The following is a 57,671-nucleotide window of genomic DNA, read 5'->3' as shown; positions in this document are numbered from 1 at the left end:
CGGAGCGGCACATCGAATGGCGGCGTCTGTCGCTCGACCTGCGTGCGATCCCGCCAAGAGAGATCCTGCCGCAGCTCGCATGCCTCTTGATCTGCCTGATGGCGATGTTCATGACGACCTCGCGCGCCGGCGTTGGCCTGTCGCTGCTCGCGATGATCGTCGCGTTCACGATCTTCCTGCGGAAAGACCTGCCGCCGCGCACCGGCATCTGGATTTCGCTCGGCTCGGGCCTTGCGGTGGCGCTCGGCCTGTTGCAGCTGCTGGGCGGCCGCGTCTCCAGCCGCTTCGACAGCCAGGGCCTGGTCGACGAGGGCCGCATCGAGGCCTGGAAGTCGACGCTGAAAATCATCGCCGACAACCCGTGGTTCGGCACCGGCATGGGCACCTTCCAGTGGGCCTTCCCGCCCTACCGCAGCCCCAACATCTCGATTCGCGGCGTCTGGGATGCGGCGCATTCGACGCCGCTGGAGCTTGCCTCCGAGGTAGGCATTCCGATGGCGCTGCTGGTGGCGCTCGGCTGGGCCATCATGCTGCTGGTGCTGGCGCGGGGCGTGTTCGGACGCCGGCGCGATGCCATCGTCCCGCTGGCGGCCGCGGCGACCGCGACGCTGTCGCTGCTGCATTCATGCCTCGACTTCACGCTGCAGGTGCCCGGCTACAGCATTCCGTTCTTTGCGCTTTTCGGCGCCGGCCTGGCGCAATCGTTCTCGAGCCGGGAGGGCCGCCCCGCGCCAGATGCGCTCGCCACCGCACCGCGAGGCGAGGGCCGCTCCGCAACCGTGGCGCCAGCGGCGCGCGCGCACGGCGAGCTTCACAAAAGTGTCTAGATTTGAAGCAGTTGCGCCGTTTACGAAGTCTTTAGAATAAATGGACAGCCCTTTTCTATTCGGTTAGGTTCCTGCACTGCACAGCCATTTGCCCGGGCCGAGGAAGCAATCGGGGCAGCAGATTTTTTTGGAGGTTGATTTATGAGCGTTATCAAAATCGCGCTTCGCATGGCTGCGGCCGCGGCCCTCGTTGTGACGATCAATTCGGCCGCCAGCGCCGCCATTTACCCGCCACAGCGCCAGCTGCCGGCCACCGTCATTTCCGACTTCAAGGCCGCCCCCAACAGCCTGTTGCAGCAATATCCGACCGGCGGCCCGCAGCTGATCTCGCGCGTGCGCGACCTCGGAGCGTCCGATCCGACCACGGTGCCCGGCCTGATCGCCCTTCTGAAGGATCCCGCGACCACCACCGACCAGATGCGCGCGATCGTCGCCGGCCTCGCCCAGGTCGCGCGCATGGCCGCGCAGCAGGACCAAGCCTACGCCAACGAGATTCAGGCTGCGATCGCCGGCACCGGCAACCCCGACGTGATCGCCGCCTATCAGGCCGCGACCGGCGACGTCGCGATCGCCGCGACCGGTGGCGGCGCGGGCGGCGGCACCGGCGCAGGCGGGCCCACGGGCAACGGCTTCCCCACGGGCGGCGGTGGTGGCGGAGTCGTCGTGTTTGGTAACAACACCAACGCCAACAACCCGCCCAACACCGGCGGCGGCGGCGTCGGCAGCGCCGCTAACAGCGTCAGCCCAGTGCGCTGACCGAAACCAGCCCGCGCGGCCGGCTATGATATCTCTCGGTAGCGGCGCCAGCAGGCGCCGCTTTGCTTTTGTGCCGTTAAGGTTCATGCAAAAAGTTGCGCAAGCCGTGCTGCGCAGTGCGTCCACCGCGTTCAATTGCAGGCACGCCTGTGCTAGTGTTGTGCAGCGCGGCTTTTGGCATCGGGTTTGCTCCGGACGCCCTCTGGCTTTGGCCACCATTGATCCCAAGAACACACATCGATCCATTTTCAGGAATTGCTAGATGTTGCAGGTGAACAAGCCGACCTCGGAGATCAACCGTGATTTCGCCGAGGCCGACGGCTCTCCGTCGCAAACGCTGACCTCCTATCTCGACATCGTCCGCCGCCAATTCCCGACTATGATAGCGATCGTCTCCGCCTGCGTGATCCTGGCGCTGCTCTATCTCTTCACCGCCGCGCCGCTGTTCACCTCCACGGCCTCGATGGTGATCGACACCCGCAAGGTGCAGCTGTTTCAGCAGCAATCGATGCTGGGCGATGTAACGATCGATTCCGCGACGGTAGAAACCCAGGTCGAGATCCTGAAATCCGAGAACATCAGCCTCGCGGTGATCCGCGACCTGCACCTTACGGAAGATCCGGAGTTCACCGGCAGCGGTGCTGGCCTGCTCGGGGCCATCATGAGCCCGGTCACGGGCCTGTTCTCCTCGGCCAGCGCACCATCGGAATTCGAGCTGAGGCGCAAGGCGCTGGAGCGGTTCGCCAGCAACCGCACCATCAAGCGGCTTGGCCTCACCTATGTGATGGAGATCAGCTTCACCTCGCGTGATCCGCAAAAGGCCGAGCGCATCGCGAACGCTATCGCTGACGCCTACATCGTTGATCAGCTCGAGGCGAAATATCAGGCCACTCGTCGCGCCAGCGTCTGGCTCCAGGACCGGATCAAGGAATTGCGGACGCAAGCCTCGGTCGCTCAGAAGGCGGTGGTGGATTTCAAGATCGCCAACAACATTGTCGATAGCGGCGGGCGACTGATGAACGAGCAGCAACTCGCGGAGGTCAACAGTCAGTTGGTTATGGCGCATGCGGCGACGGCTGAGGCTAAGGCGCGTCTCGACCGCATGAATGACATCGTTAAGCAAGGAATTCCGGATGCTAACGTCGGCGACGCGCTAAAGAACGACACCATCGTCAAGCTGCGGGGGCAATACGTCGATATGGCATCCAAGGAATCGATCTGGGCCATGAAATATGGCGCAGATCACTTGGCTGCAGTCAATCTTCGCCGGCAGATGGCAGAAATCAAGAAAAACATTCAAGACGAGCTCAAGCGTATCCAAGAATCCTACAAGAGTGACTACGATATTGCGCAGACTCGCGAGGATGCAATCAAGTCGAGTCTCGCCAGTGTCGTTTCGGAATCGCAGCTCACGAACCAGGCGCAGATCCAGTTGCGCGAGCTCGAGAGCAACGCTCAGTCGTACCAGGCGATGTACGACAACTTCCTACAGCGCTATATGGAATCAGTGCAGCAGCAATCCTTTCCTATAACGGAAGCACGTATCATCAGCGCGGCGACGCCGCCACTGGCGAAGAGCTCTCCAAAGTCCTCGATCATTCTTATTGCGGCACTGGTGGCAGGCCTGGTGCTCGGCTTCGGCGCTGCGATAGCACGCGAGGTCACTGACAATGTGTTCCGAACCACGCGGCAGGTGGAGGAAACTCTTGGTACGAGTTGCATTGCAATGCTCCCGGCCCTTCGCAACGCCGCGCCACTCTCGAGCGTCCCATATAAGTTCGCTAGAAAGACAGATGATCCGCAGTCTGACCTGTTACGCTACGTCGTGGACAATCCCTTGTCCCGCTTCTCTGAAGCCATACGCTCCCTCAAGGTGGCAGTGGACTTTAATTCTATCGTGCGCGAGAATCGCCTACTAGCGGTGACTTCCACACTGCCGAATGAAGGGAAGAGTACTCTTTCTACAAATCTCGCGCAGCTTATGGCGCATGGGGGCGCCCGAGTTATTTTGATCGATGCGGATCTTCGCAATCCGTCGCTGTCGCGTGAGTTGGTGCCGGACGCGCAAGCGGGGCTGGTCGATGTTGTAGCGCAGAGGGAACAACTCGAAAATGTCCTAGTAATCGACCCGGAAACCAAGCTCGCGATTCTACCAGCCGGCGCAACTTCGACGCTGCTCCATACCAATGAAGTCTTAGGTTCTAAGCCAATGCGCGAGCTCATGGGCTTTCTGCGCTCGAAGTTTGATTATGTGGTACTCGACATGCCGCCAATGGCGCCTGTTGTCGACGCGCGCGTCACCTCGTCTTATGTCGATGGTTATATTTACGTGGTCGAGTGGGGGAAGACGAACAAGAACGTCGTGCTCCATAACCTGCGAAGCGCACCAGAGGTCAAGAATAAGCTTCTCGGCGTGGTGTTGAACAAGGCTGATACCAAGCTGCTCGCTCGCTACGAGTCTTATCAAGGACGCTACTACTACCAGAAGTACTACGCCCGGTACGGGTATGGCGAGTAGCGGTCGATACGTCACGCAAGTTGGCGTCCGCGGGGCCTTGCTGCTGCTCGGCTTTGCCGGTTCGCTTTGGTCGTTCTTCGCTTTCCCGTCCTTCTGGCGAGCAGTTCCTGCCCGCAGTGTGATTGAGTCGATCATCGCTGGGCAGCACTTCAAACCAGGGGTTCTAACCAGTGTATTGGTGAATATTGATCGCGAGGCGAGACAGACCCTGAATCACCCCGCTCTTGAACGCGCGGAAGCACTTATCCAGCTTCGTATCGCGGAGAAGACAATACAGTCAAAAAGCTTGGAAGAACCTGATAGAGAGCTGACGGGTGCCGAGCAGAGGATGAAACTCTCGCTCTGCCTTAACCCTTCCGACGCTTATCTGTGGCTCATGCTCTATTGGGGTAGCAACCTTCGGAGCGGTTTTGAGGAGAGGAGCCTGCCCTACCTCCACCAGTCATATGATTTGGCTGCGATGGAGGGCTGGATTGCACTACGGCGCAACAAGCTGGCTCTAGCTATTCTCGCGCAATTGAATGAGTCATTGCAAGAAAAGGTAGTGTCGGAATTTGCGGCGCTGGTCAATAGCGGCTTCACGGACATCGCCTCGGCCAATATAGCAACCGTGGGCTGGGCTCACAGGGGTCGGCTGCTGGCAAGCCTTTCGCAGGTCGATATCAACTCGCGCGAGACATTTGCCAGAGCGCTTGCCAACGACGGGATCAGCGTGAGCGTGCCGGGCGTCGAAATCAGCGGATTTTCACGGCGATGACTTTCAATCCCATTTTGAGAACTGCAGCTTGTATCTTCACTGTTGCACTTATCATTGCCACGGAAAAACGTGAGGTCCTTGCTCAGACAAGCGGCTCGACCACGCCCAGGTTGACGATGCAGGGCGGTGCCGATCCATCCAACTCACCTATCGCTCGCGATGCACTCGGTCGGCCCTGTTTGGATGTCGAAGCTGCAGCGCGAGCGCATATTGTCAATTCGAGCCTCATCGATCACGTCGTCAGTGTGAAGAACAACTGTTCGAGGATGATCAAGATCAAGGTTTGTTATACCAACTCAGAGCGGTGCACGGATGCGGCTATCGGCAGCTATGGTAGATCCGATGTGATTTTGGGGACGATGACTGGAGTAAAGATATTTCGATATTCGATTTTGCAGAAATAAGCCTGTCTGGCGAGCATTAGGCCGACCGAATAAGCTCCTGAAGCCATCGTGGGCGGGAAAGCGGAGCAAACCTCCAAGAGACGAGATTACGAGCGAACGATCTCGGCAGTAGCGCAACCGAAAAAAGCCAGAGAACCATCCCGACCTGCCTGACTGCGCTCAATCCCTGAGCCCTTACGCCGGATCTTATCCCATCGGCCAGACATCTGCCGATGCTATCCATGGCAATCGGATGTTGATCGGGGCCGAGCCGCAGCGAAGCCACTCGCATCGCCAAGTTGTAGAAGCCAAACCTCCATCGATTTGAATCCAGTGGGACGCCATACTTGTGAGCAATTCTCGTTGCGTATTCGCAGCGTGTGAGATGTCTCTTGAGGTCACGTCGGATCCTTGACAGATCAAGATCAGTTTGAGCGCCGTCATTCGCACCGTGAACCCGATACGAGACCAGCGGCATGCTAAGGCTAATGACGTCGCCCAGAAACGGAGCTGTAGAGAGGAAATAGCTATCCACCCATCTATCAACGCCTTCTTCCAGTGGGAACAGCTTTGCTAGAAATTTTCGAGACAGAAGATTCCCTGAATTGGGCGGCGTAGGGTAAGAATCTGTTTGCGAGGCCCAATGACGAATCCGATCTGGCGTCGTGCTTGCTAGGTATTTTGGAAAACCAATTCCGAGAGCATTTCCATCTTTGTCGATGACCCTCATTTGGCATTGGATCATTGACCAACCCGGCGTCATGATCTTGGCGGCTTCTTGAGCTATTGACGGATCCAGCAGATCATCCGAATCAAGAAATATGATCCAATCGCCGGAGCTGCACAGGAATCCTTCTTCGGCGGCCCGCGCCTGACCTCTATTGGGGCGCAGGAGAACCTTCACCCCGTCTTCGGCAAACTGCTTAATGATTTCGGGAGAGTCGTCGGTCGAGCCGTCATCGATAACTATGACTTCTACGCGAGGCCAATCTATAGCAAGTGCGCTGCGAATTGCGCTCGCTACAAATTGAGCATAGTTGTAGTTGCAGATGATGACCGAAAGCTGCGCACTATCCTTTGACATAGCATCCTGCCCGGCATCAGTCATTTTGACTTGATCGTTGCGCTAGCCCCTTCTTGCCCGATGTTTCGCCGAATGCCGGCGCTAAGCGGCCTGCATTAATCGACGCAATAGGTTTGGTCTCGATGATGGGACAAACCGCCAAGAGACGATACGACGTGCAAGAGGTTTGGGAAATGAGGCAACAGCAACAAGCCATATGAAAATTCCAATATGCCGAAATAGAGTTAATCCTTGTGGCGTAATTAACGCAAGAACTGAGTCCCTAAGGCACTTTGCAATTGTATCGTTCGGTATCGGATGACCTGATGGATCTAGTCGCAGAGACGTCAGCCTCATGGCCAAATTGTAGAACCCGTAACGCCATCGATCCGCTGCGATTACTACCCCAAACTTTGCAGCCAATCTCGTCGCATAGTTGCACCGAGTGATGTGCCTTTGCAAATCGGTCGCAACTTTCTTCAAGCTGAGAGTTGTCGATTGAGCTCCCAAATTTCTCCCGTGGATTCTATACGAGGCGAGCGGCTTACGTACTGTAAGCACGTCCCCCAAGAATGGTGCAGTAGAAAGAAAGTAGCTGTCTGTGGCGCGATCCATGCCTTTCTCTAATGGGAAGATTTTCTCCAAGAAGTCTCGCGCTAAGAAATTTCCTGAATTCGGGGGGGTGGGATAACTGTCAGTATGCGAAATCCAATAGCGAATAAGGTTAGGCGTCACGTCACTCCGGTACTTTGGGAAAATAGTGCCTAAAGAGCGACCGGCTTCATCGATTGTCGACATTTGAAACTGGATCATCGACCAGCCCGGTTTCATCACTCCTGTGGCTTCTCGGACGATTGCCGGATGTACTGTATCATCGGCATCGAGGAATAAGACCCAAGCGCCATGGCTTTCGTTATACGCCCGCTCTGCACAAGCCGTTTGGCCCTGCTTTGAGCCAAAGATGGCTCGCACTCCGAGCGGAACATACGTTTCAATCACGCGTTGCGAGTTATCGGTGGAGCCATCGTCAATAACGATAACTTCTACATTCGGCCAATCAATAGCAAGGGCGCTAGCGATCGCCTCCCCTACATAATCCGCGTAGTTATAGTTGCAGATGATGACCGTGACGAGCTCGGGTTCAACGCTCATTTAAGCTTAGCTCCCGGCAGCGTCATGGCCGATACGATCTTAGTCTGCGCTTCATTCAGGGCTCGAAGGCAACTCGAGTTTGGTTCAAACATAGGGGCCATTTCGGGTAGAACGCCGGATGCTATTTGGCTCGGACCATGAGGATCGTTCGAGCCAGTTGAAGCGTCGACTTCCTTCCGAATACAGCCAACGATAGGAGATTGGCAAGGAATCCCGCGCAACAGAGCAGGGCTAATACGAGTAGCGGACCGCTTTCCGGCATTTGCGCGCGTGCAGCTTTGACCGCGATGATCATGAGGCATGCAGCGATCGACGATGGCGCAACGTCTGCAACGAACCGAGTGAGCGATATGCCGAAGCGACGGTTCGCGAAGTATTGTAGCAGGAGAAAGTTCAGCACCTCGCTGCTGCACCACGTTGCCAAGGCCCAGGGAATAGAGGGCAAACGAGTCAGGCTAATTGCCAGCGCCATGTAGATGAGAGTAGCAAGGTTTACTGCACTTACAGTCTTTACCTGCCCGCCTACATTCAAAAGCGATGTGCAAAATATTCTAGGGCACTGGACAAAAACCAGCAGGCCCAGCCAGAACGCTGGTTCTGCGGCAGGCAACCACTTGGTGCCAAACAGCGCGAGGACAAGTTCAGGTGCAATCAGGCCTATTCCGCAAAAGATCGGAAATAGGGCCAAACATCCCAGTCCCAAAGCCGTCTCGTATGCTTGTAGCATCCTCCGTGCATCTTGTTGCAGATGTGCCATCGTTGGCAGCAGGACTTGGGAAACAGCTGTGGCTGAAATTGCCCAAACCGTATCCACAAGCCTGAAAGCCAAGCTCAAGAATCCAGCTTGCTCGACTCCGAGAAACGTCCCAGCAAAAAATATGAAGGCGCGCTTTGTCAAAAAATTCGACGCTAGCGAAACTACTGCGCCAAAGCTGTATTCAAGCAGGTCAAAAATTGGCGACAGTTTTGTGGTTAATCGCGGTCGCCAGTCGCTGAACGCGACCAGCGTGATAGTTCCCAGGATCGTCATCGATAAGAATTGGGCAACTAGGGCCCATATCCCAAAATCGAGAAAAGCAGCGAGGATGCCTAGAGTCGCCCCTGCAATGCGGCCCAACAAGCTACGCAGCGCTAAGAGCCTAAAACCGAACTGACGAGCCTGTCGAGCACTCAAGATTGCTGCAGGTGCCGAAAATAGCAATCCTGCGGCCATCATGCGACCAACTGCTACAATGCGGTGGTCATCGATGAGTAGAGTACAGAATGGGAATGCTGCATAGAGAAGAACAGAAGAGAAGATGCTTATCACGATTGAGAAAGTGAATGCGCTATTGAAATGCTCGTCCGTGGCATTGACTTGTCGAACCAGCGCGTCGTGAAAGAACATATTTGTAAAAATGCCGACAACTTCAATGACGGCGAGAGCAATCGAATATACTCCGAAGTCGCTCGGGCTGAGCAGCTTCGCGAAAATTATCAGTGATAGGAAGGAGACGAGGGCAATACTTCCATTCTCAAGCGCGCTCCATAGGACTGAGCTAATAGCGGCCCGTCGAAGAGACAATTAGAACTCCTATCGCAGCAATCTTCGTAATTTTTCAATAACACGATAGCCGATCAACTAAAGGTTTGCATCTTGTTTTGCGAGATGTAAGTCGCGGCTCTTAGATCCAGGAGGCTTACCGTGCGAGCTGCCTATGTTGCTGAAGGTGCCACGACGGTGTGCCGTGACCCTGGGCCATTGGCTTTCGGAGCGGAAAATGAGCAGGTGGTGCACTCCTCGATTCGATCTCGAGCCTCAGTTGACTGCCAAATGAGAGGCCGTTCTCAAGGAGACGGTATACGTAGGTCGGCTTGGATCAGTGGTCAGCCTGCACGCGACGCCGGAGCGCCTGATTCAGATCCGGCAGAATCGCCTGCTTTCCATGGGCGCCGAGTCCGGCAGCCGCAGCGACACCTACATCGACAAGCAGTCGGTCACCGAGGAAGTCGCGTTCGGGTACGAGAATCTGTCGTTTGACACTTACTTTAGTCTGTCCGTCATTCGAGGAAGCGAGACTAAAGTCAATATCCAGGTCATGAAAACAAAGTCAGGCTTCAGGAGGCTGCCGGCGCTCATCCAGGCATAAAATAGCGCCGCACAGACCTCTCTCCGGAGAGCGCTCGAATAGAGCCTGAGGATGACGATCATCGAAAAGAACAGAAAACCGATGATTCCGTACTCGTAAATCAGCTTGGCCCAAGTCGGATCATTGATCTCATACTTCAGCTGTAGCACAGCAACGGTGCGAAGATAGGTGCCTGCGCCAGCTCCAAGCCAGGTTGATGCTCCATCACCGAGGTTGCGTTCCAACATTTGGAAAGGTGCGACGAAACGCGCATACCCACTCGATCCAGGAGTTTCAAACTCTGATGTGCGGTCCAACCAAAGGTTTAATATCGGGATTTCGGAGCCGTAAATGAGAACCACGAATATGAAGAGCAGCCCCAGTACGAACAACGGCAGCTGACGAACACTCGTAGGAAGTAGAAAGCCAAAAAGAACGATGAGCAATCCGGAGCCTGAAACCGAAGCGAGCAGGCCTGCTATTAGGATGCAAAGAACAAGCCGTCGCCTCCTAGAGAAGAACTCCAGCATCAGTGCAATGGCGGTCATTACTGATAAAGTAGACGATTCTCGAAGAAAGAAACCGTTGGCTTTGATAATGCCGCCGCCCTCTCGAACGAAAGCATAGTTTCCGGCACCGCGAATTTCCTCCGGCAAGACAAGGGCAATATTCGAAAAGTATGTTGTCCCTTTAAACAGATTAACCAGGACGAGCTGCACGTCTGCGATCACTGCAATGATACAGACGACCAGAATGAACTTAGCTTGAATAACCTTCCCTACCTCCTCGATTCCACTCCTGGATTGTATGCGCAGGCAAAATGGTGCGTAGAGTACAAACAAAAGCGATAAAGACGACCACGACGTGAGACTGTTTGGCGAGAGCATTCGGAAGCAAGCAAGTATTGCCGCGAGAAGGAGTAAGAGAAGGGTCCTGGTGCTTAGAGTCGCAAATCCTGATAAGGGCAGATAGGCGGCGAAAAGCAAGTAACCAATAAAATCGACTGATACCGGAAACTCACCGATGTTGACCGCAATTTGCGAGCAGAACATAATAGATGCGATGGAGGCGCTAAGGGCAAAGCCACCAAAAGCATCTAGTTGGACTTCACGACCTTCAATCGAACGCCGATTAATTGAGCCATGAGAGACGGATTGGTTCTCTATCATTGTCAAGGGTAGATGCCGTGCTCGGTTGGAGAATATTATCGTCCGCAATGCTTCGCAGTGCGAGATTGGTCCGTTCAAGCTTTCGCAAAAAAGACGTCCCTCAATCGTCGTGTGCCCATTTCCAAACCATAGCGATTTGACGCTAGCTCCTGCAGTTTATGCTGGCTGCGGTGCAATCGATCAGTGTCATCGATGTTTTCGACAATCTTTGCGCCGAGATCGTCGAGGCTGTCGGCTAGAAACATGCAAGACTGTTCCTCTGCAGTGGTGCCGGCGAGCGCTGCTCGCAGTCCGAATATCGGCAGTCCCTGAAACGCGTAGTCTAGTACTTTGAGTTTGAAACCGCCTCCGAGCGTTTCGGCGACAAGGCCACCGCGAGCGCATTGAAACAATTCTCGAACGTCGCCCAACTGCCCGTGAAACGTCACCAATGAAGCCGTGGAAGAAACTTGCTGCGTCACCTCACGCGGCACTGCGCCCACAACGTCCAGATGAATATCGTTCTTCTTTAGTTGCGGGCCGACCGTTTTTAGTATGCTTTCTAAGTTTCGTTGTTTGGCGCGCCATTCGAAGGATCCCAGCAGGAGCAATCTCCTCGGACGGGAGGCGCCAATGGTTATAGAAGGAGTTGATGGGCCCAAATAGACCGGAGGAACGACTTGAATGTTCGTTGCCCGCGAGAAGTAACCGACGTCAGCATCGGAAATGCAGATGATGGAATCTGCCGCCGAGACTACCGCATTCTCCAATCTCCGATATTTCTCGGCATCGAGACGCATGGCTGTGCGGACCAGGAAGCCGGGCGCACTGGCTGCAATCTCCGGTCGAATTTTTCCTTCGGCGTTGTGGGCAATGTAGCAGAGTCGTGCTTTTCCTCGCCTCGCCAAAATTGTTGGAAGGAGCCCTGCCGAGTTAGCGTGATCGACTATGATCCAGTCCCACTCGCGGGCTAACAGTTTGACAAGTCCCGCTTGCAGATCTGGCGTGGCCAGTTTGAACGCATCTTTTGGGAGGCTAGACACTATGCTCCACGCGTCGGAGCGAAGTGGCGGAGGAAAGTCCACGAACGTAGCGCGCTGAGAGCCGATCGTCTTCGTAAAATCCGAGGTGGTGTCTCTTCGATTCCCAAGAACGCAAAGCGTTACGTCTTCCATTGTCGCGAGCGCCTTGATCAGGCCGGCAGAGTATAGCGCATCGCCGCTGAAGAGCGGACCCGGTAAGCGGCCGGAAATCCAGAGAATGTTCATTGTGGTTGGACCCAAGCTCAGGGCGAGGTTGACAGGCGGGCAAAGCTGAGAAGCTTGCGAAGATTTGAAAGCGGGCGGGCTCGACTGTAGCGCGCATGGATCAGGAGTCGCGCTAAACGGTTGGGGAGGGGCGTCAGTGAGCAGACCCAAACCAAATGCTTTATGGCGGCCCCGTATCCATATGGGCCGTGCCATATTACTAGAATCGCCTTCCACCAAAGCCCCATAAGAGAGCGATCTGCGTCTGTCCCATCTTCGTGCTCTAGCTTCCGGGCCATAATACGGTAGTTCACGAACACCAGTTCATGATCGAGCAAATCGTTCTGTGGCAGCGGCTTTCCGATCCGGCGCGCGTGGTCGCGCAGCATGTCAAATTCCAGCTTCCTGATTCGTATGCGCGACGCAAAATCTGGAACGATGTTGATCTGCCCAGTGTCGTTGATTCGACTGATATTGCGATTGTGAAGCCGATATTGGCCAAGTGGCTCGATGATTGTCTCAACCCGTCCATAGAGTGGCGCGATCGTGTTGAGTGCGCCATCGTGGGAAACTGGTGGGGTGAGTGGCATCACTTCTTCCAGAAACGATCGAGAGTAGGCGTTTCCGGACGTGACGGGCCAAGTGTAGGTGCCAAATCGTTCAAAGTATGCGGCGGTCTCCGCCGCGCTTATTGGTCTCGGGAAATTGCAGTAGCGCCGGCCCAGAAATGAGCCATTTTGATCGATCACATCGAGATCGAATTGAATTTTTGCGACCCCGGGACTATACATTTTCTCAACATGCTCGAGGGCATTTGGGTACAGGACGTCATCTGCGTCGAGATAGATGATCAGCGTTCCATTCGAGTGGCCGTAGCCAGTGTTCGAAATCGACTTGATACCTTCGTTCGCCTGAAAAATAGGCGTTATCCGATCTCCATAAGAGGAAATAACCCGGCGGGATCCGTCTGTTGAACCGTCGTCTAACACGATGATCTCGTCAGCGGGGCGCGTCTGGTGAAGAGCGCTCTCAATCGCTTGACCAACGTAGCGTTCATAATTGTAGTTCGTAATTATGATGCTAATTGAAATTCTTGACAATATAACCTCGGTCTACTTTCGTCCGTTGTCGAACCGGATGATTGCGCAGGCTGCGTTATGCACATCCTTCCTGCAACTCACGCGCCAACCATTGGCGGCTTCACGACGTAGCTGTCAATGCAAACGCTTGGACAGTTGGGCACGTTAGCATAGTATAGTAAGAACTAGTCGGCAGACATAGCTGTCGAAGCGTTTCGCTTGCGTCTGGTTGGCCATCTATCGGGGGTCATCTTTGTTTGATTGGGCTAGACGAGCTACCTTCTTTTCTGTCTCGCTTGGATTCTTGGTAAATTCTGCGTCGTCAGCTTTCGGCGGCGGCTGGATGCTCGTGTTTGCGGATGAGTTCGACCGTGACAGTTTGGACCGTACCAAATGGGCCACCAGATACATCTATCAGAACGAGACGTTGGATCATTTCAACGACGAGAAGCAACGGTACCGGGACAACAACAACCACATCCTCTCCGCAGGAGTGCTGGATCTGGTGGCGCGGCAAGTCGCCGACGGCTCGTATGAGTCCGGAATGATTCGAAGCCGCCAGACGTTCTACTATGGTTACTTCGAAGCTCGGGTATTTCTGCCAAAAGGACGTGGAATCTGGCCGGCCTTCTGGTTGGTCGGAGATTATGATCGGGACGGGCGGACGTGGCATCCACCGGAACTTGATATCTTCGAATTTGTGATAAATGGCAAAGATGACACGGAAAAGATGCTGCACTCGGGGCCACAGAAGCCAGCTTTAGATACATTCAACTTTGTCGACGACACATTTGAGACCAGGCACGGGGAAATGCGAAGTTCTGCCCCCCTGAATGAAGGGTGGCATGTGGCGGGGTTGGTCTGGACTCCAACAGAAATTACTTTCTTTTGGGATGGTCGCCCGATTTATAGCCGTCCCTATAGGTGGTTACGCAAAGATGGACATTTAGGACCGCCGGCTCAAGTCGTTCTGAATTTCGCTGTTGGCGGAGGTTGGGCTGGCCGGTATGGAATCGAAGATCGGGCGTTCCCGCAATCTTTCAAGATTGATTACGTTCGCGTGTGCCAATTCACTAGCTCCGACGGAGGCAAAAGTCGATGCGGTGATAGCGAGTTGACGCCGGACCCAACTCGTTACGGATACTCTTCTGACATTGGAGATATGCAAAAGCCCGTGCTTCTTGCTCCGGACCTGATCCTAGGCGCATCAACAAGCGATAGCCAGGTTCTCACGGAGCCAAATGGACATAGAGAGATACGGCTGCACCTGCCAATCCAATTTCCGCCTTCCTACCCGACTCACAATCGAACCCTTCAGGTTTCAATCACGGATCAGTTGACTGGAGCGCGTGAATCGACCGTGACAGCAGCCCTTCACGTTGCTCAAGACGAAGGGTCAAATGGGACGCGGATGTTTGATGTTGTTCTTCCGGCGCCCAAGCGCCCTGGCACCTTTGTCATAAAAGGGCAGATTGCAGCCGCCTTAAAGGAGAACGGATCGCAAGTTGTATATAACGTGCCACTTACATGTTCGACCGGTATTGTGCAGCCAGTCAAATCTTTAACCTGTGATCTTACTTTACTGAAAAACTAGCACTCCCGCGAGCATCGTCTTGTTTGCCTTGATGACGTCGATCAGTATGCGGTCGGCTGGCCAAAACTAATTAAGGCAGTTCTCACCAGGATTGAGAGATCTAGCCAAATACTCCAATTATTAATGTACCAAAGGTCATACTCTACTCGCTTCTGCATCAGCTCGAGTGTGCGGGTTTCTCCGCGGTAACCATTAACCTGGGCCCAGCCGGTGATGCCGGGCTTGACGTGGTGGCGGAAGGCGTAGTTGCCGATGATCTGCTCATATTCGGTGTTGTGAGCGGCCGCGTGCGGGCGGGGGCCGACCAGCGACATGTCGCCCTTGAGCACGTTGAGGAGCTGCGGCAGCTCGTCGATCGAGGTCTTGCGCAGCCATTTGCCGATCGGCGTGACGCGCGGGTCGTTCTTCTGCGCCTGCACGATCGTCGGGCCGTCCTCGAGCACGCGCATAGTGCGGAACTTGAAGATCCTGAATGCGCGCCCGCCGAAGCCGTGGCGGGTCTGGCGGAAGAACACCGGGCCCGGCGAGGTCAGCTTGATCAGCAGCGCGGTCACCAGCATCACCGGCGCAAACACGAACAGCGCAACGCTCGCACCGGAAAGGTCCAGCGCGCGCTTGAGCGCGCGTTCGCGGTAAGTGAGCGGGGCGCGGCGCAGCTCGGCGGTGAAGGTGTTGCCAGTACCGGAAAGCGGATAGCGCAGGAAACGCGCCGTGTTGGGGTCCGGCATCAGATGCACCGGCACGGGAAGGATCTTCAGCGCGTCCAGGATGCTGTCGATCGCATGCTGCCGGCTCCAGTTGATCAGGAGGAAGACGTGCTCGATCCGGTGCTCGCGCGCGTAGTTGATCAGCTCCTCGAAGCGCGGCGCCAGCGAGGACAGCAGCAGCGGCGAGGCGAGCTTCTTAGCCGGGATCTCCATCAGGCGCATCAGGCGGTAGCCGTGCTGGCCGAGATCGTCGACCGCGTTGGAAGAGGTGGCAAGGCCGAACTCGGCGATCATGATCGCGCGGCCATTGGCGAAGGCACCGCTGCGCAAGGCATGCGCAGTCCAGCGCGCCGCCACTGTCTTCCAGGCGAGCAGCAGGAAAAGGCCGACGAGATAGAACGAGATCGTGGCGCCGCGGGAGAAGCCCTCGCTGACCTTCATTGTGAAGGCGATAGCAAGCAACGCGCCAAACAGGCCGGTCCAGGTCGTCAGCGTCATCCGGAACGTGCGCGGGCGGTCGGTGATTGTTTTGATTTGGTAGCCCTGCTGCACAATAGTGAGAAGGACGAAATTAATGGCAACCAGAATGCTAGCCGCCGCATAGACTTCGGCCTTCCCGACGACACCCGCGGTCGCCAAGAGATAGCCGACCGCGCAGCCAATCCCGCTGACCACGATCAGCGTCGCATCGACCACCATCATTAAGCGTTCAGCAACTACAGGACGTAGCCAGCTAGGTGCAAAGCCTGCAGCTGTGAATCCAGCTGGCTCGACCACGCTAATTTCCGTTCTAGAATCAGGGACGGGTACCGGCCGAGTAGAAAGAATCGTCATCCTGCCAAATCCATTGACGCAAAATTCACTACGCGGACAACCCGTGCTATCAGTCGAAACCGCTGTTAAAACAAGGCGAAGGGGAAATTAACCTTACCCGATAAGCTGCATTGTAACTCATTTCGCGTAGACTGATATGTTAAATTTCATGTCCCGCTAGGAAGTTCTCGTTGCCTCGAACTCAGTACCGGCGTCGCAGTCGGCCGAGAGGAAAGCCTTACTTCGCCGTTGGCCTTGCCGCCGCGGCTTTGGTGGGAGCTGTGCTTCTCCTTTATCGTCCCGATGAGGCCCCCATACGCGCTCCCACAGCTGCCAAGTCCGTCACGCTCAAGCTCCTCCTTGACGGGCCATATGGCGCGCGGTTTGCCGGCGAGCTCGCTGCATCGACGCAGGGATATTTTTCCTCCCGGATTGAGGTGTCGGCACAGCCCGAAGACCCTGACTTCGTCCAAACCATTGCACGCCAACATGCCATCGGTGTGACGAGCGGCCAGAACTTCCTGCTGGCAAGCTGGCGTGGCGTTCCCGTAACAGCCTTCGCTGCAAGCTTCCTCGATACCCCCGTGGCGATCTTCACACTCGAAAACTCCGGCTTGCGGCGGCCGACTGATCTGGTCGGAAAACGGGTTGGGTATCGTAGGGCGAGTGAGGGAGACGTCGTTTTTGATGCCATGATGGCGCAGCTCGGGCTTCCTCGAAGCCGGATCACGAAGATCCCAGACCGCGACAGCTTCGAGGCGTTGAGGGACGGGGAGGTGGATGCGATCATTTCCGCTATCGACGAGCAGCCCGATCCCTCGAGCTCGACCTTCGTGAAGCTGAACGTCATCAAACCTCAGGACTACGGCATCCACGTCCCAGGCCAGGTCTATTTCGCGAGCAATGATCTGATTCATGACAAGCCGTCCCTCGTCGCTGATTTCCTTCAGGGCCTGATTCGCGGATGGCAATTTACCTACGCTGACTATGCACGGAGCGTGCCCGTTCTCGCCGGCGCAGGCCCGGCTCGGCTGAATTCCGAGCGGCTCAAGTTCGAGCTGCAGCAGCAGCGCCCGCTGGTGCTGCCCACAGGCGGCCGCATCGGCGACTACGACGAAAGTCGCTGGCGGACGCTTCGGGATATCCTCCTCTTCGCCAAGCTTGGAGAGGAGGGGGTGCCCTTGGCCCAGGCGGTCAACTACCAATTCCTACGGGATGTGTACCGCCGTTCACCCCACTTCGCGCCCCCGGGCGCTTGGGGCGAGGACAAATAGAACCAAGAAGCCACACTTGGGCGCCATATCGTTCCGAGACACCCAGGCTGCGCCGGGATCGGTTGCATTTCCGCGGGGGGCCTTGGTAAAGTTCGGCTTGCTATTTGGGCTGCTCGCGGAGCGGCCTCACGACTGGGAACGTCGGTCGGCTCGGATCTGACGAGCGCATTCGGGGATAAAATCCGCAGGGCGCGAGGAGCTTTTTGGGATGTTTAAGACGTTGATGCGAACAGGTCTTTTGGCTGCAACTGTTACCTTCTGCGCAGCGAGCGGCGCGAGCGCCGCAATGCAGATGCCCGCGCCGGCGGCCTTGCTCACGGGCGAGAGCCAAGCGACCCCTGTTACATTCTGGGCGCAGCCCTATCCATATCGGTACGTGCCTTGGCGTCGTTGCCCGCTGGTGCGCGTCGAAACGCCGTATGGCTGGTACGTGGACCGGGTTTGCGCACCTGTCGGTCCTGTCCTGCGCCGGGCGTACTAAGTTTCAAGTAAACCGGGCGGCGGCTGCAGTTTTCTACGACACCCTCAAGGCAGTCGCACAATTGATGCGGCTGCCTTGCTCGTTTTTGTTTCATTGTGTGCTGATCTTTTGTGCGCGCAGCGCAGGTTCACCATGAATATCTTTGTCGGGCCGGGGCAGGCTGTCGCATGGTGAAGATTGTGTTACCAGTTCGGCGGGGCTGCATCGGCAGCGTGATTGCGTAAAGCGACCGGTCGCTGGATCTCGCAAGGTGGTGCGATCCATCCGGCCGGATGCTGACAGAGGATACGATGACAGGAGCTTCAACCTACGATCTCACGGGCAAACGTGTCTTCGTCGCGGGTCACCGGGGCATGGTGGGATCAGCTGTTGTCCGCAGGCTTGCGTCAGAGAATTGCACCGTGCTGACGGCTGATCGGCGTGAGCTGGATCTGACCAAGGAAGAACCTACGCTCAGATGGCTCGAGGCCAATCGCCCGGACGTCGTGGTTCATGCCGCTGCAAAGGTTGGCGGTATCGCAGCCAACAACAATTTCCCGGTAGATTTTCTCTGCGACAACCTTGCGCTGGAACTGAGCGTGATCCGCGCAAGTCACGCGGTTGGTGTGCGGCGCCTGCTGTTCCTCGGCTCGTCCTGTATCTATCCCAAGCACGCCAAGCAGCCGATCGCCGAAAGCGAATTGCTGATGGGGCCACTTGAGCCCACCAACGAGTGGTACGCAATCGCCAAGATTGCCGGCCTCAAGATGTGTCAGGCGTATCGTCGGCAATATGGCGACGATTTCATCTCGGTGATGCCGACCAATCTCTACGGCCGGGGCGACAATTATCATCCGGATCATAGTCACGTCCCGGCCGCGTTGATCCGACGCTTCCACGAAGCCAAGCTCGCCAATGCACCCAGCGTTTCGGTGTGGGGCACCGGTACGCCGCTCCGCGAATTCCTCAATGTCGATGATTTTGCGGATGCCTGCGTTTTCCTTCTGAAGCACTACTCAAGCGATCTTCCAATCAATGTCGGTAGTGGAGACGAGTTGTCGATTGCTGACTTTGCGGCAACGGTTGCGGACGTTGTGGGCTACAGGGGCAAGCTGGTCTTCGACACCTCTAAACCCGATGGTACGCCACGCAAGCTGCTAGATAGCTCTAGGATTAGAGCGCTCGGTTGGCGGCCGAACACTGCTCTGCGGTCTGGTTTGGCGGCGGCGTACAACGATTTCCTGAAGAGCGGAGGTCGCAGGCTGGATGCGATCGTCAGGTCGTAGTTTCATAATTGCTATTGGACTGAGGTTTTAAGTTGACAAAGACTATTCTTTATTTGTCTCCTTATTTTTGGCCGGAAGAAATAGGATCCGCGCCGTATTGTACCGACCTTGCAAGGTATTTGCAGGGCGCGGGGCATCGGCTGCACACAATAGCTTTTCGACCGCATTATCCCACGGCAGAAAATTTCCGTGCATGGAGCGATGGCAGCCGCGACGAAGAGACTTTTGAAAACATCAAGGTGTCTCGAATCGGGGTAAGTGAGAGAGGCGCGGGCGGCTTCAAGGAGCGCGTGAAGAACGACATTCGCTTTGTAATTTCAGTTTGTCGGAAAGCATTGCTTGGACGTTTCAGCAGACCAGACGTCGTTATCGCCTACGTTCCGAGTATTTTGACCGTCTTCGCTGCATTATTGGTAAAACTTATCAGTGGCGCACAGGTGCTAACCATCGTTCACGATATCGAAAGCGGGCTAGCGCGGTCACTTGGTATTGCTAAGAACCCTCTGATGTTGCGAATGATGGAGCGAGTGGAGAGCTTCGTACTCAATCGGTCGGATCGGGTTGTCGTACTGACCGAAGGAATGAAGAGCGAGCTTGAGAAGATCGGGTGTACGAGCCCGATCGACGTCATCTCTATCTGGGCTTCACCTGCGTCTGAATCGCCCATTCCAGTCCACCCCCCAACATTGATGTATTCCGGAAATTTTGGAAAGAAGCAGAATCTGGATCAGCTTCTACCCTTGATCAAACGCCTTTCACTCGAACGGGCCGACATCAAAGTCGTGATGCAGGGAGACGGCTCAGAAAAAGAACGGATCGTTCGCCTGTTTCAGCAGGCCGGCGTGACAAATACCAGGTTTTCTCCGCTGGTGGATGCGGACAAGTTCGTTCCTAGCTTGCAGGCCGCTACGCTCCACATGGTGCCACAGGCGCTGGACGTGGCGAACTATGCTTTGCCATCTAAGCTCTTCTCAATCATGGCGGCTGGGCGGCCGTATGTTTGTATAGCGGAGGCCGGAAGTCCGCTTGACGTGCTCACGCAGCGCTCTGGAGCAGGAATTTGCGTTTCGCCGGGAGACGAGGATGGCTTGTTTGAAGCAGTGACCGGCCTTCTCGATAGAAAGGACGAGTTAGAGCGAAAAGGCGTGAACGGCCGTACTTTCGTTGCCGAGTGCATGAACAAACAAAGCATTATGAACCGATATCTCGCGTTAATTGGCAAGGCATGACATTTCAGGGAAGCAGGGGCATCTAATGGAGATCGCGGGCAGAATTGCAGTGATATTCGGCGGCCACGGATTCATCGGCTCACATCTTGCTCGTGAGCTTGTGACTTCAGGCAAATATGCTCGAGTCGTGAGCGCGGATATCGCGCCGCAGCCGAGATTCAGGTCCAAGGGTGTCGAATATACCTTTTGCGATGTAAGATCGCCAATTCCGACGGACCTGGCAACTGGGGTTACCGAGATTTACAACCTTGCGGCTGTGCACGTTACGCCTGGTCCGCAGGACTGGGAGTACTACTGGACCAACGTATCTGGCGCTTTGAACGTGACGCAATATGCCCGAGTTGCAAAAGCGAAGACGTTGTTTTTTACTAGCTCGATCTCAGTTTACGGACCGAGTGAAGATGAGATTTCAGAATTCTCGGATCCTAATCCTGAGAGTTCGTATGGAAAATCGAAGCTTCTAGCCGAAGGAATTCATCAGAGTTGGCAACTTGAGGAGCCGAGGGACCGAAAGCTGGTCATTGTCCGACCGGCAGTTGTATTTGGGTTTCAGGAACGTGGGAACTTCACCAGGTTAGCTCGATCACTAGAGAGAAGGGCATTTTTCTACCCCGGCAGGAGAGACACCAAAAAGGCCTGCGGATATGTTAAAGATTTGGTCGCCTCGCTGGAGTTCGCTCACCGCAGTGAAGAGATGGTAACAATCTACAATTTTGCCTTCGACGAACCGGTGACGACGGAAGGCATCTGCGCGGCCTTTTGCCGGGTGGCCAATTTGCCAGAGCCGAAGTTTACAATTCCGATAAGCCTCATTCTTCTGGGAGGGCTAGCATTTGAGCTGCTTTCCAAGCTCGGCCTGAAGACCCCGATCAATCGAGCGCGTGTCCTGAAGCTTTTTAGGTCTACCAACATCGTTCCGAAAAAATTGCAAAGTGACGGCTTCGTTCGACAATTTGACCTTGTGGCTGCTCTGCGCGACTGGCGCTCGCAGTCGCCCGTCGGGCGGTTTGAGTAAAAGCCGCGTATCCTCCAGACTGTCCAATCCTTGCCAGAAGGGCCGCAGCGCTCTTCGGGGCCGTCCCGGCTTTAGAGCGAGCAGTCGAGCCTTGCGCCGCTATCACTCGTGTCGCGGATACTAGTTGAATAGTCTCTAAATCCGCGCTGCTTGATGAGTTCGTCGCCCTCTGCGGGAATCGCGATCTTCCCTCATCAGAACTGTCATACCCACTTCGTTTGGCAGCGGCATTGAGAAAATCTCGGACAGAAATGCTGCACGCCCTTAGCAATCACGAAATCTCCGGCTTCTCCTGCTGTAGCATCAGCCATTGCATTTCGACATGGTTACGCGCGTGTCCCGCAATCGCTTAGCCTCGAGAATTCGAAGAGTGCCGAGGTCCTCGGAGTTGGCCTATACTCGGGTTCATCGAATGAGACGGCTATGTGGCTTTTGGGCTAAGAGATTGTAGATCTGGTCGGGCTGCACCTGGCCGACAATGCATATGCTCACCATAGTGCAGGCGGAACGCTGGATTCGGCTCGCGAGGATCCAGATGACTGATCGATACGGCGCTGTGTTGAAGAGAGAGGTCCGGCGCTTGGTGCCGTGGACCTTCTGTCTCGTTGGCAGGAGCAATTCAGCGAAACAGGCGCGTGGCCCGTCCACGTTCTTTGTCATGACCAGTTTTCATTCGCTGCCCTCGGAAAATGAAGTCAATGGGAGAAGTCCGTCCGAAGAATTCAATCTTAAATTAACAGTGGTTGGTTTCAGTTGGGCCAGAAATGTCCTGCTAACATAACTTGACTTCAAGTAGGCCGTCCGAAGCAGGCGAACTCCACGGTAAGCCTCGGTTATGGGGAGGGCAAGGCTAGGGCTCGCGCCAGCTGCGGCCAGATTGTGCCGAACATTGTGTCAGCGGCGCTAGTCACCTAAGGCATACTGGTTTATGTGCCTCCAGCAAGGCACGGGCGCAGTAGGTCGGTGATTGTCCGAGAACCCCATTAGCTCAACGTTAAGTCAGCGAAGGGCAGGTGAGTTCTAGTTCAATTTGTTTGTATCTGGATAATCGAATCTTTGAGGAAAGTTCGGATCGTTCCCGCATCAAACGGCGGGAACAGTCATGGCAAAATCGGCAACACCGGCCACCTCGGCGAAGCCTCAGAAGGTCGACTACGCGAGCATTGTAACCGGTACTTCCGGCAACGACGTGCTGTTTGGTGGCAACGGCAACGACTTGTTGACCGGAGGAGCCGGAAGCGACACGTTTGTTATCTCCAAGGGATTTGGTTCCGACACCATTAGCGATTTCACCGGTGGTGCAGGCGGTGATGTACTGCGCGTCGAGAATTACGGCTTTGCAAGTTTCGCCGCCTTCAAAGCTGCGGCGAAGCAAGTCGGGTCTGACGTCGTTGTCTCTCTGTCAACAAGCGAATCCCTTAGGCTCAGCAATGTAAAACTGAGTTCACTGACCGCCGGGAATGTTCTCCTCCTCGATGACGCCATCAATCATGCGCCAGCGGCGAACTCTGTGACCTTGACGGCAGGTATCGAGGATGTCGCCTATACGATCAATGCTGCGACCTTGTTGGCTGGAGTCACGGACGTCGACAATTCTTCGCTATCGATCACGTCGGTCACCGTGGCGAACGGTGGTGGCAACATAGTCAACAATGGCAATGGTACTTGGACGTATACGCCGGTGGCGAACTACAATGGACCGGTCAGTTTCAACTACACGGCGTCGGATGGATCGTTGACAACAACCTCGACCGCCAGCGTGAACCTTGCGGCGGTCAACGATGCCCCGGCGGCGAAGTCGGTGACGCTCGCTGCAGGTATGGAGGATGTCGCCTATACGATCAATGCTGCAGCCTTGTTGGCTGGAGTAACGGATGTCGACAATCCTTCGCTATCGATCACGTCGTTCACCGTGGCGAACGCTGGTGGCAACATAGTCAACAATGGCAATGGTACTTGGACGTATACGCCAGCGGCGAACTACAATGGATCGGTCAGCTTCAACTACACGGCATCAGATGGGTCGTTGACAGCAACCTCGACCGCCAGCTTGAACCTTGCGGCAGTCAATGATGCCCCGGCGGCGAAGTCGGTGACGCTCGCTGCTGGTGTGGAGGATGTCGCCTATTCGATCAATGCTGCGACCTTGCTGGCCGGAGTAACGGACGTCGACAGTTCCTCGCTATCGATTACCTCGCTCACCGTGGCGACTGGCGGCGGCAACATTGTTAACAATGGCAATGGTACTTGGACGTATACACCGGCTGCGAACTACAATGGACCCGTCAGCTTCAACTACACGGCATCAGATGGGTCGTTGACAACAACCTCGACCGCCAGTTTGATCATCGCCGCGACACAACCGCCGGCTCCAACAAGCGAGATCTTATTTGGAAGCTCCGGCAACGACGTGTTGATTGGAGGCGGAGCCAGTGACCTCTTCGTGGTTGCTAACGGATTTGGCTCGGACGTCGTCAGCGATTTCCAAGCCGGCATCGGCGGTGATGTGCTGCGAGTGCAGAATTACGGATTCGCAACATACGCGAATTTGTTGGCGGCTGCCAGGCAGGTTGGCTCTGATGCGGTGATAGCACTCTCCAGCACCGAAACCGTGACGCTAAAGAATGTTGCGGTCTTGTCGCTGGTTGCGGCGAATGTCCAACTGGACAATCCTCTGCCCCTAAGTGCGACCGCCACCTATGCGCCAGCCGCTGCTGTGACCGGCACGATTTATGGAACCTCGGGAAATGACAAGCTCCAGGCTAGCGGCGCGGCAGTGACTCTCGTCGGTGGCGCCGCCGACGATACCTATATCGTTTACGACCGCAGCACGAGTGTCGTCGAACAAGCTGGCCAAGGTGTCGATACGATCTCAGCTACAAAGTATGACGGCTATAGTCTCGTTAACGCGCCGAACGTCGAAAATCTGACCCTCACCGGGAGCAACTCGGCGCCGGCCACCGGGAACGCGCTTGACAACATCATTATTGGTAACGGCGGCAACAACATGATCGATGGAGGCCTTGGCGACGACGTGCTTACAGGTGCGTACGGCGCAGATAGGTTCGTGATCAGAGCCGGAAACGGTAATGATGTCATCACTGATTTTACTGCGGGAGCCGGCGGAGATATCCTTCAGATTAGCGGTGCGAACTTCAAGACCTTCGCCGACGTAAAGGCTGCGATGACGCAAGCTGGCACTGATGTCTACCTTGCGCTCGAGAATGGCCAGAGGATCACCCTTGAGCATGCCGACGTTCAAAACCTTGTACCAGCCAACGTAGATATTGTGATCCCGCTCTCGGGAGTTGTGAAGACATTTGGCGACAATTTCGATTCGTTGTCAGCCGGACAGGACCCCAGCTTGACTTGGCGTACTAGCTACGCGTGGAGCGGCTCAGCCAGCTACCTGCTGAGTGGGGAGCAGGGGGTTTACGTAGATAGCAGCTTCTCCGGTTTGCCGGGAACGCAAGCATCAACCTCGCTTGGTCTCAATCCCTTCTCCATCGAAAATGGTGAGCTGTTGATCACTGCTCAGCCGGTGCCTTCGACCGTCAGCTCATATGTCGGCGGAGCGCAATTCTACACCGGCATGATCTCGAGCGAAAATAGTTTCGTCCAAACTTACGGCTATTTCGAGATGTCAGCCACGTTGCCCAGCACGACGGGAGCCTGGCCTGCCTTTTGGCTGCTGCCGATCAATGGGCAGTACAGCGCCGAGCTCGACGTGTTTGAGGCATTCGGGCAGGATCCGGATCAGGTTCATTGGCAAGTCCACTCGTCGACTGGATCGACGGCCGCTCCCGGCGCTTGGGCAAATACGGCTGATCTTACGTCGGGAATGCATACTTTTGCTGTTGAATGGACGCCGTATGATCTGACGTTCTTTGTCGATGGCGCCGAGATCGCCAAGGCTCCCACGCCTGCAGACATGAACACCGCGATGTACATGATCGCTAATCTCGCCATGGGTGGCTGGGCCGGAGCTGCTGCCGCCGGATCTACCGCGACCCTGACCATCGATTCGATTGAGGCCTACCAGCTATCTGAATACACGCTGGCAAATTATACGCTTCTGTCGAGCGGCTCTTCAATTAGCACGATTACTGGTACAAGCAACGCCGACACTCTCGCAGGGACCAGCGGCAACGATCTACTAGGAGAAAATGGTGGCGCCGACCTCATGACCGGTGGTCTTGGCGATGATACGTATGTTGTCACGGATGCTAGTGCCCAAATCGTTGAGGTTGCGGGGGGCGGGGTTGATACCGCGCGAGCATCGGTCTCCTACACGCTTTCCAACTACGTCGAAAACCTCATCCTGACCGGGGCGGCTACAATCAATGGGACCGGCAACAGCCAAGCTAACATCATCGTCGGCAATTCAGCTGCAAACGTCATCACTGGAGGACAAGGCAACGACATTCTTACGGGAGGTGGTGGTGGTGACAAGTTCGTAGTCAATCTGGGGAATGGATCTGACATCATCACTGATTTCGAATTAGGGAGCGCAGGTGACTATGATGTCGTTGCGCTAACGGGCTTTAGCTTTACCTCGTTCAGTGACATCAAATCATCGATGACCCAGGTCGGATTAGATGTCTACCTCGCGTTGACGACGTATGAGACGCTCGTCTTTCGCGGGGCAGCGATTTCCGATTTCGTGAGTGACAACTTCCAGCTTCCGGTAGCTCTGCCAAGTAGCGGTACAGCCGCTAACTATTGGAGCGGCACCCGGGCCGATCAGTACGTCTATGGCACCGCCATGAACGACAATCTCAAGACGGGTGGGACGGGCAACACTCTTGTCGGCGGTGCGGGCGACGACACCTATGTCGTCGGTTCTGCAAATACCATCATTGTTGAGAAACCGGGCGAAGGTGTCGATACAGTTCAGGTGTGGGGTGTTTCGCATACGCTCGCATCAAATATCGAAAATCTAAGTCTGATGCAAGGAGGCTTGAACGGAACGGGGAACGATCTTGCAAATCGAATGGTAGGGTCAAGTGGCAATGACATTCTCGACGGCGCAGGTGGCGATGATTGGCTGTTCGGAGGCGGAGGTAACGATACGTTTGTCTATAGCAAGGGCAACGGGCACGATACGATTGCCGACTTCCATGTATATACAAGTTCTGTCGCCGAGCACGACAAACTACTTTTCAAGGGTTATGACCCAAGCGCCTATCTAACCGTTGAAGGAGATGAATGGGCCATTCATTATGCTGGAGGAATTGATAAGTTGACGGTTGCGGGCGTCACGCACCTCGGTGCTCTGGATTATTCATTTGTTACATGAGCGCGCGGTGAATAGATGCTGTCGAACGGTTCGACTCATTCATCCGCTCTCGTCCGGAGACGGGGCCGGTTGTATCTTAGCCCCGAATGTCTGAACCAGCGTGACAGATCACGAGCCTAGTGCTGGGCCGGCGATCATCTTCGGTTTCAAAGCCTTGAGCGCGCGTCCATTCTGGGCCGATGGCAGTAGTCCTCAAGAGTTCGTAATGATGGCGGCTCCAAAGCTCGGCTGCGGTAAGAACGGTACCAGAACGACAATCTTCCAAATGGTATGACATGCTGCGGCCCGATCGTTCGCTCACGCCGAACTCGACATGATCGCAGCACGTGCGGGTGCGGTGTTGTGCTTCCGCCCGGAGATTCGGCCACTCTTGAGCTTGCTGTCTGCCAACTCAGCGTGGCGCCGGCTCTCTGTGAACATTTCGATGCAGAAGGAGGAAGGCGCGCCCTTGGGGCGCATGATTGCGCACAGATGGTCGGGGGCCATGGCACAGGGCAATACGATAGCGCAAAAGAATACCGGCCTGAAAGGCGCTGCTGACGATTGGGATTCTCGTCGGTCGTGAGGCATTCCGGCTAGTTTCCGTGATGGATCAAAATGCGCCGCCCATTCGCTTGGATCGCTCGCCTTGATCCACGAAAACTACTCGTGGCGCGGGTAATATCTAAACCCGTGCTGCTTGATGAGCTCGTCGCGCTTTGCGGATTCGAGATCTTCCTTCATCATTTCTCGAACCAGGCTTTCGAACGACGTCTTGGGCTCCCAGCCAAGCTTCTGCTTGGCCTTTGACGGGTCACCAAGAAGCGTCGCGACCTCGGTGGGGCGGAAATAGCGGGGATCGACCGAAACGACACACTTGCCGGTCTTGGCGTCATATCCTTTTTCTTCGACGCCGCTTCCTTCCCAGCGGACCGTCATGCCCACTTCGTTGGCCGCGACATTGACAAAATCTCGGACCGAATGTTGCACGCCCGTAGCAATCACGAAATCCTCAGGTTTGTCCTGCTGCAGCATCAGCCATTGCATTTCGACGTAGTCACGCGCATGTCCCCAATCGCGCAATGCGTCGAGATTGCCGAGATAAAGCCTCTCCTGCAGACCCAAATGGATACGCGCCAAAGCGCGCGTGATCTTTCGGGTTACGAAGGTCTCGCCGCGGACGGGAGATTCGTGGTTGAAGAGGATGCCATTACAGGCATACATCCCATAGGCTTCGCGGTAATTGACGGTGATCCAATATGCGTAGAGCTTGGCTACAGCGTACGGCGAACGCGGGTAGAAAGGCGTAGTCTCCTTTTGCGGGATTTCCTGAACTAAGCCATACAGCTCGGAAGTCGACGCCTGATAGAACCGGGTCGTTTTTTCCAATCCAACGATCCGCATCGCTTCGAGAATTCGAAGGGTGCCGAGGCCGTCAGAGTTCGCGGTGTATTCTGGTTCCTCGAAGGAAACGGCCACGTGGCTTTGTGCTGCGAGATTGTAGATCTCATGAGGTTGCACTTGGCCCACAATACGTATCAGGCTGGAAGAGTCCGTTAGATCACCGTAATGCAGGCGGAACGGTGGATTCGGCTCGTGTGGGTCCAGATAGAGGTGGTCGATTCGATCCGTGTTGAACAGCGAAGTCCGGCGCTTGATGCCATGGACTTCATAACCCTTCTCCAGTAGCAATTCAGCGAGATAGGCGCCGTCTTGGCCGGTTACGCCAGTAATAAGTGCACGTTTCTTTGTCATAATAATCTCTAGCTTCGGTACCCGTTCGTACTCGAAAACGCAGGCAATAGGGAGATGGGCTGGGCCAAAAAAGCAAGCTTAGATTAACGGCTTTCTAGGTCTGCGGATTAGGCAATAGACTGTCTCGATAAGGTTATTTTCGGTTCATGCTCCCGGAGTAGTGTCATGGCTCTATATAGTACTCGCCGATTTATTTGACTGAGTTTGCTCGGAGCGTCACATTTTGGACAAACGCATAATCCCCCTGATCATGTGCGGCGGTGCCGGAACGCGGCTGTGGCCCGCCTCGCGCGAGGTGCGGCCCAAGCAGTTCCTGCCGCTTTTCGGCACCCGCTCGACGTTCCAGGACACGCTGCTGCGCGTGTCCGATGCCTCGCTGTTCGACCGGCCGATCGTCATCACCAACGCGTCCTATCGCTTCATGGTGCTGGAGCAGCTCGCCGAGATCGGCATCGAGGCGGACGTGATCCTCGAGCCGATGCGGCGCGATTCCGGGCCTGCGATCGCCGCCGGCGCTGTGTTCGCGCAGAACCGCGTCAATGAGGCCATCGTGCTCGCGCTCGCCGCCGATCACGTCGTGCAGAATAATGCCGCCTTCGTCGCCGCCTGCCGCGAAGGCCTCACCGCGGCAAATGCCGGGCGCATCGTCACCTTCGGCGTCAAGCCGGAGCGGCCGGCGACCGAATACGGCTACATCAATCCGGGTGAGGTGATCTCGGGCGAGGTGCATGCGGTTACACGCTTCGTCGAGAAGCCGGATGCGGTGAAGGCCTCCGACTACGTCAATTCGGGCTATTTCTGGAACAGCGGCAACTTCATGTTCCCGGCGAGCGTGCTGCTCGACGAATATCGCAGGGTCGATGCGGCAAGCGTCGAGGCGATCACCAATGCGGTCAACAATGCCGGCCGCGATCTCGGCTTCGTCACGCTGGAGCCCGAGGCGTTCGGCGCGGCGAAAGCGATCTCGATCGACTATGCGGTGATGGAGAAGACCTCGCGCGCCGCCGTGGTGCCGGTGTCATGCGGCTGGTCCGACGTCGGCTCCTGGCACGCGGTGTGGGAATTGTCCGAGAAGGACGCGCAAGGCAATGCCGCGCACGGCACCGCCGTGTTCGAGGATTCCCGCAATTGCAACGTCACCACCGATTCCGCGCTGGTCGCGCTCGAAGGCGTCGACGATCTCGTCGTGGTCGCCACCGCGGATGCGGTGCTGGTCTCGCGGCAGAAGGATGCCAACGGGCTGAAGCGCCTGGTGACGAAGCTGAAGGCGGTCGCGCCGAAGGTCACCGAGGAGCATCTCAAGGTGCACCGGCCCTGGGGCAGCTATCAGTCCGTCGACAATGGCGAGCGCCACCAGGTCAAGCGCATCGTGGTCAAGCCGGGCGGGCGGCTGTCGCTGCAGAAGCACCACCATCGTGCCGAGCACTGGATCGTGGTCCGCGGCACGGCCCAGGTCACCGTCAACGAGACCGTGAAGACGGTGCACGAGAACGAGTCGATCTACATCCCGATGGGTGCCGTCCACCGGATGGAGAATCCCGGCAAGATCCAGCTGGAGCTGATCGAGGTCCAGACCGGTTCTTATCTCGGGGAAGACGACATCATCCGGATTGAAGACGACTATCGGCGGGCATGAGACTTTCCGACTCGACAGAGTTTCTCTCTGTTCCCCGCTATGAGAGCCGCCAACAACCATACGGTCGAGGCACGCTAGAACAACGCGACTTCCCGCGTCCACCGCTGTGGATCCGTACCTGACTCCGCCCGCACGATAGTGAATCGATCCAACGCATCGACCAGCGGGGTCACGACGGGGCTCAGATTATCGAGGACAAGGACCGCTCTTCCCTCGCGCACGAGCAGCACGAGGTGGTGCTCCCCGGTTGCTCGGATGACGACTTCTGCGAGAAGGAGTGCTGAACTGGGCCAGCCGGATTGTAGCAGTAGATGCCGCTTGGTGACGGCATAGTCGCCGCAATTGCCTTCGTAAGGGAATATCTGCCACTCCGCGTCGCGCCGACTTGCGGCGTGATCTTTCGGTGCTATGCCGAAATTGACCATTGAATTGATATGGGCAAGTTCTCGCCAACGTTGAATTGAGGAGCGGAAATCTCGGATCCTGCGATCATCGTGATGCTGGCAATCCTCCGGATACTGAATGCAGAACTGTGAAAATGACAGCGGTGGCGTCACCGCTTGGGATTCGTAGGTCGAATAGGCGGGCTGGCCGCAAACGCAATACACTATGGCCAGCATGCGGGCCGCATATCTGATCATCGAAAGTTTGCCTGAAATTTCTCGATTGCCAGGCGAAGTATATTGCGATGCAATGGAAGCGCTATGACAATTGTGGGGCAATCGATGCACAATCGTGGAGCAGCGATGCGATCGATCTCGATGGGCCGCGCGGGACGGGTAACACCCTTGTCGGCGGCGCCGGGGACGACCTATGTCGTCGGTGCTGCAAGTATCACTATCATCGAAAACCCGGGCGAAGGTGCCGACACGGTTCAGGTGTGGGACGTTTCGTATACACTCCTGTCAAATGTCGAGAATCTAACCCTGATGCAGGGGAGCTTGACAGGAACCGGGAGCGATCTCGCAAATCGAATGGAAGGGTCAAGTGGCAATGACATTGTTGATGGGCAGGAGGCGACGATTGGTGTGTGGAGGCGGAGGAAACGACACCTTCGTCTGTGGCATGGGAAGCGGACACGATACGATCGCTGACTTCCCTATGTGTATACAACTCAACAGCTGAGCACGACAAGTTGGTTTTCAAAGGTTATGATGCAAGCGCCTATCTAACCCACCGAGGCAGACGAATGGTTCGTCCACTATGCCGGCGGAGTTGATAAGCTTACGATCGTGAGTGTGACACATCTTGGTGCCCTGGATTATTCATTTGTTGCATAGCTTTGTTCGACCTCTCGATTGGGCTTAACGAGGAAGATGCCTGAAGGTTGCCGGGAGGGGCGCACGCTCGCCGACTAGGCGCGTCAGTTGTCAGGGCTTTGTCGAAATGTCGTTCTTCGGTTTGGCGGCCCCTGAGTGGGATCGCTCGAGTAGGCCGAATTCGTAGCGTGCCACCTCACTTGCTCGATTGTTGTCTGGAAATAGATCCAGTCGAATCGGATGGCGGATGAGTAAGACAGCCATGACAGATCACCAACTTCCTGCTGAGCTGCCGATCGTTTTCCGCTTCAATCTCGTCGTGTACGGCCCACCACGCCTCTGAATAGGGACGAAGGTCGATTAATACTCTCTCGCGTTCCTTGTTGTGTTCGTATGGAATCGGAGAACTGGTCATGCGCCTCGCCATGTAAGGTAGATTGGGATTGCGGCCCAATCCATCCCAGGCAATCGCACGGCTCCGCGTTAATGGCCCAGTTGCGCAGCCTGTTAGCAAACAGGCGGCACTGATGGCTGTCAGGAGAAATCGCCGAGACATTCGGGGCCCCAATGCAAGCGGCACGAGGCACCCGGTTCCGCAGGGGGAACTTGATGGAAATTGGTTAATGGATGGTTAATCAACGGGTGATTAGCACCAAAACTCTGTGCTGGCTGCGGTCCGATGTACCCGCGTGGTCCCGCCGTCTATGGGGTGTTAGCATTGAACGCCAAGACTCCACGAGGAGCACAACCTGAGGATCGCAGCTGTGCAATGGTCGACCGTCCGGCTTGATGCCGTCCGAAGTTTTGCTGAACTCGTTTCGTTCGTGGCGGCACGCCTTATTAGAAGTCCGCAACGTTCCGCCGTCCAACGCTGCAAATCTGCTCCAGACTGCGCACGCAGGATAGTGTATCGGTCTGAGGCGTCCGTCAGTGACATGACGACTGGACTCAAGTTATCAGTACGAGGACAGCTTTTGCCTCGCGCACCAGGAGTACAAGGTTGTGCTCTGCAGTCGATCGGATGACGACTTCCGCCAGGAGCAAAGCTGATGCATCACTGTTACCACTGATCTAGATCACTGCGATCCGCCTTGAGTAACACCTTGAGACAATGGGACGGATCGCAATTGAATCGAAGCGGTATCTGTCGCAGCTCAAAAAAGTCAGTGCGACCTTCTGAGGGGTAGGCGATCGGCAACTCGTTCTCCATCGCAGCAACGGGCATGCGGAGGTTCATCTCTGAGAGTTATTTGTGGAATTTCGGCGGCCTTGGCTGACTGTTACGCCCCAGTAACCTTGGCAAGGTCTGCCACCTTTGAACGTCGAAAGTTGTTGATCTCCTTCAGCAACATCAGGCGTCGAAGCTGTGCTCCGTTCAGGAGCGATTCAAAGAGGACGAGGATCTCGCGTGCCTGAACGTACACTTCCATACTGATGGCGTGTTGATCGAAACCGTATCCAGGCAATTTTAGTTGCAGTTTCATGGTTAAGAATAACCAATCGTTGTTGCGGCTCGGGCCTACGAGTTCTTGTTCGAGCGCCCCGATCTGCGAGAGGATGATCGCACTCGGCGCACATCAACGAGTTTTCCAATGGAGCATCGCTGATCGGCGAGACGAGCAAAATGCCTTTACGCCAATCGAGACCGAATGTGACCATCATTCTCACTTTGCTTCTAGCAAGCACGATCCTTGGATTGTTGACCGGCTTGTTCTATCGGATCTGGGCGGTTGGTCTCTTGTCAGTCCTCATCGCTATTCTCTCAGCCTTGGTTCTCCACTTCTTCGGATTTCGATTTCTCGAGGGTGTAGCTGTCAGCGTTCTTTGTCTTATCGTCTGCCAGCTTGCATACTGGGTGGCCTCACTTCGCTTTCTCAAGGGACCTGATCTATCTCAGGATGAAATCGACGGCTGTCCAGGCGACGAGCGCGACCAAGATGTCGAGGACGAGAACCGCTAGCGCAATACGGATCAAATTCGGATCCTTGCGGCGCCGGCGTGTCGTTCTCGCCAATATCCGTGAACGGCCCCGCGGCGCGCCAGCGGCGGATCGCGCTTCTGTCCCGAACAAGAGCGTACTCTTTTGACGCAACCAGTAGCTCATTCTGAAACACCACCAAGCTTCTCAAAGCGCTATAGAGGGTATGAGCAAAAGCGGTGCCGTCAGGTAATCTGGACGGCTGCACGGTTGAACGCCAAGCGAAGCACAGGTCCTAAGACGGAGGCCGGTAAGACGCGGTCGAGCCGCAATGCTCGTCAACGTGGACTCTCGCGTCTGGCGTTTGAGGAGAATGCTAGCCAGGCCGAGCGGGGCGCCTGATCACACTAGGATTGGCCCTGGAACAGAGTTCGCTCCACCTGGATGAACTTGTCCGTGTCAATCAGCCGGCTGGGCCGCATCCGGCGAGCGCGCCGCGAGTTACTTGCCGCGTTGTTGGATTGTCCTAGCCCGAAGCTAGCTAAACGTCTCGCTGGCTTGGAGCGCTATGAAAGGCCCGTCCGGTCCGCGCAGCGGCGTATCCTGAAGCGTTGGTTGAAGCAAGGCTCACGAAGGCAAGCGGCTGGCTGGACGTGTTGGTCTGACGACGGTAACGATCTCAGTTTTCAAATCCTGCGCCAGTCGAGCAAGGAGCGTGGCAGCATCATGAAGCCGTCCAGCTTCGTAGATCAGCTGCTCAATATCCATGGAGACCCGAACCGCTTCCGTCACGCCACTTGCTTACGGGCACGCCTGGGCCGCCTTGGCGACCTGTTCGGCTGCCTTCAGCTTGAAATGGATCTCCGCGAGGCACGCCTTGATGGCCGGTTCGATGATTTCCGCTTCCGTGACTTATCGGACTCCACTGACAGATTCGAATAGTCGAATGCACGCTCGGGTCGGTGCAGAAGTCCAGCGTTTTGGAGCAATGTTGTGGCTCTTCAGCCATTGGGGTCATTACAGTCCGGCCTAAAGCCCTATCGATACGACGATCGCCATCCTCCGGCAGCTAACTCGGCATCATCGAAGGCATGGCGTGGCAGCGGCGTTCTCGGAATCAATGCACACGAACTTGGGACGGGGTCCGCGGTAATGCTTTTCTGCGATGGCAAAGTCGACGAATTTATAAAGCCTGGCGCGGGGGCCGGATCAAATCTTCGTCAGCGCAGGCGAGGACAATATCCGCTTCCTCAGCGTCGCGGACTCCGCCCAGGGCGCTGCCGATAATACCGTTCACAACTTCGATGCCGGCGGCGATAGCTTTACGTTCTCGGGCATCAGCATCGCCGGCGGTCACATCGAGTATGTGGACAGTGCGGCCTTGCTTGGCGGTAACCAAGCTTCGGCACATTTGCAGAATGTTGGGGCGGGCAGCGACTATCTCCAGATCGATATCGATGGCGACGGAGCGAGTGATATGGAGATCAGCCTGTTGAATGCTACTGGCGCGTTGCACAATGGCAACTTCCTAGCCTGAACTTGCTTGCAATAGACCGTCTCCGGGAAGGGAGCGGCGGTGTTGCTCGCATTGGGCTTTCGCGATCGGACTGAAGCTGTCCCTTATCGCAAGCTGGAATCGAGAGTGCGCGGTCGGGAATATTGATCTGATGTTTCAGCGCGGCCGGCGCATCGGTGCGCTGACGAAGCGCTGATGCCTGATCTCGCGCAGCAGCAACGTGCGCTTGGTTTGGGCGGCGTTGAGCAGACCTTCGAACAGCACCAGGATCTCGCGCGCCTGGACGTAGACTTCGGTGGTGACGGCGGCTTGATCGAAGCCATAGGCGGCCAGCCGCGCCTCGATCTCGGTCGCAGCGATCGGGTCAGTGCGCCAGCTCAGCGCATTTTGCTGCGTGTAGTATTCGGCCTGGGGTTCGAAGTCGGGATCGATCCCGACCATGTCGATGTGGCGCAGCGCCGCTTCGATCGCCTTTTGGCGAGAGGTCTGGAGCAATTTGTGCCGCAACATGCGGTAGCGCTGGATTTCCCAGGATAGCTCGGCCACATCGATGGCGAGCAGCCACTCAATGGCGGATCGGGGCGCAAGGTCCGCAAAGATGGCCTGGCGCAGCGCGTGGTAATGGTCGAGATGTTCGCCGGGCAGCAGCAGGGGCGGCGGCGCCAAGGCCGCAAACTCGGCCGGGAGTGCCGTGGCGGTCAGCTCGCATGCGGTTTGGAACGGGCCATTCATCGGGATGCGGCCTCCGCGCCGAGGTTGGCGAGGATGGCTGCGGCGCCGGCCGCGCCCTCGGCCCGACCATGGACCGGGCTCGCCGCCCACAGCTCTTGCGCGACCGGCAGTGGGGTGATCTGCAGGTTGGCCCACCACGCCCGCTCGTTGCCATGCCGATGCAGCTCCTCGTGATGGACGCGGCACAGCGGCACCGTAAACTCATCGCTGACCTTGCGCCCGAGCGCCCGCGGCTGGGCGAAGGTCAGATGATGGGCATCGCACGGCGTTTGCCGGCACACCAGGCAGGGCTGCTCCCGGACAAACAGCAGGTGCGCCTTGCTGCGCTTGCGCGGCTCCTTGGGGTGCGCGAGCCCAGTCTCGGGATGCGCGGGCTGCAGCGCGGCGTCGGTGTCTGCGGCAGGCGCCGTCGGCAGGGGTGGGGCGCCGCCCAAGTCGGCGGGTTGCTCGGCCTGGGTCCGGGCCGCGTCCTCAAGCTTGGCCTGATAGGCAGCCTCGACGCGCCGGGCATCCGGCTCCTGCAGGCTGTTCTTGAGCGGGAGGCTCGTCCTGGCCCAGCCGAGCAGATCGGTGCTGGCGGGTAGCGCGTCGAGCTGGCGCAACAGCTGCTCCCGGAGTGCGGCGGACTCGCCCGGCCGCAGCACCGGGGCATGGTTGAGCGCGCCCTTGCCGGGCGCGGCCTTGAGGCTCCGCGCTGCGGGGGGACCGGCGACCGTCTCCGGGGCGTCCAGATCATCCTCGCCGGCAATCCCGACCAGCGCGAACAGGGCGTAGCGGCGGGCGTAGGTCAGGGCCGCACCCATGCGATGCGGCGCCTCGATGTCGCGGGCGGCGCAGACCGGCCAGTCCGAGGAGATCCACTCGCCGGAGGAATGGGCGAGCAGGGTGGTGAGGTGGATGTGACCGCTGGTTGCTTCGACCCGGGTGGTCTGGATGGTGGCGATCTCCTGCTGGCTCAAGGTCTTGCGCACGATGTCGAGGCCGCTCGCCAGCGAGGCGTAGCGAAAGGTGCGGTCGTCATCGCGCAGGAACGGCGAGCGGAGCTGAGCGGTCAGAGTCTTTTCCGGGTTGGTCAGTTCGGCTTGGGCGCGGGCCAGCGCCGCCGCGATCGCCCCGATTTGCTCACTGGCCTGGTGCATTGACGGCCTCCATCTCAACCGGATCAAAGCTGACGGCGCCGGCTTTGGAGCGCTTGGCGCGAACGCCGTGGCCAAACGCCTCCTTGGCATCCTCCGGCAGCAGCCTCTTGAGCTCGGCCTTGGCCAGCTCGTGCTCGGCATGGGCGTCGCGGGTGCGCAGATAAATCGCCGCACATTCGGCCCAGACATTGGACGCGCTCATGTCGACGACCTTGACGGCAGCAAGCCGCGGCCGTGGGGTCTCGATGCCAAACAGCCGCGGCGGCTCGCCGCTCTGCACGCAGCGCCAAAACTTCTTCTCCGCCGTCAGCAGCAGGTGCTGATAGAGCGGGTCGGCATGCAGGGTGATCTCGAGCCATTTGCCGCCGCCGGTGATGATCGAGAGCACGGCCGCGCGCGCCGCGACCACCCACATGTTGTGCTGCAGCTGCGCCATGTGCTTCTCCGCCGCGGCCTCTTCGGTAAAGCCCCAGGGCAGCATGAACTTGGCCTCGAACACCGCACCAATCGGGGCCACGATGCCGTCCAGCGTGGCCGCCATCCAGCCGTGGACTGAATGCCGCACCCGCTTCTGGACGTCGGTGATCACGTGCCCGGTGGCGCCCTGGTACCAGGCGCGGTTGAGCGCTTCGGTGGCGAGGCCGAGCTGAACGACCAGGTTGCGGGACAAATCTTGCGGCGCGATCTCGCCGCGCTTTTCCCGCCACAGGCGCAGCAGCGCGTCCTGGTCGTCGCCCATGATGATGCGCGCGTCCGAGCCGCCGATGAAGGCGCGGCGGTCGTGGCGGTTCAACGTGATGACGGAGCGGGGCGCCTCGGCGCCGTCGGTTGCAATCGTGGTCACCGGTCTCTCCTGGGTTGGCAACGCGGCTTGCCGCCGCACCGCCAAAACCCCCGCCACTGCGAGGGGAAAGACCGGGGTCCAAAGGCCGAAAGGCCGGTCCGGTGATTAACGCTCCTTTCGCGCGGGAATGCCAGTGCTTTCTGCAGCATTTTTGCTAAAAGAGCGGGCCAAAACCCTTGATCTGTCAATGCGTTGGAGCCAGCGTGCGGGGCCCGCAACCGGCCCCGGGCCGAGGAGCTTTGACATGACGTCAGTTCGACAAATCGAAGCCAATCGCAGCAACGCCAGGCGTAGCACGGGACCGAAAACGGCGGGTGGCAAGACGAGGTCCAGCCGCAACGCGCTGTGTCATGGGCTGGCGCGGCGCGATCTCAGCGATCCTGCCGAGGCGGCGAATCTTGCCGTTGCGATTGCTTCCGGGCTCGGGCATCAGGTCACACTGGACGCGGCGATGGCGCTTGCACGGTCCAAACTCGCGCTGCTGCGCATCCGCAGCTTGCGGCAGGCAATGTTGGCTGCGCTTCTGACGGATCCACTGCCGTCAGATTTGAAAGGGCTTCAAGGGCTGGAGCGCTATGACCGGGCTGCTTTGGTGCAGCAGAAGCGGACACTTCGCTTGCTAAGCCGCGAGAGCGAGTAAGAAGGCAGTTGGCTTCGTTCTGAAAATTGGCCGCACCGCCGGATTGCTGCGGCAAACCCTTGTTGGCCGACCTCGAACTGGAGCATGCGGTGATCAACCAACGGGCAGCAGTTCAGGTCGAGTCTGCCGGCAGCCAAAAGACCTTGGATGCCTATATCCGCCGGATGGACGCCACCGAGCAGTTCGACCAGTTCTTCTTCATTTGTCCTTCGCCGTCGGGGGCGCTGAGCGCCCCCGACGACCGCTCCGACATTCACGTCTGGACCGGTCGCGAGCCGGTTCGACCATCATGCGGCTGGGGCTGCACGATTGGGTGATGGAGAGGCTCGCCTAGCCAACCGCGATCGATCTGAGACGACTCCAGCGCGAGGCTACCCGGACAGCCATGCAACTGGATCTTCTCCGGACTACGGGAAAGAATCGGCAATCCCCCTGGCGCGGGGGAACTCGGCCAGCACGGTGTCCCGTAGTTGAACGAACGCGGCCCTTGCTTCCTCTTTCGACATCGCGTCATAATCGCGCTCGATCTTTGCACTTTCGATTTCGCGAATTTGTTCGATCAGTTTCATTGTCATCGTCAAGACTTTCACATTGCCCTTGACCGCGAGATCGACCACTCGCTTGACTAGTACCTCGTCTGTCTGGATACGCAATCGCTGTCCATCTTCTACAATGGGTCGCGTCCGCTTCATCTCGCGCGCAAAAAGCTCGGTCAAAGAGAGACATTTTTTGGGCCTACCACGTGGATTGCCGGACTGGCCGGGTTTAAAGCGCCGCGCTTTCGGAGGTTTTCCGTAGCCAACTGAATAGTTTTCAGATTTGCGCTTGGTCATTGCCCGCACTCCCGTTGCTTGTCTGCGGCGATTTCGTCGAACAGGCGCCCGGTTGGGACATGGACAGCGCTTTGGCCGGTGTGGCGTTGCCAGCGCCTTATCGCGACGTCAACGTAACGCGGCTCGAGCTCCGTCGCGTAGAGGCGGCGGCCCACCCTCTCGGCAGCCAGCAAGGTCGAGCCGCTGCCCAAGAAGTTATCCAAAACAATGTCATTGCGTTCCGTGCAGTCGAGGATCGCATCGGCGAGCAGCTGAACCGGCTTCACAGTGGGGTGTACGGCTAGCAGGTTGCCTTCTTCGCCGCTCCGTTCGAAGCTATTGCATCCGGGATATTGCCAGACGTTGGTTCTGAAGCGGCCATGTCGACCGAGCTCGACGTTGTTGCGATGGGACACTTTGCCGTGCTTAAACACAAAGACCAATTCGTGCTGGCTGCGATAGAGGGATCCCATGCCAGCGTTCGATTTGACCCACGCGCATATGTTCTTGAGCTCGAGGCCAATGGCCTGGCCGGCGGCAAGAATCTGAGCGGAGTGACGCCAGTCCATGAAAATGTAGAGGAGGGCTCCCAGGGAGAGGTGCTCGGTCGAGCGGCGAAGATAGCCGCTTAGGAAAGCGGTAAACTCCTCGTTGGACATTTCGCCGGACGCCATCGCAAACTCGCGGTGGCGAATGCGTCCTTTGCCGGAGACGTGCCCTTGAATGGGGACATTGAACGGCGGATCGGTGATCACGGCGCGGGCGCGCGCGCCGGCCATGAGGGTGGAGAATGAATCGGACTGCAGCGCGCTTTGGCACAATATCCGATGTGGTCCGGCTTGCCAGAGATCGTTGAGAGCCGAAACCGGCGCCGAGACAATCGCAGGAACGACGTCGGCCGGGTCCGGAGCCGGCTCGAGCTGCAAAGACTCGAGGTTCTCGATGCGAAAATCGATCTCTCCCTGGGAGAAGCCGGTGACCTCGAGACTAAACCCGAGGTCAAGCTGAGAGAGCTCCTTGAGGGTTTCTGCGACCGCGCGATCGTCCCAGGGCGCTAGCTCGCCGAGCCGCTGCTCCGCAATCCGATAGAGTTCGAGTTGTGCGGGCGTGAGATGCGTGACCCGGATGACCGGGAGGTCGCGCAAGCCAAGCTGCAGCGCGCCAAGGTACCAGATCAAACCGGCCACGATCACGCCCGCGGGATCGATGATAACAGGGGTGATCAAGCCTAAGGCCTCGATGCATTTCGCATATTGTTTCTTGTCGCGATCGGTGTGCTTGCGGAGCAATCGCTTGGGCGGCTTGATTGCTTCGATTGCAACATGCTCGACCGGTCCCACTTGCGTGAAGACCTCGTTGGGTGTCGAGGGTGCGGTCATGGTTTTCTCCTTCGTGACCTTGCCGGCGCCGCAGCGCCGATGTTGGCTCGGGGGCGAGCCGGTTAGAAGCGTCGATATAGGTTTCAATTCGACGTGGGTGCATCGTCGTTTGCCCTTCGGCGCATTCAGTCTGCGCGCCCTATTGCGCGCTTCAGCACGTGGCTCGCCAGCCCATGCACCAGCCGCGCCAACTTTGGTTTGAAGCTTGAATATGGGGTTCAATTAAATGTGTGATGTGCGTGTTCCGTGTTTTTGCGGGCTGATTAGCTGCGTCCTCGCTTGCGTGGTCGCGTTTTGGCGAGCTGTTCTGATAGCGCGTGTGCGGAGCGCGTGAGTTCGATCCAGGTGGTGGACCGGCCCGGCCTTTCAATCCCGCGGTGGAATGCTGCGCTATGGTCCTCGAAAATCTCGACGGCCGGGGCCGGGTCTTCCGCTGTCCGTTGATCTGACCAAATCAGCAAAAATACCGGCGAGCGCGTCGCCAAAGCTGGACTCCCGGGTTTAGCTTGCAGCGGGATCTGATCCGGATCGAACAAGTTGGCGGGATCAAGCCTCATGATCTTTTTATGCTGGCGTTGCAACGCAGGCCTGATGCGCCGCAACGATTCGACGACAAACTTCTGCGGCCATCTGTGATTGAGCATGTGCAAGCCGATCAGCAAGGCAAAGCTCTCATATTCCGAAAACTGAATCTCGCCGCCCTTGCCCGGAGCATCGCCACTCACAAACGCGTAGTTTGCCAGTTCGGGTTGGTTCGATTGGGGACGCACCTCCAAGGCGCGGTCGGTGTCTAACAAGCGCTTCAGGCGCCTCAGCACGTTCGTGTCGTCATTCGCGCCGAGCGTCGCCACAATGGCGTCCTCAACCTGGTTGCGCTTGTACGCTTTCATAGAAGCATGGTATCAGGTTACATTTAGGAGTTCCAGGCATGTTGTCCGCTGGAAGCTATTAGGCCCCAAGACCAACGTGAGGCTCAGGCGGGGCTCGGATCAACCCATGATCACTCAGAGGACTGACAGGTTTGTTGTCGGCGCCCGTTTCAAGATGCGCGAGCGTGGGATCGTTCAGTTTCCAGACTTGGCCCGCAAGACCGGTACGGTTGTCGAAACCAATATGCGCAGCCCCGGCATAGCGGTGCTATTCGACTTGCGGAAGGTAACAGGATGCGCCTGGTACGGAGCCGGTGTCTGGTCCCGCTTGCCGGCACCGAGCCGAACGGCTCGAGTGTAACGTTTTCGCAGGGCCGGCGGGGTAGGATGTAGCTTTACTCGCCGACAGGCCCGCCTTGGGATTGCCCATGACCTCACATTGCGACGATGAGTTGACAACTATCTCCCGAGAAATTGCAGCCAAGCAACTTAGCATTGAGAACCAAGCCACCTTGATCGAGGTGCTTAAACGTAACGGACACGACATTGTTGAGGAAAGAAGCAGTCTCGCCAAGGAGCGATCGAACTTGGCAAGGCAGATCGCGCGACAACTGCGGCTGCTCCAGACCCGGTGCACATTGGACGAATGAGTTCGTTGTGGGCAGCACAGAATGATCGAGCGTCGAAAGCTTGAGCGCATCGAGGTGGACGAGGTCGCCTATGTGTTCGGCGACGGCGCCAGTCTGCGTTGCCGCGTGGTCAACATGTCTGATCAAGGCGCAGCAATCGAACTTCCGTCGAAGCGATATATGAACTCCACATTCAAACTGATGCTTGAAAAAGATCGCAGCATTCGAAGTTGCCGATTGATCTGGTCGAGCGGCAATCTTATCGGCGTCGCGTTCGAGGAACTCTGGTAACCCTGCGTGAGCAGGGTGATCTGTGCTGTCCCAGGGATGATTGGCGATGTCCAACAATAGATTGGAAGTACGTCCGTGGTCGCCCGAGGAAGAGGCGCATCTCCGTGCGCTGATCGAAAACGGTATGACTGCAACCGAGATCGGCCGGCAGTTAGGCCGCACTCGTTTGGCGGTCTACGGTCGATTGCAACGCTTCCGTAAACAGGAAGGTCGCGTAAGCCGCACCAGCGGACGCGTTTTCCCGCAATGGGCCGGTTAGCCAAGCCCGAGCCAGGCCGCCAAGCCGGTGCTGGAGGACGCCGGTACAGCGCTAACGGCTGTGGCAGGATTTACGGCATGCACTCGTTGCGCCATGCCTGTGCTTCCCTCTGGAAAAGGCTCGCGCCTACTGACCTCCGCTGCTACGTCCTCTTTGACGCCTGACCCGCGATGGCACCAAGACGTTCCAGCGGGTCGCTATTCATCTTCGCATCGAATGTCAGGCTGCACCCGGCGAACGGACTTTAGGGTTCTTGCGGCTACAGTCTGCGATGAAAGCCACGAATTCGTCCGGCTCCGAGGTGCGATAGGCCTGCATCCAACTGGCGGACCTTTCGCTTGTGGGCACTTTCTGCATTGACGCCAATGTCGCAGAAATATCAACTCGGCGCATAAAAAAATGCAGGCTTAGACCTGCTGCGCGCAAATCGCCGAATGCGAGCGACTTCAGATTGTTGCAGAAAATCAGACCAAGCGCGACGTATATGCGCGACTGATCGTGCGCTACCGGGCCATCGCTACTGAGCTGGAGCATGCGATAGCAAATCTATCGTCGTCTTTCGACACCCTCCTACGTCGCACAGAGGAGGAGTAACACCACCGCACGACCGGATAAATCGCCTCAGGTTGGCGAAAGAACAAAGTGCGCCCTTGGTCTTAAGTTTGAATTGAGCGATGGGCCAATGCTGGCCTAGTAAACGCACTGCCGGACCCAGTAGCCACCGCTCACCCGTATCCACTGGCATGGGCTCGGCGGCGGCTCTTTGATGATCGGCCACCCGTGAATATCGATGTTTGTTGGCGCGGTGATGCCGCGCCAAAAGACGGCATTCGCTTTGGAGGAATGGAAGACCAAAGCTCCGGCGAAGCAGGTAGCGGCTACACAGCACAGCAGGAAACGGCTCATTTGTCTGATCCCGGCGAGACGTTGGACCCTTGCCGATGCTACGCGAGCCGCAGGGTTTTATCCACATCCACGACGACCAGTCTGCCGCTCCGGGGGCGCTCCCCAACGCAGAGTTACGGGCTATTCGCGCTACGTTGCGTTGCGAAGTGCGCCTTTGTGAGATCAGGCGCTGCTCCGAATTCGGGCCTTCGAAACAGTTCACTAGCTTTCATGTGGCTTGCTGGGAGCGTACCGATTACCGCCGATTGCGGCACATTGGAATGGGAATGCCGGCCCCGGCTGTTTCTCCCAACCTGCGGCTGGGGCCGTTTTGAACTTTTCGCTGCATCGTTCAACCCGGTCCACAACCATGTTTAGAGGCATTGCCATCGCGCTATTTGGAATGAGCATGCTTTCGCAGCTCGATCGCGCGCTCTTCTACGGCCGCAATACTGACGCCGCGCTCAAGCTGGCGCGGGACGTTGGCCAAGGTTTTGGGCTGTAGGTCCGCCGCGCTGCGCTCAAGACCGCTCGCGGGGACTACTTCTTCAACCGCAGTCCCAACGTTCGCGCCATGCGCCTCACCGATCCGGCGTGGCGGTCGAGTTCGGCGGCTATCTTCGACGCGCCAACTCGCTGTCGGGCTAGTGTGATCAATCGTCGGACCTCCTGCTCGGCCCATTGCTTTGGCTTCGGTGTCTTCATGATGCGGCGCTCGATCGCACCAGTTAACCAGCGAGCGAACTTGCCGACACTTGGGAAATTTACGGGTGGACTTCCCGCCTGAGGCAGGCCCTTGCCATAAAACGGCATTTTCGATGCTTGTCGGTTATCGGCTGTAAACCGGGCGTAGGGTTGCGCTTGCCACGACCGCTGCTTGTGACCGATTTTGTTGCAAAAGTCGGCGAGATAGCGGCTTGCGGTTGGATTCTGAAATTGGGCTCGTATGCTCTGCCCGCCTTTCCGACAGGGCGGCGACAACGCATCGGCACTAACGCCTGATACACGAAGCAACGAGACGCTACGCAACCCGCAACCGGGATATATCCGGCGGTTGGATCGTCAGCTTGGCGAGGCGGCGCAGGTTCTGAGCGATCGCCGCGAGCGTGAACTCGAACTGGGCGCCTGCCGGCCCCCTCAGCCTCAGTCGGCCCATCCGAAGGATCCGCTTCAGATGGGCAAAGAGCATCTCCACTTTCTTTCGGTCGCGGGCGTCTGCTCATAGGCGGCGGTCTTGGCAATGGCACGGGCGACGTCGCGCGCCGCCTCGTGAATATGCCGCGTGATCTTGCGGCTCGGTGATTTCGGACAGCACCTCGGCTTGAGCGGACAAGAGCGGCAATCAGTGACGCGTGAGAAGTACGAGACCATGTTGTCGCCGCGAGCTTTGCGCTTTCTGTTTGATCTCGGCGCGATCTTGCCATTGGGGCAGACGTAATAATCGTGCTCGTTGTCGTAGATGAAGTCCTCCCGGCTGAACGTGCCATCATCGCGTTTCGACTTGTCGATGACCGGGACATGCGGTGCGATGCCCTTCTCATCGACCAGGAAGTGAAGGTTGGGTGCCGAGCCGTAGGCCGTATCGCCGACGATCCAATCCGGTTTGATCCCGAACGTCGCCTGGGTGCGCTCAATCATGGTCTGTGACGCGCCGACTTCCGCCTGCCGGATCGCCCGGGATGCCTCCACATCCATGATGATGCCGAACTTCACGTCGATGAGGTAATTGTCGGCGTAAGCGAAGAACGCAGCATTGCGCAACGCACCGGTCCATTGCGCTGCCGGATCGGCAGGAGCCACGAACTTCGGCATTACGTCGGTCGCAGCGCCCCACGCCGGATCGTCGAGGCTGGCAAGATAGTCCTGCACGGCCCGTCTTGCCGTCGCCGGGTCGAGGTCGCGGCTCCATTTGCTGCCGGGCGTCGAACGGCACTTGTTGGCGTCCGCTGCAATCAGGCTGGCATCGACTGCGAAGCCGCTGCCGCCAACAAGATCAGCTCGGATGCAGGCTGCGACGACGCGTTCGAACACGCGGCGAAACACGTTGTGCTGCCGGAAGCGCTCGTTCCGGGCGCGCGTGAAAGCCGAATGATCGGGAATCTTGTCTTCGATCCCGAGGCCGCAGAACCAGCGATAGGCGAGATTGAGCTGGACCTCACGGCAAAGCGCGCGCTCGGAGCGAATGGCGAATACGTACCCGAGGATGAGCATCCGGATCATCAGTTCCGGATCGACTGAAGGCCGTCCCGTATGCGAGTAGTACGGGGCGAGTTCTGTTCGAGCCCAGGACAGATCCAGCACGGCAGCGATCTGTCGGACCTGGTGGTCGTCCGGCACTACGGCCTCGAGATCGAACGCATAAAACAGTTGGCTCTGCTCACTCTTGCGCCGCCCCATCATCGAACTGCTCCGTCGATGGCCCCTCACAACAACGGAATCATGGTTCGGTGCACCGCTCAAGCAGTTCTGCAACAAATCGGCCCTTAGCGACATCGCCAAAGACAGACGGTCCCGCAAGATGGCTAGAGGCAGCCAACGTTGATCTAAGTCAATACCGTCAACCCCAAGTGGTGAAGTTCTTCGTCTCGTACACACCGTGGATCGGTGAGCGGCATGAAAGGAATCCATCATGAGCTTCACGCGTCGCAACGTAATGCTTGCCGGCATCAGCCTGCTCGCGGGCACCTCTATGAGCGAATCGAGCCGCGCCGAGCTTGGTGAACTCCTCGGCATCGGTGAGGGACTTGAGGAGTTCGCGCTCGCGACCGATGCCTACATCTACGGCTATCCACTCGTGACGATGGAAATGACTCGCAGGGTCATCACCAATGTCGCCGCACCGGCAGGGACAAGGGCGCCGATGGGCCACATTATCAAGCTACGCCAGTACCCTGATGCATCATTCCGGGATGTGACCGCGCCAAATGCTGACACGCTCTACACCAGCGCCTTCTTCGATGTTGGAAAGGAGCCGTGGGTCCTTAGCCTCCCGGACATGAAAGGGCGCTATGCTCTCTTTCCGATGCTGGACGGCTGGACCACGGTCTTCCAGGTCCCCGGCAAGCGAACCACCGGCACGGCCGCTCAGACCTACGCCATCACCGGACCGGGCTGGAAGGGTACGCTCCCGGCGGGTGTCAAGGAGTACAAGTCGCCCACCAGGATCGTCTGGCTCCTCGGCCGCATCTATTGCACCGGCACGCCGGAGGACTACGCCGAAGTGCACAAGCTACAGGACGAGGTCAAACTGGTGCCGTTGAGTTCGTACGGAAAGCCCTACACTCCCCCGCCTGGCACGGTCGATCCATCCCAAGATATGAAAACGGCGGTGCGCGAACAGGTGAACCGCATGGACGCGATTGCCTATTTCACGCTGCTTTGCAAGCTGATGAAGGACAACCCGCCAGCGGCAGCCGATGCGCCACAGATTGCCAAGTTCGCCAGGATCGGCATCGTGCCGGGGCAGGATTTCGATCCCAGCAAGCTGAAGGCGGATTTCGTCAAACGCGTGCCGGAAATCGGGTTTGACCGGATCATGCTCCAGTTCAAGATCAACAAAGATATGAAGGACGAGAACGGCTGGGGATATACAACCAAGACCGGCATCTACGGCACGGACTATCTTATGCGAGCGCTGGTTACTGCAATCGGGCTGGGCGCGAACCGGCCGCAGGATGCAGTTTATCCGACATCACTGAAGGACGCGGAAGGCCGCAAATACAATGGCGCGAACAAGTACGTCATTCGCTTTCCCAAGGGGCAGTTGCCGCCGGCTCAGGGTTTTTGGTCGCTGACGATGTACGACGCCGATTACTTCTTCGTCAAAAACCCCATCAATCGCTATTCGATTAGCGCGCGCCAGAACCTGAAATCCAATCCTGACGGATCGACCGACCTGTACATTCAGAAGGATTCGCCGGGCCAAGACAAAGAGTCGAACTGGCTTCCGGCACCCGCAGGCGACTTTGTCTTGATGATGAGGCTGTACTGGCCGAGCGAGAAGAAGCCCTCGATACTGGACGGATCCTGGAAGATTCCGCCCGTGAAGAAGGCAGTGTCAGTCTGATCGCAAGGTAACTTTCATATCAAAGGAGTTTTCGCTCATGACAGGGGCCCAGCGCTCGTTTCGACCGGTGGTGCTGCTGCTGGCGTTGCAATTTGCTCAGTTCGAACTTTCGAGCGTGGGTCTATCCGGAAAATTTGGAACAGGACCCCCGAACGCTGGTTTGAAGCTTCGGGTGCTTCGGCGTGCTCGAAGGGACATCCGCAAATGGCGCTCCAGACCGGGCCCGAGAATCGGCTTTTGGCGGCATTGCCGCCAGCGGATCTCAACCTGCTTGAGCCTCACGTTCAGAAGATAGCGTTCGAGTCTGACGCTGTACTGGTGCGAACCGGAGATGAGCTCAAACAAGTCTATTTTCCCCTTAGCGGGATCGTGGCGTTCCTGGTTGAGATGTCGGACGGACACATTGTCGCTTCCACTCTCATGGGCTCGGAAGGAGCGATCGGCGCTCTCTCCATTCTAAGTCCTTCCCACTCGCCAGTCACAGCAACGGCCTATGTGGCGGGAGCTGCGCTCCAGATTCCTGTTCCACGATTGCAACAAGCCTATGAGCAGAGCGGTGCCATCAAGCGTGTTCTGCGCCTCCATCTCCGCACCCAATTGCTGCAGCTTCAGAACGTGGCTGCCTGCAACGCGGTGCACCCGGTGGAATGTCGCATGGCCCGATGGTTGCTTGAGATTCACGACCGTGTTGCCAACGGCGAGATCAGATTGACCCAAGAGGCGCTCGCACAACTTCTTGGGGTGCGGCGAACGACCGTGTCTCTAACGATGCGCAAACTTCGGGCAATCGGATGCATCATCTCGGAGCGGCGAGGCGCGTTGGAGGTCCACCGAGCGCAACTCGAAAGCGTCGCTTGCGAGTGTTATGACGTGATGCGCCAGCGGATCAAACGAATGGACGAGGAGGAGCTGGGCTCGCCGAATGCTTCGCATCTCCACTATTCCCCGTTCCGATGAATCGAATGTTTGGCACAGAACAGCAGCGTTTGGCGGCTCGTCGAGCGGGGGACTGTTGCGGAAGTCATCCATTGGCTTTTCATGTCCCGCTTCGCGATGTTGCGACGGTCAGCTTAGGGTCACTCAGCCGCAGAGGACTTATCCTCACCCCCTATTACTGCCTGCTCCTGACCTGAGTGGATTGGCGGCTCGCCGTCGCCACCAAACGGCGGTGCAGCGCAATTATTTCAGCGTATACAGAAAAGCCGCGATGTCGCGCGCGTCCTTCTGCGGGATTCCCATTCGGGGCATGGCGTTGCCCGGCAGCGCCTTCTGCGGATCTTCGATCCAGGCGGCCATGTTGTCCGGCGAGTTCTGGATGTAGCCGGCGATGTAGGTGCGTGTGCCGATCCGATGCAGCGGTGGGCCGACATTACCATTAGCGCCCGCAACGCCGGGAATGTCGTGGCAGGTGCCGCAACGGTAGTTCTTGACGAGATCGGCGCCGCGACGTGCGTCGCCGTTGAAATTGTCTGGGCCTGCAGCCCCCGCGTTGCCAATCATTGCCAGCCCCAGCAGTGACGCCATGATCAATCGTGAGGCAGGATTGTCGCCCATTGGCCATTCCGATCACGGCTTCTGGCCGAAATTGAATTTCTTAGTCGCCGACCAGGGATCGGATGTCGAGACTTGCTCGGTCGGCACCTGTTCGACTTCGGGCGAAAGCGGATTGGCCGCGAAGGTGCGGCCCCATTGGCGGTTCGGCTCGTTGCTGATCCTGCCGATATAGGTGACCAGATCCCAAATCACATTGTCAGGCAGCAGCGCGCCCCAGGCCGGCATTCCGTTCGGCCGTCCCTGGTAGATCGAGAGAAAGATGTTTTCGGGCTGCGATCCGTAGGTAAAGATGTTGTTGCTCAGCGCCGGCCCCATGCCGCCGCCCCCGTTAGGCGCGTGGCAACCGACGCAGTTGAAGTTGACATAGTAGGTCATCCCGCGTTGCTCCGCATTGGGATCGCCCTGCATGGGGTTCTTGATCTGGGGCGGATCAGGCTGCGCGCCGGGGTGGAGATGACTGACCGGAACCTGCATGAATACACTGGGCCGGCCGTTGCCGACGCTGCCGCCGAAGTTCGGCCGGGGCGCCAGCGTGGGCATTTGTGCCTCCTGCGATTGCGGCAGAGTTTGCTGGGCCAGTACAGAGCTATGCGGTGCCGCCAGCAGCAGTGATATGGCGCTTGCGCGCATCGCTTGAGCTGACATCACTCGTGTCCTCCGGATGCAGTGAGCGGCTGTTCGACCAGAGGCACGCTGTAGCTCCGCAGCAGCGCGGCAATCTCGGATCGGTGCGCGTCGATGAACGCGTTCAGCCGGTCGCGCAAAGCGTGATCGCCCTTGCGCACGCCTATTGCGATGGCGAACTGAAATTGCTGGGGGGCGAAGCCCTCGTAGTCCTGGATCGGCGTCACCGTGAGCGGCACGGGCGAGCCTTGCGCGAAATAGCCGCCCAGTGGACCCCAAACGGCGGCAACGTCGATCTCGCCGTTCTCGACCGCCTCGATCAGGCGCGCCGGCGGATTGGCCTCCCGGTAATCACCGTAAATCGAATAGCCCCGGACGTTGTCGACGATACCCTGTTGGCCGAGCGCCTGTGCCGGCGGCGGATTGTTGCCGTCGTCGCCGATCAAGTGCACGCCGATTGCCAGGTCATGCAACCGCGGGTCGAGCAGCGAGGAGAGGTCGAGCTGCCGGTCTTGCCGGGTGACGAAGACGTAGGTCGAGCGGTAATAGGGCTTCGTGGTCTCCGCCATGCCATACCCTTCAGGCACGCCCATCACCACGTCGCATTGGCCCGCTTTCAGCGTGTTGCGGATGAATCCGCGACGCTGCGCCCACCAGGTGTAGGCGACGTTCCGGCCGAGATGCTGGGCGACCATGACGGCGAGCCTGTTCTCGAATCCCGCCCCGGCACTGTTCGAGAACGGCAGATTGTTCGGATCGGCACAGACCCGAAGCTCGCCGTCCGATGCGGCCCCCGGCGCGGGCGTGAGAGCAACCAGGACGGCGAGGGTGATCGCGCTATTTCGCAGGCGCATGGCTTGGATCCTCGCCGCTTGCGCCGCCGAGCTTGAACACCAGCAACTCGCTTCCGCCGGCAGTATAGAAGGGCAGATCCTGCGTCGCGCCGGTGAAGCCGAGTGCGGCGTTGCGCACACGCTGATCGACCTCGGCATTGGCCACCACGCCGGGCCAGCCACCGACGCCCGACAGGATCGCGATATATTGCTGTCCATCGGAGCCGCGATAGGAAACAGGCTGGCCGATGAAGCCGGAGCCGGCGCGGAATTGCCAGAGCACGCGTCCGTCCTTGGCATCCACCGCCTTGAACAGGCGGTCCATGGTGCCATAGAACGCGACGTCGCCGGCGGTCACCAGCGCGCCGCTCCAGACCGGCAGGTTTTCCTTGATCTCCCAGACCTTCTTGCGCGCGATCGGGTCCCACGCCATGAACTCGCCACGGTGGCCACCGGGCCCGGCATACATGTCGACATCTGCGCCGACATAGGGCGTGCCTGCGATGTAGCCGACCTGCGAGGCCTTGAAGTTCATGCAGAGATGCTGATGCGGCACATAGAGCAATTTCGTGCGCGGCGACCACGCGCTTGGCTGCCAATCTTTCGCACCGGGCGCTGCAGGGCAGATGTTCTCGACGGTCTTGCCGACGAGCGGCGTCTTCTCCTCATTTGGGACGATCTTGCCGGTCTTGAGATCGACTCCGTTATAGGCGTTGACGAACACATAAGCGTCAGCCGAGATGACTTCGCCGGTGGCGCGATCCATGACGTACATATAGCCGTTGCGTCCGGGATGGATCAGCACCTTGCGTAGCTGGCCGTTGAGCTCGAGATCGACCAGCACGTTCTCGTTGATCTCGTCATGGTCGAACAGATCGTGCGGACTGAATTGATAGGCCCATTTCGCACGACCTGTGTCGGGGTCGCGGGCGAAAATCGACGCGCTCCAGAGATTGTCGCCGCTGCGTTGGTTGGCATTCCAGGGACTCGGATTGGCGGTGCCGTAATAGATCAGGTTCAGATCGGGGTCGTAGGAAATCCATCCCCAGACCGTGCCGCCACCAACCTGCCAGCGATCCGCAGGCCAGCTCTTCACGCCGAGATCGGCACCCCTCAGATTGTCATAGAATGGCTTGAAGTCGTCCCCGATCAGCACATCCTTGTCGGGACCGGTCGAATAGGCGCGCCAGGCGATGGCGCCGGTGTTCTCATCGAGGGCCGTGATCCAGCCGCGCACGCCCAGTTCGCCGCCGCTGTTGCCGACGAGGATCTTGCTCTTCACCACGAGGGGCGCCATCGTGATCGTCTCGCCCTTGTTGATCTCGCCGAGCTTGGTGTGCCAAAGCTCCTTACCAGTCTTGGCGTCGATCGCGACGGTGTGGTTATCGAGCGTATTGAGGAAGACCTTTCCGTTGTCGAAGGCGAGCCCTCGATTGACGACATCGCAGCAGGCGACGCCCGCCGCCGCGGGCTCCGGCTTCGGTGCGTAGGACCATTTCAGCTCGCCCGTCGTCGCATCCAGCGCAAAAACGCGGTTGGGATAGGGGCCCGCATACGGACCGACCACATACATCGTGCCGTCGACCACGAGCGGCGCCGCCTCCTGGCCGCGGTCGGCGCCAAGCGAAAAGGTCCATGCCAGCTGCAGACGCGACGCATTGGTCGTGTTGATCTGGTCGAGCTCGCTGTATCGGGTGTTGGCATAGTCGCGGGCCGCCATCGGCCATTGACCGGGGTCCCTCATGCGGCTCGCCAGATCACTCTGAGCCGCAGCAGACGACAGCAACGCGACGGCCGCGCAAAGCGCGCTCAACAACCGCGCGGAAACACACACCAACATATGTTAAGATCTCCACGGCGACGACGAGGCCGTGCGGCTTTGCAGGCCGGTTTGCGAAGGTACAAACCTTGCGCTTCTGCTTGGTTCCAAAGTGTGATTGCCGGGCTATCTCACCACGTTTCCGGAGACGCCTGCGCCGAGATCGACCGCGATCTGGTCCTCCTTGCCATTGCACTTGGGGTGACCGAAGCCTGAGGCGCTTTTGCCATCCGGCCCAATGTCGTAGATGATTGCGTCCCTCATGTTCGGACTGACGCCGGCGGGCACGTGGTCGAGCCCGAGCAGGTGGCGCACGCGCCAGGCGACGTTGTGATCGGCGCAAGAGCTGTCTCCGCTGACGCCGAGCGCACCGGCGATGCCGTTGCCGTCATAGAGCGCCAAGCCGCCGCCGAAGACGATGACGCCCCCAACGGGCTTGCCCACCATCGGATCATGCGTCGTCCCAAACTCGTCCGGGTTGCCGGCGTACAGGACCTCCGGAGACGGCGGGTTGCTCAGAACAGCACCGAACAGGAATCCGCCCGGCTGCGCCCCAGCGTACAGATTGGCTGTCGCCATCGCTTTGTCCTTGAGGCTGAACGCATTCGCCGTGTTGGCCTTCTCCGCTGCGATCGCCCGGCTGCCCGGCCATTGATCATCAACCTTGCTGCCGCTGTAGGTGACGGCGCAGACAATGCCCTGCCGATTGACGACCGCAGCCCACTCGTTGTTGTCCAGACCGCCATTGCTCGGGCCGCCGCCCGACTTGACGCTCTTCTTGAGGATATCCGCGAGCTGATCATGGTCGACCGGACACGACATTGCAGGCCTGGGCTGGTCCTGCGCTTTCATACTTACGGGCAGCGAGAATACCGCCACCAGGATGGCAGCTGTCGCCCTGACGCATCGTGGGCCCATGTGATCTCCGTTCGGCATCGTATCAGCAGGCGAACGTTCGAACGGAAGTTGCAGTTCCTATGCAGGGGGCTCACCCCGGACTTTGAATGGAAGCGAGCGGCGCGTCGTTGTCATTGACGGTCAGCCACCGATGCGCAAAGAACAGCGCCGCGCCGGTATAGAGGATGCCCGTGGGCACCCACATCAAGATGCCGGCGAGCTGCTGGTCTTCGAGCGGCGAAAGGCCGAATTCGTCGGCGAGGGCGCCTTGGCCGGGGATCCAGACTCGCGGCGAGATGGTGAGCAGAGCGCCGAGCACGCCTGAGTGCACGATCGTGATGAACAGGCAGCCGATGGCGATGCCGTCGCGCATGCGGGTGCTGCGTCCCGCGCCGCGGCCGTGCAGCAGGACCCACCAGAACAACAGGGAAGTTGCGAAGAAACTGATGTGCTGAAAGCGATGGACCGCAGGGTTCGTGAGCGCCCATGTATAGAGCGGCGGGGCGTGCCAGGCCCAGAGCGCCAGGCCATGCAGCGCCGTTGCGCTCACGGGATGACCAACAAAACCCCACGCGCGCGCCACGGGCAGGGCATTCAGCATGCGCCCGGCTGCGGGGCGGAACGATGCCGGCAGGCTCCACAGCAAGGGACCGTTGAGGCGCGCGTAGGCCATCAGCGGCGCGGCAATCACCATGAGGAGTTCGTGCTCGGCCATATGCGCAGTGAACAGGCGTTCGCCGAGCCAGTGTAGGGGCGATGTCACGGCGAGCGCTGCGATCATCCAGCCGATCCAGAAACCGCCGACCTGGCGGAAACTGACGCCGCGGCCGCCTCCCGCATGTGCCCACAGCCGCTGCGTCCCGACATAAAAGCCGATGCCGACCGCATAGAGCGGGGCCATGAGCCAGGGATCGTAGCTCCAGAGCGATCCCGCATCGACGTCTGAGAGCCCGTGCGCGGCTGCCGGCTGCGCGAGCAGCACTAGCAGCAGTGCTGCAAGTCTCAGCGCAGGCATGGGCTGATCAGGAGCGAGGCGGCCAATTGGTTCGCAATCACGAGCGCAAACAGCGCGCCCATGCCGACGCCAAGCCTGGCCATGAATGATTTCGGGCCGCCGCCTTGTGCATCGACCCATTCTGCGCCAGCGCTGCGGCGAACCGCACGGGCCGATATCGCAGTTCCAGCCAGTGCGACGATGGCCAGCACCACGCTGACGATCGTGCCGCTCACGCGCGTCGTCGCGCACGAGAAATGTGCGAGCACGTAGATGCCTTGCAGGTTCAGTCCCCATGCGATGGGTCCGAGCGCCACACCGGCCCAGTAGAGCAGCTTTGCATTTCCCTCGGTTTCGGTCATAGGCGCGGCATCCAATCGAGCAGGACATAGAGCGGCAGCCAGGCGAGCACGACGAAGTTCCAGTAGAACACGTTGTCGGTCACGTCGCTGAATCGGCGCGGCTTGGCGTGGCGGGTGAACATCAGCACGGCCAAGACGACGGTGTCGCCGACGTCGGTGGCGAGATGAACCGAATGCAATCCGAGAACTAGCCAGACGATGGAGCCATAGGCGGAATTGTCCCAACGGGTGTTGAGATGCGCGAACTCGAAGCCGCGCAGCACCAGAAGCGCGATACCGATCAAAGCCATCCCGATCAGGCAGATGCGGGTCTTTGCGAGATCCTGCCGGTGCGCGACGCGATTGGTGTATTCATTCGGGATAATGCTGAGCAGATAGAGCACGGTCGCGGTCGTACCGGGCCAGAGATCCGGCGGCGGAGCGCCGATCGGCCAGCTCGAGTTGACTGCGTAGAGGTAGAGATAGGCGCCGATGGCGACGGCGAAGCCCATGCCTTCGAGCGCCATAAAGCCCATGGCGCCCCACCAGGGGCCGCTGCGCGGACCGAAGCCGTAGGTCGGCAGCTCCGAGACGTTGCGCACGATTGTCTGTCTCACGCCTCGTCCTCCTTGCTGCCTTTGGGCCAGAACCAGCCGATCAGAGCAATGGCCATTGGCGGCGTGCCCCAGAGCACCGCCCAGGGCGTGAAGATCGAGCCGATGAAGAAGATCGTCGTCGCGATCGCCGTGAGCAACGGCCAGATGCTGGGCTCGGGCGAGGCCTCCCGGACTTGCGGCTCCGCTTCCGCGAGTGACGTCAGCAGAACTTCACGCCTGTCCGTGCTGAGGCCAGCGACCACGGGCAGGCTTTCGCCGTCGGCCCACAGGGGGTCGCGGTGCTTGACGACGGGAATGCGATCGAAATTCTGCGGCGGCGGCGGCGAGGACGTCGCCCATTCCAGCGTCGAGGCACCCCACGGATTGTCGCCCGCGAGCTCGCCCTTGCGCAGGCTGTAGATCACGTTGACGAGAAGCAGAGCGAAGCTGACCGCAAACACAAGCGCGCCGGCACTGGACACCAAGTTCAGGTGAGCCCAATCCATGTCGGCGGTGTAGGTGTAGACCCGCCGCGGCATGCCGATCAGGCCGAGAATGTGCATCGGGAAGAACGCGATATTGAAGCCGATGAAGGCGAGCCAGAAGTTCCAGCGTCCCACCCGCTCGCTAAGCACGCGGCCCGCGATCTTGGGAAACCAATAATAGACGGCACCGATCAATGGGAAAACGGCGCCACCGATCAGCACGTAATGGAAGTGGGCGACGACAAAGTAGGTGTCATGCACCTGGGTGTCGATCGGTACCGAGGCGACCATGACGCCCGAGAGTCCGCCGAGCACGAAGATCAGGATGAAGCCGATCACGAACAGCAGCGGGGTCCGGTAGACCAGCCGCCCGTCCCACAGCGTCGCCAGCCAGCAGAAGATCTGAAGCCCGCTGGGCACCGCGATCAGCATGCTGGAAGCCGTGAACAGTCCGGCACCCAGCTGCGGCAGGCCGGTGACGAACATGTGGTGGACCCAGAGACCGAACGACAGCAATCCGGTGGCGATCAGCGACAGGATGACGATCGGATAGCCGATCACTGGGCGTCGCGCGAAGGTCGCGAGGATCGCCGAGACCATGCCGGTCCCCGGGATGAAGATGATGTAGACCTCGGGATGTCCGAAGAACCAGAACAGATGCTGCCAGAGCAGGGGGTGTCCGCCGGACGAAGAATCATAGAATCGGGTGTTGACCAGCCGATCCAAGATCAGCGACGTCGATGCAACCATGACCGACGGCATCGCGAACATTACGAGGAATGCAGTGACCAGCATCGCCCACACAAACAGCGGAATGCGGTCGAGCGTCATGCCTGGCGCGCGCAGCTTGAACACCGTGACAATGATCTCGACGGCTACTGCGAGAGCTGCGACTTCGGTGAAGGTGATCATCTGCGCCCAGACGTCGGCGCGCTTGCTCGGCGTGAATTGCAGATTGGAGAGCGGAACGTAGGAAAACCAGCCGACGTCGGGGCCGACATTGAACAGGAACGAGATCCAGAGAAAACCACCGCCGAACAAGAACATCCAGTAGCTGAAGGCATTCAGACGTGGAAATGCGATGTTTCGCGTGCCGACCATCAGCGGCACAAGATAGACGGCGAACGCCTCCATGACCGGCACGGCGAACAGGAACATCATGGTCGAGCCGTGCATCGTGAAGATCTGGTTGTATTTGTCCGCCGAGAGGAAGGTTTTCTCTGGCCCGGCCAGTTGAATGCGCATCAGAACCGCAAGGAGCCCGCCGAGACCCAGAAACGCAAATGCGGTCACGATGTAGCGGCGACCCACGACCTTGTGGTCCACCGACATGAGCGCACCGAGAAGCCCCGGGGGCGTGCGCCAGACCCGCTCTAGCTGTGTGGAGAGCCGAAGGCCGTTCAGGGCGTCGTCCCGCAACTCCTTCGGTTCAGCGGCCATGCTCACTTGAGCTGCTCCAGATAATGAAGGATCGCGATGAGTTCGTCCGATTGCAGCGGCATCTTCGGCATGAGATTGCCGGGCTTGATGTGCTGGGGATCGGCGATCCAGCCGGCAAGCGTCGCCGGAGTGTTCGGCAGCGTTCCTGCGGCAATTGTGGTGCGGCTGGCGAGATGGGTGAGATCCGGGCCTAGCTGCCCACCGGCCATCGTGCCGCTGATATTGTGGCACAAAGCGCAGCCGCGGCCGCGGAACAGCGCCTCGCCCTGCATGCCGAGTTGATCCGAGGGACTCGCCGCGCTTTGGTTCTCATGATCGCGCCAGCGGCCGAACTCGTCCGGCGGCAGGGCGATCACTGCGAACGCCATGTGAGCATGTTGCAGTCCGCAGAACTCGGCGCACTGGCCGCGATAAACACCAGCGTTCCTCGCCGTGAATTGCAACTCGTTTTTCTGTCCGGTGATCAGGTCCATCTTCCCGGTCAGGCTCGGAACCCAGAAGCTGTGGATCACATCTGCGGACTCCAGCTCGACTTTGACGGGCTGCCCGGTCGGAATGCGGATCTCGTTGGCCGTCACGAAGCTTTGGTGCGGACGATCGGCTTCATAACGAACCTCCCACCACCATTGGTGGCCAATGATCTTGATCGTAAGGACGTGTTCGTCCTTCGCGAAGACGGTGCGCTGCCCCGCATAGCTGACAAAGGAAAGGCCGAGCACGATCGCCGTCGTCGCGATTCCAAGCGCGAGGACCACGCGTCCGGAG

49 protein-coding genes and 3 pseudogenes (2 of these 52 cut by a window edge) are annotated in these 57,671 nt (G+C 58.3%); 22 read left to right on the top strand and 30 right to left on the bottom strand.

All coding sequences use genetic code 11. The annotated features are described in order from the left end of the window. The 5 genes from DCG74_RS35385 to DCG74_RS35365 all read left to right on the top strand — a co-directional run. On the top strand, window positions 1-827 hold the 3' portion of the coding sequence (locus DCG74_RS35385; protein ID WP_246708836.1) for an O-antigen ligase. 667 nt of this gene lie to the left of the window's left edge; the window shows 827 of its 1,494 coding nt (coding positions 668-1,494); its start codon lies off the left edge, out of view; the stop codon is at window positions 825-827. A gap of 141 nt (window positions 828-968) precedes the next feature. Next, window positions 969-1,583 carry a hypothetical protein gene (locus tag DCG74_RS35380; RefSeq protein WP_172785750.1) on the top strand — a complete coding sequence of 205 codons (615 nt, stop codon included), beginning with the start codon at window positions 969-971 and terminating at the stop codon, window positions 1,581-1,583. Window positions 1,584-1,845: 262 nt separating this feature from the next. Next, window positions 1,846-4,101, top strand: a complete 2,256-nt coding sequence (locus tag DCG74_RS35375) for a polysaccharide biosynthesis tyrosine autokinase (protein WP_172785751.1) — start codon at window positions 1,846-1,848, stop codon at window positions 4,099-4,101. Window positions 4,102-4,138: 37 nt separating this feature from the next. Next, a complete protein-coding gene (locus DCG74_RS35370) occupies window positions 4,139-4,858 on the top strand; it encodes a hypothetical protein (protein ID WP_172785752.1) in 720 nt (239 codons plus the stop codon). Continuing rightward, window positions 4,855-5,262, top strand: a complete 408-nt coding sequence (locus tag DCG74_RS35365; protein WP_172785753.1) for a hypothetical protein — start codon at window positions 4,855-4,857, stop codon at window positions 5,260-5,262. The genes DCG74_RS35370 and DCG74_RS35365 overlap by 4 nt, the downstream gene beginning before the upstream one ends. 16 nt (window positions 5,263-5,278) lie before the next feature. Here the strand turns inward: DCG74_RS35365 and DCG74_RS35360 are convergent, their stop codons facing one another. The 3 genes from DCG74_RS35360 to DCG74_RS35350 form a co-directional block, all read right to left on the bottom strand. Continuing rightward, window positions 5,279-6,349, bottom strand: coding sequence for a glycosyltransferase family 2 protein (locus tag DCG74_RS35360; RefSeq protein WP_172785754.1), 1,071 nt, complete (start codon window positions 6,347-6,349; stop codon window positions 5,279-5,281). 57 nt (window positions 6,350-6,406) lie between these two features. Beyond that, entirely contained in the window at window positions 6,407-7,456 is a 1,050-nt protein-coding gene (locus DCG74_RS35355; RefSeq protein ID WP_172785755.1) for a glycosyltransferase family 2 protein, read from the bottom strand. 121 nt (window positions 7,457-7,577) lie between these two features. Further along, a complete protein-coding gene (locus tag DCG74_RS35350; protein ID WP_172785756.1) occupies window positions 7,578-9,020 on the bottom strand; it encodes an oligosaccharide flippase family protein in 1,443 nt (480 codons plus the stop codon). A gap of 298 nt (window positions 9,021-9,318) precedes the next feature. Between DCG74_RS35350 and DCG74_RS35345 the strand changes: the two are divergent. After that, window positions 9,319-9,457: pseudogene (locus tag DCG74_RS35345) on the top strand (kinase/pyrophosphorylase); the annotation flags it as partial. A 22-nt stretch (window positions 9,458-9,479) separates the two neighbouring features. On the opposite strand, the gene DCG74_RS35340 reads toward DCG74_RS35345, so the two are convergent. The 3 genes from DCG74_RS35340 to DCG74_RS35330 form a co-directional block, all read right to left on the bottom strand. After that, window positions 9,480-10,739 carry a hypothetical protein gene (locus DCG74_RS35340; RefSeq protein WP_172785757.1) on the bottom strand — a complete coding sequence of 420 codons (1,260 nt, stop codon included), beginning with the start codon at window positions 10,737-10,739 and terminating at the stop codon, window positions 9,480-9,482. Between the two features lie 68 nt (window positions 10,740-10,807). Continuing rightward, entirely contained in the window at window positions 10,808-11,980 is a 1,173-nt protein-coding gene (locus tag DCG74_RS35335) for a glycosyltransferase (protein WP_172785758.1), read from the bottom strand. A 17-nt stretch (window positions 11,981-11,997) separates the two neighbouring features. Continuing rightward, a complete protein-coding gene (locus tag DCG74_RS35330; protein ID WP_172785759.1) occupies window positions 11,998-13,059 on the bottom strand; it encodes a glycosyltransferase in 1,062 nt (353 codons plus the stop codon). Between the two features lie 322 nt (window positions 13,060-13,381). On the opposite strand from DCG74_RS35330, the gene DCG74_RS35325 reads away from it, so the two are divergent. Continuing rightward, window positions 13,382-14,632, top strand: coding sequence for a family 16 glycosylhydrolase (locus DCG74_RS35325; protein ID WP_172785760.1), 1,251 nt, complete (start codon window positions 13,382-13,384; stop codon window positions 14,630-14,632). 41 nt (window positions 14,633-14,673) lie between these two features. On the opposite strand, the gene DCG74_RS35320 is transcribed toward DCG74_RS35325, so the two are convergent. Then, complete coding sequence (locus DCG74_RS35320; protein WP_246708837.1) at window positions 14,674-16,173, bottom strand: undecaprenyl-phosphate glucose phosphotransferase; 1,500 nt, start codon at window positions 16,171-16,173, stop codon at window positions 14,674-14,676. A gap of 260 nt (window positions 16,174-16,433) precedes the next feature. Between DCG74_RS35320 and DCG74_RS35315 the strand changes: the two genes are divergently transcribed. From DCG74_RS35315 to DCG74_RS35300, 4 genes are all read left to right on the top strand, one after another. Further along, window positions 16,434-17,426: an ABC transporter substrate-binding protein gene (locus DCG74_RS35315; protein ID WP_257187483.1), complete on the top strand. Its 993-nt coding sequence runs from the start codon at window positions 16,434-16,436 to the stop codon at window positions 17,424-17,426. A 771-nt stretch (window positions 17,427-18,197) separates the two neighbouring features. After that, the gene (locus DCG74_RS35310) at window positions 18,198-19,172 is read left to right on the top strand and encodes a GDP-L-fucose synthase (protein WP_172785762.1); all 975 of its coding nucleotides are present in this window, start codon (window positions 18,198-18,200) and stop codon (window positions 19,170-19,172) included. A 32-nt stretch (window positions 19,173-19,204) separates the two neighbouring features. Then, window positions 19,205-20,401: a glycosyltransferase family 4 protein gene (locus DCG74_RS35305; RefSeq protein ID WP_172785763.1), complete on the top strand. Its 1,197-nt coding sequence runs from the start codon at window positions 19,205-19,207 to the stop codon at window positions 20,399-20,401. Window positions 20,402-20,426: 25 nt separating this feature from the next. Continuing rightward, entirely contained in the window at window positions 20,427-21,416 is a 990-nt protein-coding gene (locus tag DCG74_RS35300; protein ID WP_172785764.1) for an NAD(P)-dependent oxidoreductase, read from the top strand. A 342-nt stretch (window positions 21,417-21,758) separates the two neighbouring features. Here the strand turns inward: DCG74_RS35300 and DCG74_RS39100 are convergent. Then, a pseudogene (locus DCG74_RS39100) lies at window positions 21,759-22,076 on the bottom strand (GDP-mannose 4,6-dehydratase); the annotation flags it as partial. Between the two features lie 442 nt (window positions 22,077-22,518). Between DCG74_RS39100 and DCG74_RS35295 the strand changes: the two are divergent. After that, window positions 22,519-26,715, top strand: a complete 4,197-nt coding sequence (locus tag DCG74_RS35295) for a cadherin-like domain-containing protein (RefSeq protein ID WP_172785765.1) — start codon at window positions 22,519-22,521, stop codon at window positions 26,713-26,715. A gap of 642 nt (window positions 26,716-27,357) precedes the next feature. On the opposite strand, the gene gmd is transcribed toward DCG74_RS35295, so the two are convergent. Continuing rightward, window positions 27,358-28,449, bottom strand: a complete 1,092-nt coding sequence (gene gmd / locus DCG74_RS35290; protein ID WP_172785766.1) for a GDP-mannose 4,6-dehydratase — start codon at window positions 28,447-28,449, stop codon at window positions 27,358-27,360. Window positions 28,450-28,672: 223 nt separating this feature from the next. On the opposite strand from gmd, the gene DCG74_RS35285 reads away from it, so the two are divergent. Next, entirely contained in the window at window positions 28,673-30,085 is a 1,413-nt protein-coding gene (locus DCG74_RS35285; RefSeq protein WP_172785767.1) for a mannose-1-phosphate guanylyltransferase/mannose-6-phosphate isomerase, read from the top strand. Window positions 30,086-30,159: 74 nt separating this feature from the next. Here the strand turns inward: DCG74_RS35285 and DCG74_RS35280 are convergent, their stop codons facing one another. Then, window positions 30,160-30,726 carry a transglutaminase-like cysteine peptidase gene (locus DCG74_RS35280; RefSeq protein ID WP_172785768.1) on the bottom strand — a complete coding sequence of 189 codons (567 nt, stop codon included), beginning with the start codon at window positions 30,724-30,726 and terminating at the stop codon, window positions 30,160-30,162. Between the two features lie 1,898 nt (window positions 30,727-32,624). Next, complete coding sequence (locus DCG74_RS35270) at window positions 32,625-32,828, bottom strand: hypothetical protein (protein ID WP_172785769.1); 204 nt, start codon at window positions 32,826-32,828, stop codon at window positions 32,625-32,627. A 167-nt stretch (window positions 32,829-32,995) separates the two neighbouring features. On the opposite strand from DCG74_RS35270, the gene DCG74_RS35265 reads away from it, so the two are divergent. The 3 genes from DCG74_RS35265 (at window position 32,996) to DCG74_RS39095 (ending at window position 34,799) form a co-directional block, all read left to right on the top strand. Further along, window positions 32,996-33,304 (top strand): hypothetical protein, encoded by a 309-nt coding sequence (locus DCG74_RS35265; protein WP_172785770.1) that lies wholly within the window; start codon window positions 32,996-32,998, stop codon window positions 33,302-33,304. Between the two features lie 414 nt (window positions 33,305-33,718). Further along, entirely contained in the window at window positions 33,719-34,204 is a 486-nt protein-coding gene (locus DCG74_RS35260; protein ID WP_172785771.1) for a hypothetical protein, read from the top strand. Window positions 34,205-34,454: 250 nt separating this feature from the next. Next, complete coding sequence (locus DCG74_RS39095) at window positions 34,455-34,799, top strand: M10 family metallopeptidase C-terminal domain-containing protein (RefSeq protein ID WP_172785950.1); 345 nt, start codon at window positions 34,455-34,457, stop codon at window positions 34,797-34,799. 135 nt (window positions 34,800-34,934) lie between these two features. Here the strand turns inward: DCG74_RS39095 and DCG74_RS35250 are convergent, their stop codons facing one another. Genes DCG74_RS35250 through DCG74_RS35240 form a run of 3 tightly spaced genes read right to left on the bottom strand, consistent with a single transcriptional unit; the run spans window position 34,935 to window position 37,493 of the window. Then, the gene (locus tag DCG74_RS35250; RefSeq protein ID WP_172785772.1) at window positions 34,935-35,510 is read right to left on the bottom strand and encodes a hypothetical protein; all 576 of its coding nucleotides are present in this window, start codon (window positions 35,508-35,510) and stop codon (window positions 34,935-34,937) included. Then, window positions 35,507-36,649, bottom strand: a complete 1,143-nt coding sequence (locus DCG74_RS35245; RefSeq protein WP_172785773.1) for an ERF family protein — start codon at window positions 36,647-36,649, stop codon at window positions 35,507-35,509. Before DCG74_RS35245 ends, DCG74_RS35250 begins: the two co-directional genes overlap by 4 nt. Beyond that, window positions 36,633-37,493, bottom strand: coding sequence for a YqaJ viral recombinase family protein (locus DCG74_RS35240; protein ID WP_172785774.1), 861 nt, complete (start codon window positions 37,491-37,493; stop codon window positions 36,633-36,635). The genes DCG74_RS35245 and DCG74_RS35240 overlap by 17 nt, the downstream gene beginning before the upstream one ends. Before the next feature lie 244 nt (window positions 37,494-37,737). On the opposite strand from DCG74_RS35240, the gene DCG74_RS35235 reads away from it, so the two are divergent. Together DCG74_RS35235 and DCG74_RS35230 are read left to right on the top strand one after the other, a co-directional pair. Further along, window positions 37,738-38,133, top strand: a complete 396-nt coding sequence (locus DCG74_RS35235) for a hypothetical protein (RefSeq protein ID WP_172785775.1) — start codon at window positions 37,738-37,740, stop codon at window positions 38,131-38,133. Between the two features lie 62 nt (window positions 38,134-38,195). After that, window positions 38,196-38,450 (top strand): hypothetical protein, encoded by a 255-nt coding sequence (locus tag DCG74_RS35230; RefSeq protein WP_172785776.1) that lies wholly within the window; start codon window positions 38,196-38,198, stop codon window positions 38,448-38,450. Window positions 38,451-38,540: 90 nt separating this feature from the next. Here DCG74_RS35230 and DCG74_RS35225 read toward each other — a convergent pair whose 3' ends face one another. The 3 genes from DCG74_RS35225 to DCG74_RS35215 form a co-directional block, all read right to left on the bottom strand. After that, window positions 38,541-38,966 carry a DUF5681 domain-containing protein gene (locus DCG74_RS35225; RefSeq protein WP_172785687.1) on the bottom strand — a complete coding sequence of 142 codons (426 nt, stop codon included), beginning with the start codon at window positions 38,964-38,966 and terminating at the stop codon, window positions 38,541-38,543. Then, complete coding sequence (locus tag DCG74_RS35220) at window positions 38,963-40,324, bottom strand: DNA modification methylase (protein WP_172785777.1); 1,362 nt, start codon at window positions 40,322-40,324, stop codon at window positions 38,963-38,965. The genes DCG74_RS35225 and DCG74_RS35220 overlap by 4 nt, the downstream gene beginning before the upstream one ends. A 263-nt stretch (window positions 40,325-40,587) precedes the next feature. Beyond that, a complete protein-coding gene (locus DCG74_RS35215) occupies window positions 40,588-41,214 on the bottom strand; it encodes a hypothetical protein (protein ID WP_172785778.1) in 627 nt (208 codons plus the stop codon). A 650-nt stretch (window positions 41,215-41,864) separates the two neighbouring features. Here DCG74_RS35215 and DCG74_RS35210 point away from each other — a divergent pair. Then, complete coding sequence (locus DCG74_RS35210) at window positions 41,865-42,113, top strand: PilZ domain-containing protein (protein WP_172785779.1); 249 nt, start codon at window positions 41,865-41,867, stop codon at window positions 42,111-42,113. Between the two features lie 46 nt (window positions 42,114-42,159). Continuing rightward, window positions 42,160-42,372 carry a GcrA family cell cycle regulator gene (locus tag DCG74_RS35205; RefSeq protein ID WP_172785780.1) on the top strand — a complete coding sequence of 71 codons (213 nt, stop codon included), beginning with the start codon at window positions 42,160-42,162 and terminating at the stop codon, window positions 42,370-42,372. Window positions 42,373-42,591: 219 nt separating this feature from the next. Here DCG74_RS35205 and DCG74_RS35200 read toward each other — a convergent pair whose 3' ends face one another. The 3 genes and pseudogenes from DCG74_RS35200 to DCG74_RS35190 form a co-directional block, all read right to left on the bottom strand. Then, entirely contained in the window at window positions 42,592-42,906 is a 315-nt protein-coding gene (locus tag DCG74_RS35200) for a hypothetical protein (protein WP_172785781.1), read from the bottom strand. Between the two features lie 156 nt (window positions 42,907-43,062). After that, on the bottom strand, window positions 43,063-43,278 hold the full coding sequence (locus DCG74_RS35195) for a hypothetical protein (protein ID WP_172785782.1): 216 nt from the start codon (window positions 43,276-43,278) through the stop codon (window positions 43,063-43,065). A gap of 1,000 nt (window positions 43,279-44,278) precedes the next feature. Then, window positions 44,279-45,657 (bottom strand): annotated as a pseudogene (locus tag DCG74_RS35190) (IS1182 family transposase). A 229-nt stretch (window positions 45,658-45,886) separates the two neighbouring features. Between DCG74_RS35190 and DCG74_RS35185 the strand changes: the two are divergent. Both DCG74_RS35185 and DCG74_RS35180 read left to right on the top strand, forming a co-directional pair. Beyond that, window positions 45,887-47,323 (top strand): DUF1254 domain-containing protein, encoded by a 1,437-nt coding sequence (locus DCG74_RS35185; RefSeq protein ID WP_172785783.1) that lies wholly within the window; start codon window positions 45,887-45,889, stop codon window positions 47,321-47,323. A 204-nt stretch (window positions 47,324-47,527) separates the two neighbouring features. After that, window positions 47,528-48,280 (top strand): Crp/Fnr family transcriptional regulator, encoded by a 753-nt coding sequence (locus DCG74_RS35180; RefSeq protein WP_172785784.1) that lies wholly within the window; start codon window positions 47,528-47,530, stop codon window positions 48,278-48,280. Window positions 48,281-48,502: 222 nt separating this feature from the next. Here DCG74_RS35180 and DCG74_RS35175 read toward each other — a convergent pair whose 3' ends face one another. From DCG74_RS35175 to coxB, 10 genes are all read right to left on the bottom strand, one after another. After that, complete coding sequence (locus tag DCG74_RS35175) at window positions 48,503-48,877, bottom strand: cytochrome c family protein (RefSeq protein ID WP_172785785.1); 375 nt, start codon at window positions 48,875-48,877, stop codon at window positions 48,503-48,505. A gap of 12 nt (window positions 48,878-48,889) precedes the next feature. Then, on the bottom strand, window positions 48,890-49,507 hold the full coding sequence (locus DCG74_RS35170; protein ID WP_246708839.1) for a cytochrome c: 618 nt from the start codon (window positions 49,505-49,507) through the stop codon (window positions 48,890-48,892). A gap of 14 nt (window positions 49,508-49,521) precedes the next feature. Continuing rightward, the gene (locus tag DCG74_RS35165; RefSeq protein ID WP_172785787.1) at window positions 49,522-50,355 is read right to left on the bottom strand and encodes a substrate-binding domain-containing protein; all 834 of its coding nucleotides are present in this window, start codon (window positions 50,353-50,355) and stop codon (window positions 49,522-49,524) included. Beyond that, the gene (locus tag DCG74_RS35160) at window positions 50,339-52,174 is read right to left on the bottom strand and encodes a methanol/ethanol family PQQ-dependent dehydrogenase (protein WP_172785788.1); all 1,836 of its coding nucleotides are present in this window, start codon (window positions 52,172-52,174) and stop codon (window positions 50,339-50,341) included. The genes DCG74_RS35165 and DCG74_RS35160 overlap by 17 nt, the downstream gene beginning before the upstream one ends. 105 nt (window positions 52,175-52,279) lie before the next feature. Beyond that, window positions 52,280-53,005 (bottom strand): heme-binding protein, encoded by a 726-nt coding sequence (locus DCG74_RS35155; protein ID WP_172785951.1) that lies wholly within the window; start codon window positions 53,003-53,005, stop codon window positions 52,280-52,282. Window positions 53,006-53,141: 136 nt separating this feature from the next. After that, a complete protein-coding gene (locus tag DCG74_RS35150) occupies window positions 53,142-54,065 on the bottom strand; it encodes a cytochrome c oxidase assembly protein (RefSeq protein WP_172785789.1) in 924 nt (307 codons plus the stop codon). Beyond that, the gene (locus DCG74_RS35145; RefSeq protein WP_172785790.1) at window positions 54,053-54,406 is read right to left on the bottom strand and encodes a hypothetical protein; all 354 of its coding nucleotides are present in this window, start codon (window positions 54,404-54,406) and stop codon (window positions 54,053-54,055) included. The genes DCG74_RS35150 and DCG74_RS35145 overlap by 13 nt, the downstream gene beginning before the upstream one ends. Beyond that, window positions 54,403-55,002 carry a cytochrome c oxidase subunit 3 gene (locus tag DCG74_RS35140; protein WP_172785791.1) on the bottom strand — a complete coding sequence of 200 codons (600 nt, stop codon included), beginning with the start codon at window positions 55,000-55,002 and terminating at the stop codon, window positions 54,403-54,405. Before DCG74_RS35140 ends, DCG74_RS35145 begins: the two co-directional genes overlap by 4 nt. Next, window positions 54,999-56,906 carry a cytochrome c oxidase subunit I gene (gene ctaD, locus DCG74_RS35135; protein WP_172785792.1) on the bottom strand — a complete coding sequence of 636 codons (1,908 nt, stop codon included), beginning with the start codon at window positions 56,904-56,906 and terminating at the stop codon, window positions 54,999-55,001. The genes DCG74_RS35140 and ctaD overlap by 4 nt, the downstream gene beginning before the upstream one ends. Window positions 56,907-56,908: 2 nt before the next feature. Next, window positions 56,909-57,671: the 3' portion of a cytochrome c oxidase subunit II gene (gene coxB, locus DCG74_RS35130; RefSeq protein WP_172785793.1), read on the bottom strand. 248 nt of this gene lie beyond the right edge of the window; only the last 763 of its 1,011 coding nucleotides appear in the window; its start codon lies off the right edge, out of view; its stop codon occupies window positions 56,909-56,911.

The organism is Bradyrhizobium sp. WBAH42, from assembly GCF_024585265.1.
In the GTDB taxonomy this organism is placed as follows: domain Bacteria; phylum Pseudomonadota; class Alphaproteobacteria; order Rhizobiales; family Xanthobacteraceae; genus Bradyrhizobium.
The sequence above is the reverse complement of the archived record's forward strand: the minus strand, read 5'-3'. Positions and strand labels throughout refer to the sequence as shown.

Excerpts from the sequence above, each read along its gene's own strand:
- DCG74_RS35380 (WP_172785750.1), top strand. The coding sequence starts at position 969 with ATGAGCGTTATCAAAATCGCGCTTCGCATGGCTGCGGCCGCGGCCCTC.
- DCG74_RS35375 (WP_172785751.1), top strand. The coding sequence starts at position 1,846 with ATGTTGCAGGTGAACAAGCCGACCTCGGAGATCAACCGTGATTTCGCC.
- DCG74_RS35365 (WP_172785753.1), top strand. The coding sequence starts at position 4,855 with ATGACTTTCAATCCCATTTTGAGAACTGCAGCTTGTATCTTCACTGTT.
- DCG74_RS35360 (WP_172785754.1), bottom strand. The coding sequence starts at position 6,349 with ATGACTGATGCCGGGCAGGATGCTATGTCAAAGGATAGTGCGCAGCTT.
- DCG74_RS35355 (WP_172785755.1), bottom strand. The coding sequence starts at position 7,456 with ATGAGCGTTGAACCCGAGCTCGTCACGGTCATCATCTGCAACTATAAC.
- DCG74_RS35335 (WP_172785758.1), bottom strand. The coding sequence starts at position 11,980 with ATGAACATTCTCTGGATTTCCGGCCGCTTACCGGGTCCGCTCTTCAGC.
- DCG74_RS35325 (WP_172785760.1), top strand. The coding sequence starts at position 13,382 with ATGCTCGTGTTTGCGGATGAGTTCGACCGTGACAGTTTGGACCGTACC.
- DCG74_RS35320 (WP_246708837.1), bottom strand. The coding sequence starts at position 16,173 with ATGACGATTCTTTCTACTCGGCCGGTACCCGTCCCTGATTCTAGAACG.
- DCG74_RS35310 (WP_172785762.1), top strand. The coding sequence starts at position 18,198 with ATGACAGGAGCTTCAACCTACGATCTCACGGGCAAACGTGTCTTCGTC.
- DCG74_RS35300 (WP_172785764.1), top strand. The coding sequence starts at position 20,427 with ATGGAGATCGCGGGCAGAATTGCAGTGATATTCGGCGGCCACGGATTC.
- DCG74_RS35295 (WP_172785765.1), top strand. The coding sequence starts at position 22,519 with ATGGCAAAATCGGCAACACCGGCCACCTCGGCGAAGCCTCAGAAGGTC.
- gmd (WP_172785766.1), bottom strand. The coding sequence starts at position 28,449 with ATGACAAAGAAACGTGCACTTATTACTGGCGTAACCGGCCAAGACGGC.
- DCG74_RS35280 (WP_172785768.1), bottom strand. The coding sequence starts at position 30,726 with ATGATCAGATATGCGGCCCGCATGCTGGCCATAGTGTATTGCGTTTGC.
- DCG74_RS35270 (WP_172785769.1), bottom strand. The coding sequence starts at position 32,828 with ATGAAACTGCAACTAAAATTGCCTGGATACGGTTTCGATCAACACGCC.
- DCG74_RS35250 (WP_172785772.1), bottom strand. The coding sequence starts at position 35,510 with ATGAATGGCCCGTTCCAAACCGCATGCGAGCTGACCGCCACGGCACTC.
- DCG74_RS35245 (WP_172785773.1), bottom strand. The coding sequence starts at position 36,649 with ATGCACCAGGCCAGTGAGCAAATCGGGGCGATCGCGGCGGCGCTGGCC.
- DCG74_RS35235 (WP_172785775.1), top strand. The coding sequence starts at position 37,738 with ATGACGTCAGTTCGACAAATCGAAGCCAATCGCAGCAACGCCAGGCGT.
- DCG74_RS35225 (WP_172785687.1), bottom strand. The coding sequence starts at position 38,966 with ATGACCAAGCGCAAATCTGAAAACTATTCAGTTGGCTACGGAAAACCT.
- DCG74_RS35220 (WP_172785777.1), bottom strand. The coding sequence starts at position 40,324 with ATGACCGCACCCTCGACACCCAACGAGGTCTTCACGCAAGTGGGACCG.
- DCG74_RS35215 (WP_172785778.1), bottom strand. The coding sequence starts at position 41,214 with ATGAAAGCGTACAAGCGCAACCAGGTTGAGGACGCCATTGTGGCGACG.
- DCG74_RS35210 (WP_172785779.1), top strand. The coding sequence starts at position 41,865 with ATGATCGAGCGTCGAAAGCTTGAGCGCATCGAGGTGGACGAGGTCGCC.
- DCG74_RS35205 (WP_172785780.1), top strand. The coding sequence starts at position 42,160 with ATGTCCAACAATAGATTGGAAGTACGTCCGTGGTCGCCCGAGGAAGAG.
- DCG74_RS35200 (WP_172785781.1), bottom strand. The coding sequence starts at position 42,906 with ATGCTCCAGCTCAGTAGCGATGGCCCGGTAGCGCACGATCAGTCGCGC.
- DCG74_RS35195 (WP_172785782.1), bottom strand. The coding sequence starts at position 43,278 with ATGAGCCGTTTCCTGCTGTGCTGTGTAGCCGCTACCTGCTTCGCCGGA.
- DCG74_RS35185 (WP_172785783.1), top strand. The coding sequence starts at position 45,887 with ATGAGCTTCACGCGTCGCAACGTAATGCTTGCCGGCATCAGCCTGCTC.
- DCG74_RS35180 (WP_172785784.1), top strand. The coding sequence starts at position 47,528 with ATGGCGCTCCAGACCGGGCCCGAGAATCGGCTTTTGGCGGCATTGCCG.
- DCG74_RS35175 (WP_172785785.1), bottom strand. The coding sequence starts at position 48,877 with ATGGGCGACAATCCTGCCTCACGATTGATCATGGCGTCACTGCTGGGG.
- DCG74_RS35170 (WP_246708839.1), bottom strand. The coding sequence starts at position 49,507 with ATGCGCGCAAGCGCCATATCACTGCTGCTGGCGGCACCGCATAGCTCT.
- DCG74_RS35165 (WP_172785787.1), bottom strand. The coding sequence starts at position 50,355 with ATGCGCCTGCGAAATAGCGCGATCACCCTCGCCGTCCTGGTTGCTCTC.
- DCG74_RS35160 (WP_172785788.1), bottom strand. The coding sequence starts at position 52,174 with ATGTTGGTGTGTGTTTCCGCGCGGTTGTTGAGCGCGCTTTGCGCGGCC.
- DCG74_RS35155 (WP_172785951.1), bottom strand. The coding sequence starts at position 53,005 with ATGAAAGCGCAGGACCAGCCCAGGCCTGCAATGTCGTGTCCGGTCGAC.
- DCG74_RS35150 (WP_172785789.1), bottom strand. The coding sequence starts at position 54,065 with ATGCCTGCGCTGAGACTTGCAGCACTGCTGCTAGTGCTGCTCGCGCAG.
- DCG74_RS35145 (WP_172785790.1), bottom strand. The coding sequence starts at position 54,406 with ATGACCGAAACCGAGGGAAATGCAAAGCTGCTCTACTGGGCCGGTGTG.
- ctaD (WP_172785792.1), bottom strand. The coding sequence starts at position 56,906 with ATGGCCGCTGAACCGAAGGAGTTGCGGGACGACGCCCTGAACGGCCTT.